This window comes from Fibrobacter sp. (assembly GCA_024398965.1).
Classification (GTDB): Bacteria; Fibrobacterota; Fibrobacteria; order Fibrobacterales; family Fibrobacteraceae; genus Fibrobacter.
This window is the reverse complement of sequence record JAKSIF010000017.1, coordinates 1-55,777: the sequence shown is the minus strand read 5'-3', so window position 1 is coordinate 55,777 and position 55,777 is coordinate 1. Positions and strand designations below refer to the sequence as shown.

General features: G+C 50.2%; 56 protein-coding genes. 32 read left to right on the top strand and 24 right to left on the bottom strand.

The annotated features are described in order from the left end of the window. The first annotated feature begins 340 nt into the window (after nt 1-340). Together MJZ26_08640 and MJZ26_08635 are read left to right on the top strand one after the other, a co-directional pair. Nucleotides 341-1,114, top strand: coding sequence for an SDR family oxidoreductase (locus tag MJZ26_08640; protein MCQ2105844.1), 774 nt, complete (start codon nt 341-343; stop codon nt 1,112-1,114). A gap of 219 nt (nt 1,115-1,333) precedes the next feature. Beyond that, complete coding sequence (locus MJZ26_08635) at nt 1,334-1,969, top strand: flavodoxin family protein (protein ID MCQ2105843.1); 636 nt, start codon at nt 1,334-1,336, stop codon at nt 1,967-1,969. On the opposite strand, the gene MJZ26_08630 is transcribed toward MJZ26_08635, so the two are convergent. Both MJZ26_08630 and MJZ26_08625 read right to left on the bottom strand, forming a co-directional pair. Continuing rightward, on the bottom strand, nt 1,935-2,261 hold the full coding sequence (locus tag MJZ26_08630) for a branched-chain amino acid transporter permease (protein MCQ2105842.1): 327 nt from the start codon (nt 2,259-2,261) through the stop codon (nt 1,935-1,937). The genes MJZ26_08635 and MJZ26_08630 overlap by 35 nt on opposite strands. Continuing rightward, the gene (locus MJZ26_08625) at nt 2,258-3,031 is read right to left on the bottom strand and encodes an AzlC family ABC transporter permease (protein MCQ2105841.1); all 774 of its coding nucleotides are present in this window, start codon (nt 3,029-3,031) and stop codon (nt 2,258-2,260) included. Before MJZ26_08625 ends, MJZ26_08630 begins: the two co-directional genes overlap by 4 nt. A 102-nt stretch (nt 3,032-3,133) precedes the next feature. Here MJZ26_08625 and MJZ26_08620 point away from each other — a divergent pair, with 102 nt between their 5' ends. The 7 genes from MJZ26_08620 to MJZ26_08590 all read left to right on the top strand — a co-directional run bounded on the left by MJZ26_08620 (nt 3,134) and on the right by MJZ26_08590 (nt 13,964). Further along, the gene (locus tag MJZ26_08620) at nt 3,134-3,973 is read left to right on the top strand and encodes a DUF3737 family protein (GenBank protein ID MCQ2105840.1); all 840 of its coding nucleotides are present in this window, start codon (nt 3,134-3,136) and stop codon (nt 3,971-3,973) included. A gap of 12 nt (nt 3,974-3,985) precedes the next feature. Then, on the top strand, nt 3,986-5,146 hold the full coding sequence (locus MJZ26_08615) for a pyridoxal phosphate-dependent aminotransferase (protein MCQ2105839.1): 1,161 nt from the start codon (nt 3,986-3,988) through the stop codon (nt 5,144-5,146). 83 nt (nt 5,147-5,229) lie between these two features. Continuing rightward, complete coding sequence (locus MJZ26_08610; protein MCQ2105838.1) at nt 5,230-6,573, top strand: MATE family efflux transporter; 1,344 nt, start codon at nt 5,230-5,232, stop codon at nt 6,571-6,573. A 39-nt stretch (nt 6,574-6,612) separates the two neighbouring features. Continuing rightward, nucleotides 6,613-8,817 (top strand): YgiQ family radical SAM protein, encoded by a 2,205-nt coding sequence (locus tag MJZ26_08605; GenBank protein MCQ2105837.1) that lies wholly within the window; start codon nt 6,613-6,615, stop codon nt 8,815-8,817. 35 nt (nt 8,818-8,852) lie between these two features. Then, a complete protein-coding gene (locus MJZ26_08600) occupies nt 8,853-9,734 on the top strand; it encodes a TIGR02147 family protein (protein ID MCQ2105836.1) in 882 nt (293 codons plus the stop codon). After that, nucleotides 9,724-11,322 carry a hypothetical protein gene (locus MJZ26_08595; GenBank protein MCQ2105835.1) on the top strand — a complete coding sequence of 533 codons (1,599 nt, stop codon included), beginning with the start codon at nt 9,724-9,726 and terminating at the stop codon, nt 11,320-11,322. Before MJZ26_08600 ends, MJZ26_08595 begins: the two co-directional genes overlap by 11 nt. A gap of 200 nt (nt 11,323-11,522) precedes the next feature. Further along, entirely contained in the window at nt 11,523-13,964 is a 2,442-nt protein-coding gene (locus MJZ26_08590; protein ID MCQ2105834.1) for a DUF4859 domain-containing protein, read from the top strand. 133 nt (nt 13,965-14,097) lie between these two features. On the opposite strand, the gene MJZ26_08585 is transcribed toward MJZ26_08590, so the two are convergent. Both MJZ26_08585 and MJZ26_08580 read right to left on the bottom strand, forming a co-directional pair. Continuing rightward, nucleotides 14,098-14,943, bottom strand: coding sequence for a 50S ribosomal protein L11 methyltransferase (locus MJZ26_08585; protein ID MCQ2105833.1), 846 nt, complete (start codon nt 14,941-14,943; stop codon nt 14,098-14,100). Nucleotides 14,944-15,026: 83 nt separating this feature from the next. Continuing rightward, nucleotides 15,027-17,627, bottom strand: coding sequence for a hypothetical protein (locus MJZ26_08580; GenBank protein MCQ2105832.1), 2,601 nt, complete (start codon nt 17,625-17,627; stop codon nt 15,027-15,029). A gap of 214 nt (nt 17,628-17,841) precedes the next feature. On the opposite strand from MJZ26_08580, the gene MJZ26_08575 reads away from it, so the two are divergent. Both MJZ26_08575 and MJZ26_08570 read left to right on the top strand, forming a co-directional pair. Further along, complete coding sequence (locus MJZ26_08575; protein MCQ2105831.1) at nt 17,842-18,732, top strand: DUF58 domain-containing protein; 891 nt, start codon at nt 17,842-17,844, stop codon at nt 18,730-18,732. Nucleotides 18,733-18,858: 126 nt separating this feature from the next. Beyond that, nucleotides 18,859-19,734, top strand: coding sequence for a PD-(D/E)XK nuclease family transposase (locus MJZ26_08570; GenBank protein ID MCQ2105830.1), 876 nt, complete (start codon nt 18,859-18,861; stop codon nt 19,732-19,734). A 79-nt stretch (nt 19,735-19,813) separates the two neighbouring features. Here the strand turns inward: MJZ26_08570 and MJZ26_08565 are convergent, their stop codons facing one another. Continuing rightward, the gene (locus MJZ26_08565) at nt 19,814-20,236 is read right to left on the bottom strand and encodes a hypothetical protein (protein ID MCQ2105829.1); all 423 of its coding nucleotides are present in this window, start codon (nt 20,234-20,236) and stop codon (nt 19,814-19,816) included. A gap of 77 nt (nt 20,237-20,313) precedes the next feature. Next, the gene (locus tag MJZ26_08560; GenBank protein MCQ2105828.1) at nt 20,314-22,275 is read right to left on the bottom strand and encodes a TetM/TetW/TetO/TetS family tetracycline resistance ribosomal protection protein; all 1,962 of its coding nucleotides are present in this window, start codon (nt 22,273-22,275) and stop codon (nt 20,314-20,316) included. A gap of 64 nt (nt 22,276-22,339) precedes the next feature. Here MJZ26_08560 and MJZ26_08555 point away from each other — a divergent pair, with 64 nt between their 5' ends. Continuing rightward, nucleotides 22,340-24,061, top strand: a complete 1,722-nt coding sequence (locus MJZ26_08555; protein MCQ2105827.1) for a GGDEF domain-containing protein — start codon at nt 22,340-22,342, stop codon at nt 24,059-24,061. 105 nt (nt 24,062-24,166) lie between these two features. Here the strand turns inward: MJZ26_08555 and MJZ26_08550 are convergent, their stop codons facing one another. Both MJZ26_08550 and MJZ26_08545 read right to left on the bottom strand, forming a co-directional pair. Next, on the bottom strand, nt 24,167-24,601 hold the full coding sequence (locus MJZ26_08550) for a hypothetical protein (protein ID MCQ2105826.1): 435 nt from the start codon (nt 24,599-24,601) through the stop codon (nt 24,167-24,169). Continuing rightward, nucleotides 24,594-25,991: a DNA methylase gene (locus MJZ26_08545; protein MCQ2105825.1), complete on the bottom strand. Its 1,398-nt coding sequence runs from the start codon at nt 25,989-25,991 to the stop codon at nt 24,594-24,596. Before MJZ26_08545 ends, MJZ26_08550 begins: the two co-directional genes overlap by 8 nt. A 60-nt stretch (nt 25,992-26,051) precedes the next feature. Between MJZ26_08545 and hisE the strand changes: the two genes are divergently transcribed. The 11 genes from hisE to MJZ26_08490 all read left to right on the top strand — a co-directional run bounded on the left by hisE (nt 26,052) and on the right by MJZ26_08490 (nt 36,777). Continuing rightward, nucleotides 26,052-26,312, top strand: coding sequence for a phosphoribosyl-ATP diphosphatase (hisE, locus tag MJZ26_08540; GenBank protein ID MCQ2105824.1), 261 nt, complete (start codon nt 26,052-26,054; stop codon nt 26,310-26,312). Beyond that, nucleotides 26,309-27,148 carry an ATP phosphoribosyltransferase gene (hisG, locus tag MJZ26_08535; GenBank protein MCQ2105823.1) on the top strand — a complete coding sequence of 280 codons (840 nt, stop codon included), beginning with the start codon at nt 26,309-26,311 and terminating at the stop codon, nt 27,146-27,148. The genes hisE and hisG overlap by 4 nt, the downstream gene beginning before the upstream one ends. 18 nt (nt 27,149-27,166) lie before the next feature. After that, nucleotides 27,167-28,399 carry an EAL domain-containing protein gene (locus MJZ26_08530; protein ID MCQ2105822.1) on the top strand — a complete coding sequence of 411 codons (1,233 nt, stop codon included), beginning with the start codon at nt 27,167-27,169 and terminating at the stop codon, nt 28,397-28,399. Beyond that, the gene (recR, locus tag MJZ26_08525) at nt 28,399-28,995 is read left to right on the top strand and encodes a recombination mediator RecR (GenBank protein ID MCQ2105821.1); all 597 of its coding nucleotides are present in this window, start codon (nt 28,399-28,401) and stop codon (nt 28,993-28,995) included. The genes MJZ26_08530 and recR overlap by 1 nt, the downstream gene beginning before the upstream one ends. After that, nucleotides 28,992-29,690: a ribosome biogenesis GTP-binding protein YihA/YsxC gene (gene yihA / locus MJZ26_08520; GenBank protein ID MCQ2105820.1), complete on the top strand. Its 699-nt coding sequence runs from the start codon at nt 28,992-28,994 to the stop codon at nt 29,688-29,690. The genes recR and yihA overlap by 4 nt, the downstream gene beginning before the upstream one ends. Beyond that, a complete protein-coding gene (locus MJZ26_08515) occupies nt 29,687-30,568 on the top strand; it encodes an ABC transporter permease (protein MCQ2105819.1) in 882 nt (293 codons plus the stop codon). Before yihA ends, MJZ26_08515 begins: the two co-directional genes overlap by 4 nt. A 1-nt stretch (nt 30,569) precedes the next feature. Next, nucleotides 30,570-31,409 (top strand): ATP-binding cassette domain-containing protein, encoded by an 840-nt coding sequence (locus MJZ26_08510; protein ID MCQ2105818.1) that lies wholly within the window; start codon nt 30,570-30,572, stop codon nt 31,407-31,409. Nucleotides 31,410-31,515: 106 nt separating this feature from the next. Further along, nucleotides 31,516-32,517, top strand: coding sequence for a dihydroorotase (gene pyrC / locus MJZ26_08505; protein ID MCQ2105817.1), 1,002 nt, complete (start codon nt 31,516-31,518; stop codon nt 32,515-32,517). Between the two features lie 138 nt (nt 32,518-32,655). Continuing rightward, nucleotides 32,656-33,405 carry a 1-acyl-sn-glycerol-3-phosphate acyltransferase gene (locus tag MJZ26_08500; protein ID MCQ2105816.1) on the top strand — a complete coding sequence of 250 codons (750 nt, stop codon included), beginning with the start codon at nt 32,656-32,658 and terminating at the stop codon, nt 33,403-33,405. A 1-nt stretch (nt 33,406) separates the two neighbouring features. Continuing rightward, nucleotides 33,407-35,845 carry a ribonuclease R gene (locus MJZ26_08495; GenBank protein ID MCQ2105815.1) on the top strand — a complete coding sequence of 813 codons (2,439 nt, stop codon included), beginning with the start codon at nt 33,407-33,409 and terminating at the stop codon, nt 35,843-35,845. Further along, nucleotides 35,845-36,777: a hypothetical protein gene (locus MJZ26_08490; GenBank protein MCQ2105814.1), complete on the top strand. Its 933-nt coding sequence runs from the start codon at nt 35,845-35,847 to the stop codon at nt 36,775-36,777. The genes MJZ26_08495 and MJZ26_08490 overlap by 1 nt, the downstream gene beginning before the upstream one ends. 45 nt (nt 36,778-36,822) lie before the next feature. On the opposite strand, the gene MJZ26_08485 is transcribed toward MJZ26_08490, so the two are convergent. From MJZ26_08485 to MJZ26_08460, 6 genes are all read right to left on the bottom strand, one after another. After that, entirely contained in the window at nt 36,823-37,797 is a 975-nt protein-coding gene (locus tag MJZ26_08485) for a hypothetical protein (protein ID MCQ2105813.1), read from the bottom strand. 122 nt (nt 37,798-37,919) lie between these two features. After that, nucleotides 37,920-39,767 carry a YidC/Oxa1 family insertase periplasmic-domain containing protein gene (locus tag MJZ26_08480; protein MCQ2105812.1) on the bottom strand — a complete coding sequence of 616 codons (1,848 nt, stop codon included), beginning with the start codon at nt 39,765-39,767 and terminating at the stop codon, nt 37,920-37,922. Beyond that, on the bottom strand, nt 39,764-40,012 hold the full coding sequence (gene yidD / locus MJZ26_08475; GenBank protein ID MCQ2105811.1) for a membrane protein insertion efficiency factor YidD: 249 nt from the start codon (nt 40,010-40,012) through the stop codon (nt 39,764-39,766). Before yidD ends, MJZ26_08480 begins: the two co-directional genes overlap by 4 nt. Beyond that, a complete protein-coding gene (locus tag MJZ26_08470; GenBank protein ID MCQ2105810.1) occupies nt 39,999-40,358 on the bottom strand; it encodes a ribonuclease P protein component in 360 nt (119 codons plus the stop codon). The genes yidD and MJZ26_08470 overlap by 14 nt, the downstream gene beginning before the upstream one ends. Before the next feature lie 16 nt (nt 40,359-40,374). Next, on the bottom strand, nt 40,375-40,530 hold the full coding sequence (gene rpmH / locus MJZ26_08465; protein MCQ2105809.1) for a 50S ribosomal protein L34: 156 nt from the start codon (nt 40,528-40,530) through the stop codon (nt 40,375-40,377). A 166-nt stretch (nt 40,531-40,696) separates the two neighbouring features. Beyond that, entirely contained in the window at nt 40,697-41,776 is a 1,080-nt protein-coding gene (locus MJZ26_08460; GenBank protein ID MCQ2105808.1) for a GGDEF domain-containing protein, read from the bottom strand. A 128-nt stretch (nt 41,777-41,904) separates the two neighbouring features. Between MJZ26_08460 and MJZ26_08455 the strand changes: the two genes are divergently transcribed. Genes MJZ26_08455 through MJZ26_08445 form a run of 3 tightly spaced genes read left to right on the top strand, consistent with a single transcriptional unit; the run spans nt 41,905 to nt 43,480 of the window. Then, a complete protein-coding gene (locus tag MJZ26_08455; protein MCQ2105807.1) occupies nt 41,905-42,426 on the top strand; it encodes a DivIVA domain-containing protein in 522 nt (173 codons plus the stop codon). After that, nucleotides 42,426-42,650 (top strand): DUF167 domain-containing protein, encoded by a 225-nt coding sequence (locus MJZ26_08450; GenBank protein ID MCQ2105806.1) that lies wholly within the window; start codon nt 42,426-42,428, stop codon nt 42,648-42,650. The genes MJZ26_08455 and MJZ26_08450 overlap by 1 nt, the downstream gene beginning before the upstream one ends. Nucleotides 42,651-42,667: 17 nt before the next feature. Further along, nucleotides 42,668-43,480 carry a phosphatase PAP2 family protein gene (locus MJZ26_08445; protein ID MCQ2105805.1) on the top strand — a complete coding sequence of 271 codons (813 nt, stop codon included), beginning with the start codon at nt 42,668-42,670 and terminating at the stop codon, nt 43,478-43,480. 23 nt (nt 43,481-43,503) lie between these two features. Here the strand turns inward: MJZ26_08445 and MJZ26_08440 are convergent, their stop codons facing one another. After that, nucleotides 43,504-44,370: a LysR family transcriptional regulator gene (locus MJZ26_08440; protein ID MCQ2105804.1), complete on the bottom strand. Its 867-nt coding sequence runs from the start codon at nt 44,368-44,370 to the stop codon at nt 43,504-43,506. 156 nt (nt 44,371-44,526) lie between these two features. On the opposite strand from MJZ26_08440, the gene MJZ26_08435 reads away from it, so the two are divergent. The 6 genes from MJZ26_08435 to MJZ26_08410 all read left to right on the top strand — a co-directional run bounded on the left by MJZ26_08435 (nt 44,527) and on the right by MJZ26_08410 (nt 48,640). Continuing rightward, nucleotides 44,527-45,096, top strand: coding sequence for a maltose O-acetyltransferase (locus MJZ26_08435; GenBank protein MCQ2105803.1), 570 nt, complete (start codon nt 44,527-44,529; stop codon nt 45,094-45,096). A gap of 20 nt (nt 45,097-45,116) precedes the next feature. Then, nucleotides 45,117-46,280 (top strand): alpha/beta hydrolase, encoded by a 1,164-nt coding sequence (locus MJZ26_08430; protein MCQ2105802.1) that lies wholly within the window; start codon nt 45,117-45,119, stop codon nt 46,278-46,280. 103 nt (nt 46,281-46,383) lie between these two features. After that, nucleotides 46,384-47,331: an aldo/keto reductase gene (locus MJZ26_08425; GenBank protein ID MCQ2105801.1), complete on the top strand. Its 948-nt coding sequence runs from the start codon at nt 46,384-46,386 to the stop codon at nt 47,329-47,331. 46 nt (nt 47,332-47,377) lie between these two features. Next, the gene (locus MJZ26_08420) at nt 47,378-47,998 is read left to right on the top strand and encodes a flavodoxin family protein (protein ID MCQ2105800.1); all 621 of its coding nucleotides are present in this window, start codon (nt 47,378-47,380) and stop codon (nt 47,996-47,998) included. A 125-nt stretch (nt 47,999-48,123) separates the two neighbouring features. Further along, entirely contained in the window at nt 48,124-48,369 is a 246-nt protein-coding gene (locus MJZ26_08415; GenBank protein ID MCQ2105799.1) for a hypothetical protein, read from the top strand. Between the two features lie 13 nt (nt 48,370-48,382). Then, nucleotides 48,383-48,640, top strand: coding sequence for an amidohydrolase family protein (locus tag MJZ26_08410; protein MCQ2105798.1), 258 nt, complete (start codon nt 48,383-48,385; stop codon nt 48,638-48,640). A 72-nt stretch (nt 48,641-48,712) separates the two neighbouring features. Here MJZ26_08410 and MJZ26_08405 read toward each other — a convergent pair whose 3' ends face one another. Genes MJZ26_08405 through MJZ26_08365 form a run of 9 tightly spaced genes read right to left on the bottom strand, consistent with a single transcriptional unit; the run spans nt 48,713 to nt 55,666 of the window. Next, entirely contained in the window at nt 48,713-49,249 is a 537-nt protein-coding gene (locus tag MJZ26_08405; protein MCQ2105797.1) for a flavodoxin family protein, read from the bottom strand. A gap of 30 nt (nt 49,250-49,279) precedes the next feature. Beyond that, on the bottom strand, nt 49,280-49,798 hold the full coding sequence (locus MJZ26_08400; protein ID MCQ2105796.1) for a hypothetical protein: 519 nt from the start codon (nt 49,796-49,798) through the stop codon (nt 49,280-49,282). A 6-nt stretch (nt 49,799-49,804) separates the two neighbouring features. Continuing rightward, complete coding sequence (larC, locus tag MJZ26_08395) at nt 49,805-51,079, bottom strand: nickel pincer cofactor biosynthesis protein LarC (GenBank protein ID MCQ2105795.1); 1,275 nt, start codon at nt 51,077-51,079, stop codon at nt 49,805-49,807. Between the two features lie 2 nt (nt 51,080-51,081). Continuing rightward, complete coding sequence (gene larB / locus MJZ26_08390) at nt 51,082-51,792, bottom strand: nickel pincer cofactor biosynthesis protein LarB (protein ID MCQ2105794.1); 711 nt, start codon at nt 51,790-51,792, stop codon at nt 51,082-51,084. Between the two features lie 11 nt (nt 51,793-51,803). After that, nucleotides 51,804-52,418, bottom strand: coding sequence for a sugar O-acetyltransferase (locus MJZ26_08385; protein MCQ2105793.1), 615 nt, complete (start codon nt 52,416-52,418; stop codon nt 51,804-51,806). A gap of 17 nt (nt 52,419-52,435) precedes the next feature. After that, nucleotides 52,436-53,347 (bottom strand): twin-arginine translocase subunit TatC, encoded by a 912-nt coding sequence (gene tatC, locus MJZ26_08380; protein MCQ2105792.1) that lies wholly within the window; start codon nt 53,345-53,347, stop codon nt 52,436-52,438. 56 nt (nt 53,348-53,403) lie between these two features. Beyond that, nucleotides 53,404-53,613 carry a twin-arginine translocase TatA/TatE family subunit gene (locus MJZ26_08375; GenBank protein MCQ2105791.1) on the bottom strand — a complete coding sequence of 70 codons (210 nt, stop codon included), beginning with the start codon at nt 53,611-53,613 and terminating at the stop codon, nt 53,404-53,406. Between the two features lie 42 nt (nt 53,614-53,655). Then, nucleotides 53,656-54,645, bottom strand: a complete 990-nt coding sequence (locus tag MJZ26_08370) for a DUF362 domain-containing protein (protein MCQ2105790.1) — start codon at nt 54,643-54,645, stop codon at nt 53,656-53,658. 13 nt (nt 54,646-54,658) lie between these two features. Continuing rightward, nucleotides 54,659-55,666, bottom strand: coding sequence for a DUF362 domain-containing protein (locus tag MJZ26_08365; GenBank protein MCQ2105789.1), 1,008 nt, complete (start codon nt 55,664-55,666; stop codon nt 54,659-54,661). Nucleotides 55,667-55,777: the final 111 nt, after the last annotated feature.

The following is a 55,777-nucleotide window of genomic DNA, read 5'->3' as shown; positions in this document are numbered from 1 at the left end:
CGTTTGCAATGCGGGTCATGTAGCGGATAACGGATTCCGTAAAATGGTTAGTGCGATCGCTTAGAGGTTTCATAGCAATGAACAATTAACAATGAATAATGAACGGTGAAAAATTACAAATAATTGCAAAACACTCGCCGGATTCTCAACGTTTCGAATTACGAAATCCTTTTAAACGTCATCTTTTTTTCGATTTTTGCGTTTTTATTTGCATTTTCCCCTAGAACAACAACTTTTTACAATAAATTGCCCCCAAAAAACGTCACTTTGTAGTTTTTTCATCAAATTTGAATGTATTTTATTTCCGCAAAAACAATTAAACTAACACAAGGAATAAAAAATGAAGAATTATTTCGATCTCTCCGGCCAGGTTGCAGTTGTCACTGGTTGCTCCACTGGTCTCGGCGTTCAGATGGCCAAGGCTCTCGCTAATCAGGGCGCAAAGATTGTTGCAATCGCTCGCCGTAAGGAAATGATTGACAAGGTTGCTGCCGACCTCACCGCTGAATTTGGCGTTGAAGCTATCGGCGTTCAGTGCGACATTACCGACACCGCTAAGGTCGAAGCCGCCGTTGACGAAATCCTCGCCAAGTTCGGCCGCATCGACATCCTGATCAACAATGCCGGTACCGGCGCTGTTGCTCCGGCAGAAGACATTACCGACGACCAGCTGAACCACGAAATGAACGTGGACCTGGGCGGTACCTTCAAGATGGCTCGCGCCGTCGCCAAGAAGGCAATGTTGCCTGCAAAGTATGGCCGCATCATCAACATCGCCTCCATGTACGGCCTTGTTGGTAACAAGATCTGCGGTTCCGCTCCGTACCACGCAGCCAAGGGTGCTGTCGTGAACCTGACCCGCGCTCTGGCCGCTGAATGGTCCAGCAAGGGCATCAACGTGAACGCAATCTGCCCGGGTTACTTCTACACCCCGCTCACCAAGGAAACTCTGGATTCCGACTTCTTCCAGGCAAATGCCAAGACTATGATCCCGGCAGAACGCTATGGAAACGAAGGCGAACTGGACTCTGCAGCAATCTTCCTTGCTTCTCCGTCCTCTAGCTACGTTACCGGCATCATGGTTCCGGTTGACGGCGGCTACACCTGCATGTAATAGGTGAGAGTGTAAAGGTTAAAGTAGAAAGGTGTTCGGGACGAGTCCTACAGTCCTTTAAGCTTTATCCTTTAAACTTTAAGCTATTTAAAAAGACGCTCCCAGGAATGGGGGCGTTTTTTCGTTTCACTTATAAACGCATCGGCTCGGTAATACAAAAAAACAAGTGTTTTGTGCATCACACTCGCCTTGGGCTTTTTTTATTATTAGATTATAGGCATGGTGAAATGGATTATTGCGTATTCAAGCGCTACGGGAAACACCCGTAGGCTAGCAGAGGCTGCGGCAAAAAAAATCGGAGCCGACATTATAAACGTACAGGATTTAATTGGAACAGCCAACATTCGCGACAATGACGACGATGAAGTCTCCATCAGCATAGGTCACAACAGTCTTGCCGTTTCCACTGAAGTCCTCGAAAAAAACATTAGCAAAAAACTAGCCCCATACGACGGCGTCATGGTTGGCTACTGGCTCCGCCGCGGAGCTCCCGACAAGAAGGCATCCATTTTACTTTCCAGAATTACCGGAAAGAAGGTCGCTTTGTTCCAGACTCACGGAGCCTACGAAGGTACAGAGCACGCAATAACAGCCTTCGCCAGAGCTGGATCCTTACTGGGAGCGGGCAACAAGATTCTTGGAACCTTCAGCTGCCAGGGGGCTGTAAACCCTATGCTTATCAAGAAGCGACTTGAAGGAAGCGTTCCCGGGCACAGAGGCGAGAATCTTGAGGAATGCAAGAAACGCTGGGCCGATGCAGCAAGCAAGCCGAATGAAAATGACCTGAAGCGAATGGAAGACTTCGCCGCAAGAATGGACGCTATTGCAGAACGCGAATCAAAATCATATATATAGCAGTTCCTACCGCCATGGAAAGGAACAGCTGACGACGCCATAAGTGCATAAGCACCACGGCGGCAATGCCCAAAATTTCAGGAATGCCATGAGAGCCCTCAAGCCATTGCACATCCTTAAGGCAATACACCACAAGCATTCCAAAAACGGAAAGCGGCAAGGCCTTGCCCAGATACTGGATGTATTTTGGCGTAGGCTTTCCTGCAGGGAAAATGAGGAAGGGCAAGGCGCGGGTCATAAATGTAATTACCGCAAGAATTACGATGGTGATAATCTGCTGCTGGGAAGTCATTTGCGGACCTCCTCTAATTTTTCGCCGGCGGGGGCTGCGCGATTTTCCGCAAGTTCCGCGCGATTTTCAGACATAACATAACTCGGTTCCAACGTCTTGCGAAACGCAGTCAGCATCAGGAGAATCCCAATCATGGCAGGAATCACGAAGTACTGGGAGCCCACAACATACAAGCTGACGGCAGTGCAGCCAATTCCAATCCACGCCGGACGCAGTTCCTTTTCCTTCAGGAATTGGTCCATAAAGATGGCGGTAAACATGGCGGTCACCACAAACTCCAAACCGTGAATGTCAAACTTCAGGAGAGAGCCAAATATGTAGCCCATGAAGCCACCGGAAATCCAGTAGAAATAATCCAGAAAACTGACCAGCAGCATTTCTGTTGCCGTAGCTTCACGAGCATTGTAGTTCACCGCAAAAGTTTCATCCGTAAGCCAGAAAATCAGGAAGGGCTTTCGCCAGCCCATACCTTTGTAGCGATCCAGCATGGAGACGCCATAGAATAAGTGACGGGCGCCCACCACGAGGGCCATGCTTGCCGCTGCCAGCGGGTTGAAATTTGCAGCCAACATTCCCAGGCCCAAGAATTCCGCAGAACCGCTAAAGATGAACACAGCCATGCTCAGCGGATACCAATAGCTAAATCCCATGGATTCCGCCAGCACGCCATAAGTAATGCCCAGAAACCAGTATCCCGTAAGTACAGGCAGAGATAGCTTGAAGGCAATCTTCAGTGATTTTTTGAAGGTGGACTGGGAGGCGTTTAACATCGGGCGGGAAATATAGATTTTTTTACAATTGTTAGAGTTGACTCTAATTTTCAAATCGAATCAGCAATTTGCTAAATTTGTATAAAAGCAAAAGGTGTATTTATGGCAGAACTGATCAAGCAGCAATTTTTGACTGGCGAACGCGCCCTTTTCAAGAGCAACAATTTAAGAATCGATGATTCCATCTTTGACGACGGAGAATCTCCTCTCAAGGAATCTAGCAACATTGAATTGCTGGGTAGCATGTTCAAGTGGAAATATCCGCTGTGGTACTGCAAAAACATTTCTGCAAAGAATACCGACTGGTTCGAAATGGCACGTGCAGGCGTCTGGTACACGGACAACATTTCTGTAGAGAGCGCACTGATTCAGGCTCCCAAGAATTTCCGTCGCTGCAATGGTCTTACCCTAAAGAACGTGAACTTCACCAACGCCGCAGAAACCCTCTGGCACTGCAAAAACGTAAAGATGGAAAACGTCAACGCCAAGGGCGATTACTTTGCCATGAACTGCAGCGATATGGAAGTTTCCAACTTCAATCTGGACGAAAACTATTCCTTTGACGGCGCCCGGAACGTTGTGATTCGCAACGCAAAAATGCTTTCCAAGGATTCCTTCTGGAATACCGACAACGTGACTGTTTACGATTCCTTTATTTCCGGCGAATACCTGGGATGGAACGCCAAGAATTTGACACTCATCAACTGCACCATCGAAAGCCTGCAAGGCATGTGCTACATTGAAAATCTTGTGATGAAGAATTGCAAGCTCATCAACACCACCTTGGCATTTGAATACTCTACTGTTGATGCAGAAATCACGAACGTCATTGACAGCGTCAAGAATCCCACCAGCGGCATCATCCGTTCTGCAGGCATCAAGGAACTGATCATGGAAAGCGACAAGGTTGACGTTTCCAAGACCAAGTTCGAGACCATTTAATTCGAGGTTTCCATGAATTTTGACAAAGTGGTAAACCGTCGCGGAACCAATTCCCTCAAGTGGGACGTTCCCGAAAATGAATTGCCCCTGTGGGTCGCCGACATGGATTTCGCCACAGCCCCTGCCGTTGTGGACGCCATCAAGAAGCGCACGGAATGTGCCGCCTTCGGTTACTCCATCATTCCCGAGGAATGGAACCAGGCTTATGTAGGCTGGTGGAAGCGCCGCTACAATTACGAGATGGATCCGGAATCCTTGATTTTCTGCACCGGTGTGGTGCCCGCCATTTCCAGTATCGTACGTAAGGTAACCACCCCTGCAGAAAACGTGGTGATTTTAACACCAGTGTACAACATCTTCTTCAACTCCATCGTGAACAACGGAAGAAATGTTCTGCAGTGCCCACTTAAGAACACCGCGGGAGTTTACAGCATCGACTGGGACGCATTAGAAAAAGCTCTGGCAAATCCGCAGACAAGTCTCTTGATTTTCTGCAACCCTCACAACCCTGTAGGTAAAATCTGGACCGCAGAAGAAATGGCCCGTGTGGGCGAACTTTGCAAGAAGCACAGCGTCACCGTGATTTCCGACGAAATCCATTGCGACCTGACGAAGCCCAACAAGTGCTACATTCCCTTTGCCAGCGTTTCGGACACCTGCCGCGACATTAGCATTGTCTGCATGGCTCCTACAAAGACCTTCAACATTGCGGGTCTCCAGACGGCAGCGGTTTCTGTAGCCAACCCCACGTTGCGTCATAAGGTTTGGCGCGGGCTGAATACCGACGAAGTAGCAGAACCAAACGTATTTGCCATCCAGGCAGCCATTGCCGCCTATAACGAAGGCGAGCCCTGGCTCGACGAACTTTTGCAGTACATTCAGGGCAACAGGGAACTTGTAACAGATTTTATCGCCCGGGAAATTCCGCAGGTAAAGCTCATTGACGCCGAAGCCACCTATTTGCTGTGGCTAGACTGCAAGGACTTCTGCAAACGCCACAGGATGAATTCCGTCCAGTTGCAACAGGACCTTCGGGAAAACGCCCAAGTGTTCCTTTCCGACGGAAGTGTCTACGGCGACGCCGGCGAAGGCTTCATGCGTATGAACATCGCATGCCCCAAGGCCACCCTGCAGGAAGCGTTAAACCGCCTTAAGGCATACTTCGACAAGTAACTGTTGGACAGCCGCCAAAAGCGAAACTTCCCATGGATGGTCTAGAACTCCTACGCGATGGAAAAGCCCTAAGCAGGCGCCAGATGTTGTACCTTATCGTACAACTGAGTCTTCCTGCAATTCTAGCGCAGATTTCCAACATCGTCATGGAATATATTGACGCCTCCATGGTGGGGCACCTGGGTTCCAGCGAAGCGGCTTCCATCGGGCTTGTGGCTTCCAGCACATGGCTTTTGGGTTGTTTGTGCTATGCGGTGAGCCCCGGTTTTACGGTACAGATCGCCCACGCCATCGGTGCCAAGCGAGACGTTCGCGCTCGGAACCTGGTAAAAGTGGGCCTGCTTTTCGGTATATGCTTTAGCGCCCTCCTCATGGGTTTTGGCGTTTTCATGCACGACAAGATTCCCGGATTGTTGGGTGCCGACGCAAGCCTTCACCAAAACGCATCCACCTACTTCTTGATTATTGCCCTTGGCCTTCCCGCCATGCAGCTGAACGGCATGGCCGCAGGCATGCTGCAGTGCAGTGGCAACATGAAACTGCCCAGCGCCCTGCAAGTCCTTTCCTGCTTTTTGGACGTCATCTTAAATTTCTTCCTGATTTTTGGAACCCGTGAAATTACCGTCGCCGGAATCAGTTTCACAATGCCCGGCGCAGGCCTTGGCGTTATGGGAGCCGCCCTCGGTACCGTCATTACAGAATTCTCCATCATGTCGCTGATGCTCTACTTCCTGCTTTTCAGAAGCAAGAACCTGCGATTGCGTGCCAAGGAAAAAATCTGTTTCTCTGCAAAACAGTTGAAGAAGGCATTCCGCATTTCATGGCCCATCGGTTTGGAACATCTGGTCATGTGCAGCGCCTACGTGATGTTCACCGCCATCGTCTCCCCCTTGGGAATGGCAGCCATCGCCGCCAACTCCTTTGCCATCACCATCGAAAGCTTATGCTACATGCCCGGCCACGGAATCAGTCATGCCGCAACCACATTGATTGGCCAAGGTATTGGCGCCAAGCGTTTTGACCTTGCCTATAAAATGGGATTCATGACAACAGGATTGGGCATGGCAGTCATGACCTTGCTTGCGATCCTCATGTTCATTTTTGCTCCGGAACTTATCGGCCTGTTTACACCCGACGAAGAAATCCGTGCCTTCGGAACAGCAATCCTTCGGATTGAAGCCTTTGCGGAACCTTTCTACGCAGCATCCATCGTGGCCAACGGAGTATTCCGCGGCGCAGGCAGTACCTTTGCGCCCAGCATTATGAACCTTGTGAGCATGTGGGTGGTTCGCCTCCCCCTGGCCGCATTCCTCGTTACAAAATACGGACTTCGTGGCGCCTGGATGGCCATGTGCCTTGAGCTCTGCTTCCGCGGTACAATTTATCTGATTCGGCTTGCAAGCAAGAAGTGGATTCCCACGCACTAGCTTTTTTTGCAACGCTCGACTTTTTCTATCTTTCCCCTTATGTACGATCCGCGCTTTTTACCGATTTGCAAAGAAGATCTAGACGAACTTGGCTGGGACTACGTTGACGTAGTGGTAATCAGCGCGGACTGTTATGTGGACCATCCCAGTTTTGGCCATGCCGTGGTGGCTCGACTTTTCGAGCACGAAGGCCTGCGTGTGGCAATCTTGCCGCAGCCCAACTGGCGCGATGACCTACGAGATTTTAAGAAGCTGGGTAAGCCCCGAATGTTCTTTGCCATCAGTAGCGGCATGGACAGCATGGTGAACCACTACACTGCAGCAAAGCGCTTGCGCAGTGACGACGCCTTTACCGCCGGCAACAAGGCCGGATTCCGCCCGGATTACGCCACCTACACTTACGCAAAGATCGTGAAGATGCTTTACCCCGATGTTCCGCTTTTGATTGGCGGCCTGGAAAGCAGCTTACGTCGCGTGACCCATTACGATTACTGGAGCGACCGTCTGAAGCCAAGTATTTTGGCAGATACGGAAGCAGACATTTTGGTGTACGGCATGGGCGAAAAGCCCCTGAAGGAAATTGTACGCCTCTTGAAAAAGGGCGTTCCTTTCAGCAGCCTGAAGAACATTCCCCAAACTGCAGTTCTTGTGGACAAGGACAAGGTTCCCGCTCCCGGCAAGCACAAGGAACTGGGAACCTCCTGGGAAGACCTGCGCCTGCCTAGCCACGAAGAATGTGTGGCCAGCAAAAAGACCCAGATCCAGAGCTACAACAAGGTGGACATCGAATGCAACAAGATGTTCCAGCGCCGCATTCTGCAAGACGTTGGCGACAAGACTGTTGTCATCAATCCGGCCTACCCGCCTATGGAATACGGCGAACTGGACGAAAGCTTTGAATACCCGTACGCACGAGCACCTCACCCGCGATACAAGAAGCGCGGTGACATTCCTGCATTCGAGATGATCAAGTTCAGCATCAATACTCACCGCGGTTGCTTTGGCGGTTGCAGTTTCTGCGCCATCAACGCCCAGCAGGGAAAGTTCATCGCCAGCCGCAGCCGCGAAAGCATTTTGCGTGAGGTGGAAATCGTCACCAACATGGAAGGTTTCGCCGGCACCATTACGGACCTGGGCGGTCCCAGCGCCAACATGTACAAGATGCGTGGCCGCGACCGTTCCCGCTGCGCCAAGTGCGCACGCCCCAGCTGCTGCACCCCCAAGATTTGCGACAACATGGACACCCGCCATGCGGAACTTCTGGATTTGTATCGCGAAGTCCGAAACCACCCGAAGGTCAAGCACCTGTTTATTGGCAGTGGCGTCCGTTACGACTTGATTTTGCAGGAGACCAACGACGCTGCCCTGCAAAAGGACCATGAGGAATACGCCCGCGAGCTTATCGACTATCACGTCAGCGGCCGCCTGAAGGTGGCCCCGGAACACACCGTGGAAGAAGTGCTGAAGCTGATCCGCAAACCCAGCTTTACACTGTTCCACAAGTTCAAGGAATTCTTCGACGAGGAATGCAAGCGCATCGGCAAGAAGCAGCAGATTATCCCCTACTTCATCAGTAGCCACCCGGGATGTACTGAGGCCGACATGGCAGAACTGGCCCTAGAGACCAAGCAGTTGGGTTTCCAGCTGGAACAGGTTCAGGACTTTACGCCCACCCCCATGACCGTCGCCACGGAAATGTTCTACGCCGAAATGAAGCCCGATGGAACTCCGCTGTACGTTGCAAAGACTCCGGAACAGAAGAAGGCACAGAAGCAGTTCTTCTTCTGGTACATTCCCGAGAACCGCCCGCAGATCCGCGCCACCTTGGAACGTTTGAAGTTAGGCAAGATCGGCCGCCTGCTGCTGAGCAGAACCGCCATGGCCGAGGGCAAGAATTTCAGCCCCAGCAAGGAACGTGAGGAAAATCCCGAGTTCCGTGAACGTGATCTTCAAAAGCGTGCAGAACGCAGCGCAATTTCCATAGTACCGCAGAAATCAGGCGAAAAGGGCCGCTGGGAAAATTCCGCCCGCCGCGAACGCCGTCAAGCTGAATTCGGCGACAAGACCTGGACACCGCGCCATGAACAGCGCAACGCCCGCCGTGACGACCAGCGTCAAGAAGGACGCGGAAACAATCGAGGCAACCGTCGTGAAGAAAATAATAAGGAAAAACGCGGAAATTCACAAGGAAAACGTGAATTTTCTCCTGTACAGTTCAGTTCTAAAAGACGTTTTGGACACTAGACTAACCTAGTCCATTTTTGTATCTTTTAATTTGAATGAAATCAGTGCTTGAATATCAAAATTACCGAGCCTTTATACAGGACTATTACGACGAGATGAAATCCCGTCGCCTGTTGTCTTGGCGTATTTTTGCAAAGCAGGCCGGTTTTTCTTCACCCTCCTACCTTAAACTGATTTGCCAAGGCAAGTCTACCCTGAGCGACGACGGCATCGAACAAGTCGCCAAGGCCATGGAGTTGAAAGGGTTCCAACTGGACTACTTTAGAATCCTTGTCAAATTCAACCAAGCAAAAAAAGCCGAGGAACAGCAAGTCTATCTTGCTAAGCTTAATGAATTTTCAAAGACGTACCAGGTCAAGATTCTGGACGACAACATGTTCTCCTATTTCTCATCCTGGCTGAATCCTGTACTCAGAGAATTGGCTCCCAATGTATCCAGCACCAAGCCAAGCGAAATCGCTCGCCGCATGCTGCCCAACACAACCGGAGACGACGTCAAGAGTTCTCTTGCCTTCCTAGTCAAGAATGGGCTTCTTACCGTCAATCCCGATGGTACGTACGCCCAGACAGACCGTTCCATATCCTCTGGAAACAAGACCGTAACCTCGGCAGCACTCCGTTCCCTGCACAAGCAAATTGGAACCCTCGCCCTTGATACACTGGATTCCGTTCCTGTTTCCGAAAGAAACTTTTCCGAAGTTATTTTTGGCGTCACCAAGGAAGGCTATGAAAAAATCATCGCGGAAATTGCTGATTTCAGGCAAAAAATCGTTTCCATCGCTGCACAGAACGAAGGCATGGATAGGGTTTACGCAATGAACTTCCAGCTGTTCCCGCTAACCCATAAGAACACCAGCAAACCGTCCCTAAAAAAGAAACGTTCCTCTGATAAAGAATCCGAGCCCAATGAAAAATAGAGCCCTTGTTTCAGTCGCATTTACTCTCGCCTGCATTTTTTCAGCCTGCTCCAACGGAAAGGATTCTGCAGGAGGAACCACCGAAGGCACCAACGCATTAGCAATTGTAGATAAGGACATCTCTGGCGTCTCCCAGAAGGGTCCGTTCATCAAGGGTTCGCCGGTTACAGTCCTTGAACTTGAAGAAAAGACCCTCAAGCAGACTGGGCGCGCCTTCCGCGGTAAGGTTACAGACAACGGAAACTTTATCGTCAAGGGACTGAATCTGGAATCCAACTACGCCATTCTAGAAGCCAACGGCTACTACTGGAACGAAATCACAGGTGAAAAGTCCAAGGCCCCCATTACCCTGAATGCCATTGCAGACATTTCTGACCGAGACAACGTCAACATCAATCTCCTGACCCAGCTGGAATACGAACGTGTCATTCAGCTTGTAGAAAAAGACTCTCTCTCCGTTAGCGAAGCCAAAAAACAGGCAAAGAAAGAAATCCTCAAGGCCTTATTCTACAGCAACGACAGCCTTGATTTTGAAGACTTGAACATCTTTGAATCCGGTGAAGGCGATGCCCTGCTCTTAGCTGCATCCATCATGATTCTTGCAGGCAATACCGAAGCTGAAATAACAGAGCTTCTCTACGACATTGCCGAAGACATGGAAAATGGCAAGATTGACAACGATTCAACTCAAGTCTCCATTGCAGACCGCGTCGCATTCGACCTCGATGTTGCCAAGATTCGTAAGAATATCCAAAAGTGGGAAATGAGCGATTCAATTCCGGCTTTCGAAAACTTCATTGAAAACTTCTGGGCCAACCAGTACAAGCTGGGCACCTGCGACAAGGATAACGAAGGCAAGATCAAGAAAAACGGAAACAAGCAGAGCCAGTATGTATCCACCAACTTCCTCTGCAAGGATGGTCACTGGAAGGCTATCTACTACAATCCTGATTACAAGTACGACACCATTACCGACAAACGTGACGGCCAGACTTATAGAACCACAAAGATTGGCAACCAGGTCTGGATGGCAGAAAACATGAAGTACAAGCCCAAGGGCGCCAACGAAATTACAGCCTGCTATGACGACAAGGAAGTCAACTGCGACAAGTACGGTTTCCTCTACGATCTTAATGCAGCCCTGGTCTCTTGCCCTGAAGGCTTCCGCATTCCTTCTGAAAGCGATTGGAAGGAATTGGCAGACCTTCTTGGTGGCGACAGCATCGCAGGCCCCAAGCTCCGCGCTATCGGCGGCTGGAATACAACCCAATTCCCAAGCACCTTGAAGGACAAGGACGAATATGGATTCTCGGCCCTGCCTGCAGGCGTCCACTTTTTCGGTGGATTCGGTTCAATCACCTATTTCTGGACCGACCATGTGGTATACAGAGACGGAACTTTGCTCGGAGCCTACAACATTGCCATTAGCGATGGCGACCGTATGGAATTTGGCGGCAACGCACTGACCACAACAAAGATTTCTCTCCGTTGCATCAAGGGCGAAAAGAAAGTGGAAGAGCCTAAGGAAGAACCGCAGAAGGACTCAGAAAAAGCCAAGGCAGATTCCTCTGAAACTTCCGAAAAATAGGCGTTTTAATAAAAAATGATTTTAAGATCCCTGGAAAGTTTCCGGGGACTTTTTTTGTAGGATTTACAGCAAATCCTACCACAGAAAAAATTTTTACACACCCTCAACACGGAAACAGACTTCAGCAAACACAAAAACCTAGGATTTTTCACACTTAAAATTTATTTATAGGGTAGCATAATAATAAGGAGTGTGTTTTTATGCGTAAAGGATGTTTTGGATTGGGATCCGCCATGGTGTTGGCGGTTTCCTTGACTGCCGTAGAATCCTGCCTTGCAGCTTCCGGCGATGCTTACGTTTGGCCTGGTTATCGAACCGACCTGGATTACAACACGAAAACTGTTCTAGGCGGAAAGGATTTGACTCCGCCAACCAAGTTCAACAACAATTGTTCCGGTGTTACCGGTCAAAAAGCCGGCAAATGGTGGGCTTTTTACTGGGGTAAGGATCGCGATTCCCGCATTACAGACGTAACCATCGACAGTATCCTAAAAAAGTATGATACTGACTTTGAATACCTGTACAACACCATGGGTTGGGCTCCCGACGCCCAGGCGCAAAAAGGCCAGTATAGCGCCATATATTACTACGGTTCCGGAACCTGCGCAGGCGGCGCCAAGACGGATACAACCGGAGGCTGGCAGACGTTCGTCGCTGGCTACACTGCAGTGGCGGCTTCCTTCTACCCGCTTTACAGTTTCAATACCAGCTGCCCCTACCGCGATCGCGTTTCCCAGATGGACGCCATGATTCACGAAGGCATCCATTCCATGACCAACGGCTATCCCGGAGCAAAGGAAGCCCACTGGTTCCAGGAAGCAGGCAATACCTGGATTCAGCAGGACATGTTCAGCCATCGTAACGCAATCTACAGCGGCATGGGCTTCCTAAATGCAGCCACCCTTATGGCTCCTTTCATGCCTATTGAATGCTACTCCGGTTGGCTTGTAGATGGCACCTTCGGTGGCCCTGGCGCTCAGGGCGTTACCGGAAAGAACCAGCGTAATCTTTTGGGTGGCGCGCAATACAGCAACATCTTCCCCACCTTCATCGGTACCTGGCTTGGTACCGGTGCAGTCCGCTGGATTTACGGAAACGCCTATGGCAGCACCAAGTACCTGCTGGAAACCTATGGTCTGGACAAGGGCCTTGGTGATGCAGGTGTCCGCCGTCTAATTACAGAATTCCGCGCCAAGTTGGCCATGCTGGATATGAAGGAATGGTCCAACGAAATGAAGAACCTGATCAACAACAACTTCGGTGGAAACGCCTACGAGGAGCAGTACTACTGGGATAACGGCCAGTACCGTAACGGCTGGACCATGACACCCTACCAGACAACTTCTGTAAGTGGCGATTACATCATTCCCGACGAAGCCACTACACCGGGCTGGTCCGGCAGTAACGTGATTCCGCTGAAGGTTCAGAACGGAGCAAAACAGGTCAAGGTTTCATTCTACAATGTGGGAAGCAATTCCAACAACACCAACATGAACTACCTGCTGTGCTACCGCGCCACAGACGGCACACCTGTCTATAGCGAGCCCATTACTGGCGAAGGCTCTGTCACCCTGCGTCTTGACAAGACTCCTTCAAGCACCAGCGGCACTCAGATGGTTTTCGCCGTCATCGTCAATACGGACTATAAGTTCACCGGCAACGAAAACATCCGTACAAAGCACTTCAACTACAAGCTAAAACTTGAGGAAGGCCTAAGCGGTGCCGGCAGCGCAAATACAAGATACCACAACGACTTTGTACTGAAATATGACTGGAACAAACTTCCTGCCAGTTCCAGTTCTTCTACGAGCTCCAGCTCTAGCAGCGTAAAGCCGAATTCTTCCTCCAGCAGCATTACGTCTTCTTCCAGCAGTTCTGTCTCCTCTTCTAGCAATCAGCAGCCGACTTCCAGCAGTTCCATCGACATTGCAAAGGCAACCAAGATTTCTTTGAAAGTGTCCTTGCCCATCGATGACAACTATGCAACCGCCAAGGCAAGCTTCAATGCTGCTGAAGTTGCAAAGACCCTGGGTCTCACAGAAGCAACTCTTGATAAGGCGACTTACTTTGCTGTAGACAAGGGAGCAATCAACACCACTTCTACCGCCAACGCCCCGGGCCACTGGTTCGCAAAGGACGGGTCTGTTACGGAATGGGCAAACGAGAACTCCTACGCCTTCTCCGAACTTGACTTAGGTAACAGCGCAATCAACGTCGGTCACTATCCCAACCGAGCAAACAACGGTGACAAGGTTTCTTTCCAGCAGGGTCTTGCCTACAACGGAAAGGCAGTACTGTTCTCCACTGATGTAAGCTTGACCAATGAAGAGTCTAGTGATGACGCAGGAAGTACCACTTCCCTGATGTACGGCATCAAGGGACTCCCCAAGCATATCGGACTATCCCATAATCACGGCATCCTGACGATCACTTACAAGCTGGAACGCCATGACAACGTCAAGATCAGTCTCTTCAACGGCTATGGAGCATTGCTGGGTCTAAACGTCACTGGTCTCCAAAGTGCAGGCACTCATGCTCTTCAGCTTGACATGAACCGCATGGGGCTGACCGCAGGAACCTACATTGTCAAGGTTTCCACAGGAAGCTACCTGGAAGCAAGAAGCATTACCATCAATCGATAAAGTTCCTCATACCAAACAACAAACACCAAAAAACGGCTCCCCTTGGGGGAACCGTTTTTCTTTTATTCTGTAGACCAGTCCGACACCCCTACGGGGGCGAATATCTAGCCGAAATTATCGACGGCGTTTGCAGCTACGCGTTCTTTGCAAGAACGCTCCACCACTCGCCACTTTCTCTTTCCTTAACTACGGAGAAGCCGGCTTCTTCAAACCACTTGAGGATGTAATCCTTTTCGGTAAGGAGCTGACCAGAAATAATGATTTCGCCACCGGGAGCCAGCAGGTCTTCCATGTCATCGCGCATGGGCCACAGCTCACTGCGAATCATATTACAGAGGATAACGTCGAACTTGGTTCCGTCCTTGAAGGAATCCAGGAAGCCAAGGACGCAATCGCTGGCGTCAAAGCCGTTACGTTCAAAGTTTTCGTTAATGCAGGGAATTGCCTGAGGATCGATTTCTGTACCCACCGCAATCTTTGCTCCGCGACGGCGGGCAAACATAGCCAAGATGCCAGTTCCCGTACCGATATCAAGAACGGACTTGCCGTTAAAATCAATGGATTCCATCAAGTGGGCGCAGCTGCTGGTGGTATCATGCTCACCAGTACCAAAAGCAGTCTTTGCTTCCAGTTCAAGCACTACAGTTTCGGCGTCTTCCGGATTATATTCAACCCAAGGCGGACGCACAACCAGATGGGGGCACACAGACACGGGCTGGGCACGATCACGCCACCACTTGTCCCAATCCTTGGCAGGTTCCTCGGAAACCGTAAAATGATACTGGGGGAATTCCGCAACGATACGGTCGCGTTCTTCCACATCGCCTGTGTAGAAACAGAAGTCCGTACGGCCTTCTTCCTTGGGATCCAATTCCTCAAGGGTGGCAACACCAGCTTCAAAAAGCAGGTAGCTTGCAATTTCAAATTCTTCTTCCGGGCAGTAGCCCTCAGCCTTATACCATGTATCAACTTTCTGCATAGCCAAAATTTAACAAATGACATCGAATTTTCAAACGTAAAAAGCCCGGGCTTACGCTCGGGCTATCATATGAAGGGTTTATTCTAGCGGAAAGTCACCTTGGTTTCGTAATGCCCTCTAGGCAGATTCGCCTTCTTAATGTCAAGACGGTTTACTCCGGCCTTCACATCGCCAGCAAACTTTGCCACCAGGCGACCGCTTGCATTAAACACGGAAACAACTGCGTAACCATCGCGGGAGGCAAATATCGCACCTCGCTCAAAGTCGAAACTTGCAACAGCTGCATGAGTCAGGGGTACTGTAGACCCGTAAGAAATCGCGGTCGGATCCTTTTCTTCCGAATCACACTCGTCTTCCTTGCCTTCTTCACAGGAATCCGTCTGGTCATCCTTTTCCACAACGACTTCGCCTTCCACCTGCTTAACGCCAGCCACGTCAAAACCAATCTGGTCCACATTGGGGCCGCCATCCGCACTCTGGGAAACCAACTTCAGAATATTTCCATTCTTCACAAGGTCTGCCTTCACGGAAACGCTGTCCCAGGTCGTCCAGGCGCCAGTTGCCGGAAAATCAATGATTCCATAGCTGACATCGTTTACGAACAGTTCCATGGGGCGAGCGGACTTGCCTCCATTGGCAAAACGGATTGTCACCAAAGCGCCGGCCTTGCCAGTTTCTGCCATCAGGTTCCAAACGCCGTAGCTATCCATGGTGTTATTGAAGTTGTAGTAGCCTTCGTTACGCCAGCCGGCATTGTTCTCTTCATAGTTACCAATGCCATCATTAGGATAAGCTGCATTGACATCGCTCAACACAGCGGCACCGGCAACAGGTTCCGCATTGAATCTCACATTGATAGACCCATCCACCACGACAGTCTCGCCATCGTCATCGATCGTCTTCACAGAGATCTTCTGCACGCCGGTCTTGGAGGGAGTTCCGCTCAACGTAATGGTCTTTGCAGTCTTATCCACAGTTGCCTTGATGCCATCGGGCAGCTCCGTAGCCTCAGCGCCACCGCAGTTGGCAAACTTCAAGACAATATCCTTAATGGCATCGCCCTTGAAAATCTCCTGATTCAAGGAGCCGCTCTGGGGGAACAGCGACGGGCCCACAACCAGATCACTCTTTTCCACGAGAACTTCCACGCGCCCTGTGTACTGGGTGCCGTCATTACCCTTCACAGTGTACTTGAACGCAGCCAGGCCCGTATAATTTGCGTTAGGAGTAAAACGGACTACATAGCCGTTACCCTGCAGAGCGACAGTTCCGCCATCAACAGCTTCCACGCTATAAGTCGGAGCTACGGCAGCAAACCCGCGAGTAATCGTACGAAGATCGAAATCACCAGAACCGTTCTGGGGAACCTTCGTGTGCATAGCCCCCAGCCAGTTGATGTACTTCTCAATGTAGGCATAGCCGTCTTCACCGATGGTCATGGCGTCATCCTTTCCGGAATTGTAGCCCATGGATTCCTCGAAGAAATCAGGAACACCATCGTTGTCGGAGTCGGCCGGTTTTTCGCCGCCCTTGATAATTCCCCAACCGTTGTCTGCCAAACCTGTTTGAGCCTCTGTGGTATAGAGAGATCCACTGGCATCATGACCACCCACTTTTCCTAAGGTGCTTGCCTGGTACCAAATTAGGGAGTCAATGTCGTCGTAAGGAAGTACACCACTCTGGGAGTTCACATAACGCCAGGCGCTTGCCGCACTCAACATGGGTCCCTTGGAGGTCAATTCATTCCACGGTTCATTGAGCAAAGTTCCCTGGCCATTGTACCAATAGATTTTAGAGGCGCCACCATTCAAAATACCATCGCGATTGGAATCCACCATATTGCCACTGGCATAAATAATCTGGTTCGGATCCATCTGGAACCATTCATTCTTACCTTTGGGGCCGTAGACAAAATAGTTGTTCACAATATCGTGCTTGAACTTGGCACTTGTATGGGTAGTAAATCCTGCCTCGAAATTGTAATGGACATTGTTCACAAAAATATCGTTGATCTTGTCCAGAGGATTTCGATTATGGGTGTTAATGAACGCGTTGTTGTACCAAGCCCAAGTTCCATCGATGGATTCAATGTGAGCGCCAAATTGCTGATAAATGGGATTAGCAATCAGGGAATTCTGCACTGTAATGCCGGTGACTCGATAGTCCGCATTATCGGAGCTGCCACCGAAATTATTCCAGGGAGCAAACTCAATGGAACTATGGTCAACAATAATGTCCTTGGAGTCGTAAAGGTTCAGAGCATCGTCCTTGGTGCTTGCGGTAATACTACCGGGGCGCACACGAATATATCGAATGATGATATTCTTCTGCTTACCCGTAGAAAGTTTTCCTCCACGAAAACCGATGCCTTCACCGGGAGCAGTCTGGCCGGCAATGGTGATATTACTCTTGATGGTAACCGCAGACTTCAAAGTCACATACCCACCCACATCAAACACAACAATTCGATTAGGTGCACTGACTGCGTCTCGGAAAGAACCTTCGCCAGAGTCGTTCAAATTGGTCACATGGTAGACGGTTCCGCCACGACCACCGGTCACATTGGCGCCAAAGCCCAAGGCTTCCGGGAAAGCCAAAGGAGCCGCCACAACCGACCCAGCAAAATTCAACAAGCCAAAGGCACCAACACAAAGGGCCTTGGAAAATCCAAACTTGTATCCCATAACAACTCCATAGAACCGTAACACCAAACCGGTTCATTCTAAATCTATATAATAATTTCCATTTCTCATATAGATGCGTCCCCATTCCCGTAGTCTCTAGACAACAACATCGTACTGTAAATTACGGCGTTTTTACGTAAAAAACAAAGTTTTTCATGAAAACCAGACTTCACTTTCGGAATTTTGTATATTCTTTCGGGAGAAGAGATTAAAAATGCTTGATAAAGAAGTTTTAAAGACCGTCAGCCGCATTGAACTTTCAGTTCGTGGCACGCTGGACACCGTCATGACCGGTGCCTACCACAGCTCCTTCAAGGGCAACGGTATGGAATTCAGCGAAGTCCGCGAATACATGCCCGGCGACGACGTGCGCACCATCGACTGGAACGTTACCGCACGTACAGGCACCCCTTACGTCAAGAAGTTCATCGAAGAACGCGAAATGACCATGCTTTTGATGGTCGACGCGTCCAGCAGTTCCGAATTCGGTAGCGGCACCCAGATGAAGGGCGAAGTCATGGCCACCCTTACCGCACTTCTGGCCTTTGCCGCCATCAAGAACAACGACAAGGTGGGCCTCTTAATTTACACCGATCAGGTGGAACTCTTTATCCCTCCCGAAAAGGGCCGCAAGCATGTACTGCGCCTGATCCGCGAAATTCTTTACTTCAAGCCGCAGCACCACGGCACCAATACACAGGTGGCATTAGAATACGCCGGCAAGATTCTGAACCGCAAGGCTGTTGTCGTTGTAATGAGCGACTTTCTGGATGAAGGTTTCGAGAATGCCTTCAAGGTATTGCGCAAGCGCCACGACGTGTTGGCAGTTTCCGTGGTGGACCCGCGAGAAATGGAACTGCCCCCTGCCGGCCTCGTAGAACTGGAAGACCCCGAAACTGGCGAGACCTTGCTCATCGACACCGGCGACGCAGCCTTCCGTGAAGCATTCGCCCGCGAGGCAAAACGTCAGGGCAAGCAGATCAAGGAACTGTTCCAGCGCATGTCCATCGACTTCGTGCGAATTGAATCCAAGGAAGACTTCAAGGATACCGTGGCCCCGCTCATTGAGCACTTTAGACGCCGCGCCAAAATGGCAAGAATGTAATTTACAATTCTTTTACTTTACGGCCCTTTACAAAATAGGCGGCTTAGCTATATTACATCCCGAGCGTTACGAATCGTCTCCTGAACACTTGAGTTAATCAAGTGTTTTTTTCTTATAGGAGATAATATGCCCTCACAAAAAACAGCAAACACCTTCGCTCACAACGAATCCCCAAAAACTGAAATTGCCTCGCTGTTGGCGGATTGCGCCTTCAAGTATGTATATACCCGCGACAATCCCAAGTCCCGGGAGAACTTGCGGCAGCTAATGTCAACGCTCATTGGCAAGAAGCTGCAAAAGGCGGAGCCTCTTGTTACAGAAACCTTCGCATCCACGCAGCCTAAAACTGAAAAGACCTCACGCTTCGATGTCCGCGTGGTCATGGACGATGGCGACGAGGCCGATGTAGAAGTTCAGCTGTGGACAGAAAAGGACGATTACGCCAAGAGGCTTTCGTATTACGGGGCCAAGCTCTACGCCTCCCAGGCAGCCAAGGGCGCTAAATATAAGGAACTAAATAAATGCTACCAGATCATCATTTCGCAGGATTGCATTTTCCCGAACACATCATGGCTCTTGAATTTGGATATTTCCGCACAGGAAAATCGCATGTTCAAATTCGACACCATGCACTGGTGCATTATCCAGCTGAATTTCCTGAAACAAGCGATTCGCGAAAACGTGGGACGCAACGATGAATACTTGCAAAACCTTCTGGATTTATGTAAGTTTATAGCCAAGCCTACACGGGTTAAACCTTTTGAAAATGTGTACGAGGATCTTATGGCATTCAGCGCAGAGCAAATCGAAGCCTACCGCAAGGAGATGGAAGAACGTCGTAGACTGGACGCAATTTCAACACGCAAGTACACCGAAGAACTGATTGCCGAGCAGGAAAAAGAAATCGCGGAACAGAAGCAAGAGATTGCAGCAATCAAACAAGAAGCCGCAGAAAAGGATCGAATTATAGCGGAACTTAAGGCAAAACTCGCAGCGCAATAACTTCAGTATTTACAAACAAAAGGTCGCTTAACCAAGCGACCTTTTTTCGTAGACGACAATCGCCATTGCAGCGGATCTCTTACATTTCAACGTAGGAGCCAATGGACATGATGTTGAAACTACCGGTGTCCTTATCTTCGCCCTGGATCATAAACTTGACAGAGACCAACTTTTCAGTGGCCGTAGCAACATCAGTGTCGAGACCTGTGATAACTCGGGCTCCTTCGGAACCTACCCAGCGGAACAGGCCGCCTTCAGGAACAACCAAAGCGGATTCTGCTTCCGACGAAGAACTCAATTGTGTTTCCTGCGGCTCGGATTGCGAACTGGACGGTTCATCAACGGAATCACTGGACTCCGGCTCAATCACCGAGGAACTGGAGGATTTGGTTTCGGAATCATTGTTTGCAGAAGTGGAACTTGAGTCGTCACCACAAGCAGCAAGAACCAACATGAGGGATGCGACAGACAATAAAGTTGCAAAACGAGCGTAATGCTTCATGATAACCTCCTTAACACTCACCCGATATAATCTTTTTTTAAAGGCATTTACACAAAAAATCAACGTCGGCAGAAGCTTTAAAGCGTAGCAATTCTATAGCCCAGCAACTTCAGGCTATACAGTGCCGTACCCTTGCTAATGCTACGAACGTTGGTGGCATAGCCAAAGATATTGCGGAGCGGAATGTCCGCCTTCAAGAAATGGGTGCGGCCATCGCCGCCGATTTCCTTTACCTTGCCATCGCGGGACTGGATATCTCCGGTAATGACGCCGGCAAAATTCACCGGACATTCCAGGGAAAGTTCCATAATAGGCTCGTAGGCAGCGATATCTGCAGGCTTGATCAATTTTGTTACCGCATCGGCACAACACTTCTTGATCATGGGAGGCAGGGCACCGTCACTCCAGCTAAAGTCCAAAACTTCGAAACGAACGCCTACCAGAGGGCCCTTGCCAAGCACGCCAATTTCTGCGGTTTCCAGCAGGGCGGAACGGACACCCGCCAAAATTTCACGAGGCGCATTTTCCAAGAAGTCTGCAGACAAACGAATGTCATGATTCACAGGCAATTCTGTCGCATTTTCCACCACATCATTTTCTATGGGACTTGCAGACAGCCTAATGCTAATTTTGTGAGGGCCGATCTGGAAAGTATTTTCTACAGATTCCAGAGAGCGGGTCAAACGTTCCTGCCAGCGGACTTCCGGATCGCCGGCCTGCACTTCACAGCCGAATTCTCTGCGGAGACGAGCCAGCAAAACATCCAGCTGGACTTCACCTACAGTATGCAAATACCAGAAGCCGCCATCGTCATGAACCACACGGAAGCTGGGGTCCATACGGCTCAATGTATTCAAGCTCTTTTCTACATGATGGTAGTCATCGGTGCTAATGCATTCCACGCGGGTCTGCAAAAGCGGCTGATAGCGGTCGCGGATGTTTTGGTCCGCGGCGCCCCCAATAGAACCATCCTGCAAAACAACCTGACCCAGTTCCGTTTCGTAGGGCGCACGCATGGCATAAATATCACCCCCGCGAATTTCATCTACAGGCAAAAGCAGGTTGGCCTTGAGGCGTGAAAATTCAAATCCGGCCGGCCATTCCTTACGTTCCATATCGCAGTGAGCACGGAACAAGGAAATCTCCCCCACGCCCTTGAAATGACGCAAGCGAATCACCTGCCCCAGGTTTCCCTCCGGAAATTTCGGGACTTCCGGCAAGAAGAATGTCAGTGCCGTAAGTAAGCTGCGAACACCAAAGCCCGCCATGGCAGAACCTGCATAACAGAGCGCATAATCGTCACTGGCAGCCAAGCCCTTTAAACCGCGAAGCAAAACCTTGGGCGGCACAGGCTTATTTTCCAAGGCCATTTCAAGAACTTCGTCGTCAAAATTGCTGGCAAATTCGCAGGCTTCCTTGTAGTGTTTTTGGAGAAGTTCTTCGCTAGATTCAAAAGAGGAATCTACAACTTCCTCGCCGTTTTCGTTATGAACTAGCCTGCTCTTGCTCAATACATCCTGTACCGAGCACATCTGCCCATCCTTATATTCCGGGATGGTCATCAACACCGGACGTACACCCAGGATTTCCTCGATATTGATCAAGGTTTCATCCAGGGAATAGTCAGGATTATCCAGCTTGTTCACGAATAAAATCGTGGGAACACCCGCCTCGCGTAACTTCTTAAAAGCAGCAACAGTCTGAGTTTCTACACCGCTGGCAGCACTCACCACAAGAACAGCGCCTTCGACCGCCGTGAGTGCCATATCCACTTCGGCGCCAAAATCTACATGGCCTGGGGTATCAATAAAATTGAACCAGGTGTTCTTCCATTCAAAATGGGCTACGCCACTCTCAATGGTAATGCCACGTTCCTTTTCCTCGGGCATGTAATCCATGGTGGCAAGACCTTCTTCCACCTTGCCCGGGCGGCGCACTTCCCCCGCTGCGAACAGGATTCTTTCAGATAAAGTAGTCTTTCCTGCGTCCACATGGGCTAAAATCGCAATGTTTCGGATGGATTGTGTGTCTTGGGTCATATGGGCCACCTTTTACAGTGCAAATTATAGAAAAACATGCATAAAATCGGTTATATTTTATTCCATGAACACAAGTTCGGATATAACCAAAGCCCTGAGTGTCCTTTCCAAGACCTACTACAAGGTTATAAAGGCAAACCTCACCTCGGATACCTACGAGGTTGTCAAGGTTATGGATTCCGAACGAGCCGAGGAACAGGCTCTTGAAAAAAAGAACCTGTCCTATTGGCTTACGACTTTTGCCGACAAGGGAAATGTCTACGAAGCTGACGTGAATATTTTCCGTTCCAGGCTTTCGTCGGATTCTCTTCGTCGTTACTTCAAGGATAAGGACCGCTTTAGACTTCGCTATAGGCGAAAAACAGACAATGTCTTCCGCTGGGTCTTCATGGAAATCCTGCGCGACGAAAACTTTTCCGAAGACAATCAGAACGTCTGGTTCTTCGTCCAGGACATTCACGATTCCTACATCCACGAAATGGAAGTTCAACGTGAACTGGAACATTTCTGCAAATACGACACTCTGACAGGGCTGAACAATTTCTACTCCTACCAGACCTTGTGCCGCAGCTTTGCATCCGAAGAAGAAAAGAAATCCGTCGCAGTCATTTTTGCCGACCTGAACGGTCTTAAACTGATCAACGACACCCGCGGTCACACCGCTGGCAACGACTTTCTACGTTCTTTCACCCACAAGGTTTCAAGCCATTTCTGCAAGGATGACATCTACCGCATCAGCGGCGACGAATTCCTTATCGTAATGCAGAATATGGACCGCGATACAGCCTTGGCTGCCTACGAAAAATTCAACAATTTCCTGAATTGCGAAGAAGTACCCCAGGCATCTCTCGGCTTTGCATGGCAGCAGGAGCCGTCTCATATCGAAGACGTCACCCGGGATGCAGAAACCCACATGTACGAAAGCAAGGAAGCCTTCTACGAAAAGCATCCTGAGTACAAGCGTGGCATTGCGGAACTGAACTATAAGCGCGAAATCGACGCTATTCTGCAGAACCTGTCCAACACCTACGCCATCATGGCCACTGTAGACCTGATTAAGGACTCCTTCAGGATCCTTAAGAGCATCGCCAAAGAAGGACAGTATCCCATTGCAGACACCTATTCTGAATTGATTCTGGAAATGTTGCCCCTTGTGGACCCCGATTATCACGACCTGGTGTCCACCTTCTTCAGCATCGATCATCTTAAAACCCAGTTCCAGAAGAACCGAACCCTCGTCTGCGAATACAAGAGCATTCGCGGTCACTGGCGCCAAGTGACCTTCCGCATTATCGAAATGCTGGACGGTAATCCCTCCAAGGCTCTGTTCATTATGGAAAACGTGGACCACAGCCGAGCCAACCAGCTTGAAAAGAACAGGGACTTGCTGATTGAACACCAAATCATCGAAGGCCTCAGCATGGGCTACAGCATGATTTGCCAAATAGAACTGTCCACCAGAAAAATTCTTCTTTACAAGAACCTGTCGTTACTCGAAACCATTACCACAGCCGTTAATTCCTTGGAATACGACACGGTTGTCAGATGGTTTGTCAAGAAATACGTCGTTCCCGAAGATAAGGAACGAGTGCTTGCCTTCCTGAACTTCAGTAATGTAAAAGACAAGCTGGAAGAAAAAGATGTTGCAACGGTCCTGTTCCGAACCATTCCTGAATTCCATAACACTAAGACCCCAAGCTACAGCCAGTTCTACTTCTTCAGATTGAAGAGCGACCGAGACAAGATTGTTCTTGCGACGAAGAACGTCACCAATTCCATGGGATAACGATTTTAGGACTGATTCCTAAAAACCTTCTTTAGGGATAATTATAAAAAGTCTTCGACAACGTCTTTTTATAAAAAAATAGTTCAAAAAATTCTTTTGGTTACTTTAAAACTTCAGAGATTTCAGGTTAGCAAGAAAGATTACTTTATCTACAATCTGGATGGTTTGGGCGTTTGCATCGAGCTTTGCAACCATGCCTTCAATTTCCTCGTAGCGGCCAATACCTTCGGCCAACACACGGTCCTGTACAAAATGCGTCACCTTCACTATGGGATGCTCTCCGTGAGACAGGCTTTCCATCAAAATGGCTATGGTTTCGTTCAACTCTATCCTGGAATCTTCCATCAATTCATCTTGACGGACCGTCAGGTTTCTTTCTGCAGTTTCGTCAATGGCATCGCTATGCCCCCGCAAGGCAGCAAAGGGGCTGAAAATCTTTGCGCGATTCTCGATGGACATTCGCGGATGCTTTATCAAAAAATTCCAGTCGTTTCGCGGATAGGGCAAATTGATGATATCATCGTAATTGAAGTTAGGCACGGTGACCTCCAATCTGTCCGTTGCGTTCCACAGTTGTGGCACCATCCTGCAAATCCATGCCCTTGATGATGGCGTTCTTGCCAAAGCGCTTCTTGATTAGGACTTCCGCCTTCAAGCGCTTCTTTTCCCTTTCCTCTTTCTGCACATCGGTAAACAGGTCCGACTGTTCATAGCTCACGTCAAGAACATCATTCGCCACAAGGTTCAGACGTTTTAAGGTCAAGGCGGGGTTTACTACACGGTCGTAAAGTTTCATGACCGCATCGGCAATAACCGTAAGAGAACTGGTGTAGCGGCCAAGACTTGCCGTACCATGAGCCGGCTTTGGAATGGTTCGACCATATACATCTACAACGGTCTCTCCGTGATATATTCCCTTATCCACATTTTCGCGGTCATAGCCCATGTGGAGCGTAAGTCCATTCGTAACCAGGTTCTTGTCGATCAAATCTAGAACCAGCGTGTCAACCATCTCTCGCACCACAATGCGGGCCTTGTCTGCCGTATAGGCACAGCTTAGAACCTGGCCGCCGCCAATGCTGTTGGACTTGGGCTTGTACTTCTTGATTTCCGCAATGGTGCAGGGCTCATAACCCCAGGCATGATCAATGAGAATTTCAGCATTGATGCCAAACATCTTGTAGAGATCGTCGTATCGCTTGATGCTGACACGGGCTAGATCGCCCATGGTGTATATTCCGCGGCCGTCATTCAGGCGGCAGGTTTCCAATCGTTCTGCAATACCGCGGCCAACCTGCCAGAAACTAGTCAAGGGGCGGTGGCTCCACATTTCCCTACGGAAAGCCATTTCATCCAGTTCCGCAATGCGGACGCCGTCTTCATCGGGTTCCACATGTTTTGCCTTGATGTCCATGGCTATCTTGCATAGATAGAGATTGGAACCGATTCCCGCCGTAGCCGTAATCCCGGTGGTGTTGAAGACATCCTGAATCATGGTCTTCGCAAGTTCCCGAGGAGACTTCTTGTACAAAGACAGATACTGCGTCACGTCAATAAAACATTCATCGATGGAATACACATGAATGTCCTCGGAACTGACGTATTTCAGATAAACGTTATAGACTCGGGTAGAGAACTCCACGTATTTTGCCATCTGGGGAGCCGCAATGGTAAACTCCACCGTCTTGCCCGTTTTCGCCTTGATTTCTCGGACCTTCTGGTTTACTTCAAAAAGTCGCGCTCTCCCGGGAATTCCATAGGCCTTCAAGCTCGGGGTAACCGCCAGGCAGATGGTCTTTTCGGTTCTGCTCGCATCGGCAACCACCAAGTTCGTCTTAAGCGGATCAAGCCCCCGCAGCACACATTCCACGGAGGCAAAGAAAGACTTGAGATCTATAGCGATAAAGGTGCGTTTCGACGGACCCGGCATACAGACGCAATATAGATTTTTTATCTTTTCTCCCGTATAAAATTCTAAACGAGGTCAACTATGACGTTTGAAGAAATCTACGCGCTGGTTTGCGAGCGCAAGAGAACCATGCCCGAAGGCAAGAGCACTACCGAACTGTTTAAGAAGGGTGCTCACGGCATCGGCAAGAAGCTGGTGGAAGAAGCCGGCGAAAGCTGGATGGCCGCCCGTTACGAAACTCGCGACGACCAGTGTCTGGAACTTTCCCAGGTGCTCTACTATGTTGCCTGCATGATGGCAGAAAAAGGTCTCACCCTCGAAGAAGTGTACGCTAAACTATGATTAAGGTAGCTCTCCCGAATAAGGGCATGCTCTTTGAACCCACCCAGGAACTTCTGAAGGCCTGCGGTTACAAGGCATCCAAGCCCTACAAGACTTTGACCCAGATCGACACCAAGAATGGTATCGAATTCTTCTTCCTGCGTCCTAGCGACATCCCCATGTACGTGGGTCGCGGCATTATCGACGCAGGCATCACCGGTATCGACTTCAACGCCGAAGCCAAGAGCCCGGCTGTTAAGGTTCTGGACCTGCCCTTTGGCGCTTCCAAGATGTGCGCCGCAGTTCCTAACGAAAGCCCCATCCAGACTCTCGACGAACTGAAGGACTCCACCATCGCCACCTCCTTCCCCAACATTGTGGAAGGTTTCTACAAGAAGCCCATGAACTTTGTGGTTCTGGAAGGCGCTGTGGAAATTTCCGTGAGCCTCGGTGTTGCCGACGCTATCGTCGACGTTGTGGAAACCGGTACTACCCTAAAGCAGGCAGGCCTTCGCATTATCGGCGAACCTCTGTTCCGCTCCAATGCAGCCCTCTACTGCAACCCCCAGAAGACCGACCTTGAAGAAGTGAACACCCTGATCCGCAGAATCCAGGGTAAGCTTGTTGCCCAGTCCTACATGATGATCGAATACGACTGCCCCGCCGACGTGCTGGACAAGGCCGTAGCCCTCACCCCGGGTCTGGACGCTCCCACCGTCGCCAAGCTCCACGGTCGCGACTGGTACTCCGTAAAGGCCATGGTGCCCCAGGAAGATGCCAACGCCATCATGGACAAGCTCTGGGACGCAGGCGCACGCAGCATCCTGCTCTTCGGTATCAAGTCCGCTCGTATCTAATCTCGTACTAACCCTACGATGGAATCATTAGCTTACCTAGCTCGCCAACCCATCCTTGACCGCGATGGGAAGATTTTCGCCTATGAACTGCTGTTCAGGGATTCCCCGACCAGCGATACGGCAATTATTGCCAGCGACGTCCTGGCCACAGCCCAGGTGCTGGAAAACGTACTGAACAACATCGGCATCCAGCGCATTATCGGCGACAACAAGGCATTCGTCAACTGCAGCCGAAACATGCTGCTGGACAACCTGTTCGGTCTCCTTAACCCCAAGTATTTCGTACTCGAGGTTCTTGAAGACGTGGAAGTGGATGATGCCGTCGTCAAGGCTGTACAGCGCTACAAGGCTCTCGGTTTCGAGATCGCCCTGGACGACTTCATCTTCAATGAAGACTTCATCCAGCGCTTCAAGCCCTTGTTCCCCTATGTCAGCTATGTAAAGATGGACGTGGTGGACAACAGCCTGGAGGCCATGACCAAGGCCGCAGGATTCTTCAAGGTTCTCGGTATCAAACTTTTGGCAGAAAAGGTGGAAGACGAGTCTACCTTCAAGCGCTGCCAGGATGCAGGTTACGATTACTTCCAGGGATTCTTCTTTGCAAAACCGGAACTGGTGACAGGCCGTAAGATCGACGCAACCTCCGCCGCCATCCTGCAGCTGATCCTGTTGCTTCACTCCCGCCCCAGCCTCGAGGCTCTGTGCGAAAGTCTAGACAAGAACCCGGACATCGCAACCAACCTGCTTCGTTTCGTCAATTCCAACGCAGAGCGCAAGCATAGCCACATCGAATCTGTCAAGGACGCTATCCTCTGGGTAGGAATGCGCCGCATTCAGGAATGGTTGATGCTCATGCTTTACGCCCGCCCCGAGATGGGCATTACGCCTCAGGATTCTCCCCTGTTCCAGAACGCAAGCCACCGAGCCAAGTTCCTGGAAACACTGGCCCGCGAAATCGATCCGGAAAACGATGACTTCTGCGCCAAGGCCTTCATGGTGGGGCTTCTCAGCCGTATGGACGCCCTGGTGCGCGCCCCGCTGGAAACCATTCTCCCCGACGCTCCCACCGACGACGAAATGCAGGACGCATTGCTTGGCCGTACCGGACGTCTTGGTCAACTGCTCTACCTGGCAGACTCCGTAGAACTTGACGACAGCCAGGCCATACAGTCCATCATCAACGAGCTCGGCATTACCGCAACCCAGCTCAAGTACTGCATAGCAGAATCCTACAACTGGGCCAACGCATAATGAGTATTGAACCGCAAAGCCTGGAAGCATTGATTGGAGAGTTCGCAGGACTCCCGGGAATCGGTCAGAAGACTGCCCGACGTCTTGCCTATCATATCCTTTCCAAGAACAAAGCCGACGTGGAACGCTTTGCGGACAACCTCGTTAACGCCGTCACCAAGGTTCATTGCTGTCCCCAGTGCTACGCCTTCACAGACGAAGACGTTTGCCCCACTTGCAAGGGCCGCGCTGGCGCAAAGTCCATCTGCGTTGTTGAAAAAAGTTCAGACATCATTCCCTTTGAACGTTCCGGAATCTACCGAGGCCTTTACTTTGTTCTAGGCGGTGTCATTTCACCCCTAGATGGAATCGGTCCCGAAAAACTGCACCTGGCACAATTGGTCAACCGCATCAAGGAAGAAGGCATCGAGGAACTGGTCCTCGCCCTCGGTAGCAGTCCCGAAGCAGACAGCACCGCCCTGATGATCGACCGCATGCTGGCAGGAGTCAATGTAAAGCGTACCCGTCTCGCCCGCGGCATCCCCATGGGTAGCGACCTTGAATTCGTCGACGAAGTCACCATGTTACGTGCCTTCGAAGGAAGAGTAAGCCTATGACCCCCGAAGAAAAGAAACCTAAGGCACAGCACCCTATGGCCCCCAAGGGCAAGAAGGCTCGCCCCCCGAAAGTGGAAACCGCCCAGGCCACCGTAGTGGTTGGCGGTTTCAAGATTACTTCCGCCAAGTTCGCCAAGGCTGCAGTCAGCCTCAAGGGCATTCCCGAGGAACGCCTTCCCCAGATTGCCTTCCTTGGACGCTCCAACGTGGGCAAATCTTCCCTGATGAACGCCCTTATGGGCAAGAAAGACCTGGTAAAGGTCAGTTCTACCCCCGGAAAGACCCGCGAAATCAATTTCTTCAAAGTCAATGACCAGTTTTTTCTTGTAGATTTACCAGGTGTAGGCTTCGCAAAGGTCAACAACGCAAAACGAGACCAAATGTCCGAATTTATCCGCGAGTACGTGGAAAAGTGTCAGGACCTGAAGGGTCTCGTCTACCTGGTGGACATTCGTCATGGCGGTCACGATATTGACGTGGAAACCGTCGAAAGCATCCGCGCCACAGGTTGCCCGGTGCTGATCATTGCAAGCAAACGCGACAAAGTCAACCAGTCCGAACTGGCCAAGGGACTTCGCTCGATCAAGGAAAAGTTCGATCTCGATACTAATCCCCATTGTGTCAGCTCCCTCAAGAAATTTGGCCTGGAAGACCTTTGGAACAACATTCTCTTGGCGATACAACTTAAACGATGAGTAACGACGTAGAACAAAACGGACAAAAGCTGACCCCACTTGGAAAGATTTTCCACAAGCTGGGCCTGTTTCTGCTGAGCCGCACAATCGGTCAGCAGTTTGCTCTGTTTTGGAACGCCGTGAAAAGTCTATTCTACAGCAGCAGCCGTAGCTTCAAGACCGACTCCAGGAACATCATCATGCAGACGTTCTTTACTGGTGTCGAAATCTTCCCGGTTTTATTCGTAGTGGCCACCTTGTTCGGCACCGTGGTGATTATTGAAGTGATTTCCATGATGGGCAAAATGGGCTTTGATGACATTGTGGGTAATCTTATCGTAATCGTGATTATCCGCGAACTAGGGCCCATTCTTACAGCGTTCTTGATTGCAGGTCGAAGTGGATCTTCTCTTACAACCTACATCGGCACCATGGTCATCAATTCCGAAGTAGACGCTCTCGCCACCATGGGTGTAGACCCAATCCGTTTCCTCGTGATGCCCGGTCTCTTTGGTGGATGCATAGCCCTATTCTTCATGAACATCGTCTTTAGTACCAGCGCCATCTGTGCCGGATTCCTGGCGACAAAGGGCGTTATTGCCCTTACTGGAAACATCATCAACATTCAGCTGACCTGGTCTTACCTAAGTACCGAGATTCTGAATGCACTGACTCTTTCGGACTTTATCTTTATCATTATCAAGCCCTTGGTCTTTGGTGCCATCATTACAACCAACGCCTGCTACCAAGCTCTTGATATCCAGCGAGATGTTCGCCAGGTTCCCAAGGCAACATCCAAATCTGTCATTAAATCCTTCCTGTATGTTGTGTGCGCCGACGTGGTTTTGTCAATATTCTATTTCGTAGACTACATGAACAATATTTCCACGATTATCTAGTATGCAAGACGAAGCCTTAAGAATGGAAAACATCCACCTGGCCTATAAGGACTTGGCTGGTACAATCTTTTCTAAGCCCCGCTCTTTGGGCTTTTTCAGCAAGAAGGAAGAAGACCCCCAGAAGGAACTCATTATTGGCGCCAACCTGGTGGTCAATCGTGGCGAGACCCTTTGCATTGGTGGCGGTTCCGGCCAGGGCAAGAGCGCCCTTCTCCGAATTATCGCAGGTCTTGTCCGCCCAACTTCCGGCAACATGTACTACTTCGGCGAATACATTTCTCCGGAACGTTTGACTGCATTGGAAGTAGCGAAGCGCCAGGTAGGTCTCGTATTCCAGAACGGAGCCCTCATTTCCAACATGCGTGTGCGCGACAACATTGCGCTACCGCTTCGTTACCACAAGAGGGGATCTCCTGCAGAAATCGAAGAAAAGATCCAGATGGCCATGGACCTGATGCGAGTCCGCGACCATGCGGATTTATTCCCTCACCAGCTGAGTATGGGTATGCAGAAGCGTGTAGCTATCGCCCGTTCCTGGGCCATGGACCCGAAGTTGCTGTTGATGGACGAACCTACCGCCGGTCTGGACAACTACAACCGCCGTAATCTGCTGCCGCTGATTGACAACATGCGAATGCTGTTCAAGACCACGATTGTCATCGTGACCCACGACTTGCTTATGTCCAAGGAACTGGATTGCAATATCTGCTTCCTTCACCGCAAGACATTGACAAAACCCCAAAGTTTTGACTACTGGCTGAATTCCGATACCGAAATTTCCAGGGAACTGTTCCGTGACCTGCGGGCACAGGAATCCCCCATGCAGCATTCCCTCCTGTAGCCCTAATTTCTCATCCTTCATTTTTCATCCTTCATCTTTCATTATTCATTGTTAACTGTTCATTGTTAATTGTTAATTGTTCATTATTCACTCTTCACTAATCACTATGTTCCTTCCTTTACCAGACGATTTTCATGCTCACCTGCGTCAGGGCGAATTGATGCCCGGCTACGTTCGCGACCTTGTTTCCCAATTCGGCCGCGCAATCATTATGCCCAACACCATCCCGGCAATGACCAGTGCCGCGTCCATTGCTCAGTACAAGAAGGAAATCTTGGAAGCCGCAGCGGACATTCGCCCGGACTTTGAGCCCCTCATGACCTTCAAGCTGAATCCCAGCTACACCGAACAGGATCTGAAGGACATGATGGCCGCAGGCGTAGTGGCAGGCAAGTACTACCCTGCAGGCGTCACCACCAATAGCGCCGATGGCATCAGCGATTTTGAAGCGGTATTTCCCGTTGTAGCCATGATGGAAAAGCTTGGCCTCGTGCTCTGCGTCCACGGCGAAGAACCGGGCGAATTCTGCCTAGACCGCGAGCCCGCCTTTATCAAGCGCGTTGAAATTCTTGCAGAAAAGTTCCCCAAGCTGAAGATTGTTTTTGAACATCTTTCCAGCGCCAAGGCCGTGGAAGCGGTCAAGCGTCTGCCCGCAAATGTGGCTGCCACCTTTACGGTTCATCACCTGATGATGACTCTGGACGACGTCATCGGAGACGCCCTCAGGCCGCACCATTTCTGCAAGCCGTTACCGAAGCGGCCTGAAGACCGTGCCGCCATTAGAGAAGCCGCCTTCAGCGGCAACCCGAAGTTCTTCCTCGGCACGGACTCTGCCCCGCACCAGCAGGGTAAAAAGGAATGCCCATGCGGGGCAGCGGGCGTCTACAGCGCTCCGGTGGCCCTTCCTCTCCTAGTCCAGGAATTCGACCGCGCCGGCGCCCTGGACAAGCTTCCCAACTTTATCGCAGGCTTTGGCGCAGACTTCTATGGCATTCCCCGCACCACAAAGCAGATCGAAGTGGTCAAGGAAAGCTGGACCGTTCCCGCAGTCGTCAACGGTGTAGTACCCCTCGCCGCAGGCCAGACTCTAGAATGGCGAATTAAGTAATACTAAAAAAAGTGTACTTTCAATCCCAAGTAGAAAATACTTGGGATTTTTTATTTGTATTTCTTATTTTCGAACTTCTTTTTTATATAGATTATCCTTAAGAGAACAAGGCGCCATGCGCCATAAAACTGGGAAATTATGGCTTTTATCAGAGCAATTCTTTACTACCTCACCATCGCCGTATCGCTGGTGATTATCGGCGTACCCTATATGCTCGTGCGCGGGGGTATTTTTGGCCAATGGGAAAAATGCACCGAACTTTGCATCCTGTTTTTCAGAGTGGTTTTCAAACTGTTCGGAATTAAGCTGGAGATTGTCGGCAAAGAGAACATTCCCACCGAAAGGAATTTCGTAATCGTCTCAAACCACCAGAGCTTTTTGGACATTAACGTCATCTGGCCCTCCATCGCCGTGTGCGCCTTTATTGCCAAGGAAGCGCTTTGGCATATTCCCGTTTTTGGCTGGGTCATAACCCACATCGGTTGCATTCCTGTCCATAAGGACCCACGCAAGAATGCAGACATCGGCAAGAGGGTGGTTGAACGACTTTCCCACAATTATGTCATCAGCGTATTCCCCGAAGGTCATCGCAGCGCAGACGGTCGCCTGCTCAAGTTCCAAAATGGAATATTTCGTATGGCAAAAGAAAATCATTTTCCCCTTTTGCCAATTACATTAGTAGGGACAGGAGAACGCCTTGCCAAGACCAAATGGGCGTTTACTCCAGGCGTAGTCAAGATCGTGGTACACCCCCTGCAGACCCCGGAAAGCTTTGCAGAAAAGACCGCAGCAGATTTACGCGACGAAGTGTTTAATATGATTGAATCCGCACTGCCTTATAAGCAGGCGGAAGCCGCGGCCACGGCCGATGGCACCAAGGAGGCTTAAAATGGCTCAGCAGTTACCTACCGAAGAACAGATTGTAGCAGTTTTACGTGATGAACCCATGGTGGGAAGCCGTCTCCGCGCCTCCCTGGGCCTTCCCAAGAAACAGAAAATGGCTTTTAAGCAGCTCCTGGCCGACATGGTGGAACAGGGCATCTTGAAGCGTACCAACCACAAGGAATACCAGATTGGCGATGGCGAGCCTCTTGAAGAAAAACGCGAAAAGCGCCTAAAGAAAGTCGCTGAGCAAGGTGGTGATGACAACCGCCGCCCCGGTGCCCGTAGCCGCCGCCAGACCGAAGACAAGAGCACCCGCGTACGTCGCGGCGTTCTCCACCAGGTTGGAGAAGAGGACTGGATCGTCACCGAACTGGAAACCGAAAAAGAATTTGAAATGTGCCACCGCCGTCAGGCTCCTGGCAAGGAAGGCGAAGTCATCAGCTTCACCCTGTATCCTCACCCGCGCCTCAAGCACAGCTACCTTGCAAAGGTGGACCACTCCGCTGATCTCATCACCATGACCTGGAAGGAAATCACCCAGAAGTTCATGGAAGAAGCCAACCTTCCCAAGGGCTTCAGCAAGGAAATTCAGGACTACGTCAAGGGCCTCAAGGCACCTACCACCAAGGATTTCAAGGGACGCGTGGATTACCGCAACACGGTGATTCTCTGCATCGACCCGGAAGGCGCCATGGACCATGATGACGCCATTTCCGTGGAAAAGACTGCGACCGGCTACAAGCTGGGCGTGCACATTGCAGACGTAAGCTACTACGTTCCCGAAGGAAGCGCTCTCGACGAAGAAGCATTGGAACGCAGCTACACCCAGTACCTGCCCTGGACCGCCGTGCCCATGATCCCCGACGAACTATCCAGCGATATTTGCTCCTTGCACGAAGACGTGGACCGTTGCGCCCATACCTGCATGATCGAGCTGGACAAGGACGCCAACGTCCTTAGCTGGGATTTCCATCGCAGTATCGTCCGTATTACCCGATCCCTCACTTACCAGCAGGCAAAGGCCCTCTGGGAACAGGGAGACCCGGACCTTGTCGCTCTTGCCGATGTAACCGCCAAGCTTAAGGCCAACCGCACCAAGGATGGCCAGCTGGAATTCAAGTCTACCGAAATGGGATGCCACTTCAACGAAGCTGGCGAACCTACCGATATTTATCCTCGCACCACAGACATCTCCAACTCTTGGGTTGAAGAATGTATGTTGATTGCCAACAACTGCTGCGCCAAGGAACTGAAGAAGCGCGGTCTCCAGGGCATCTACCGTATCCACGAAGCCCCAGATACCAAGGACATCATGGAACTGTACTACATGTACCCCAACCTGTTCCAGGGTTCTCCTGTGATGCTTCGCGAACTGGGCAAGCCCCGCAGTGGCGACACCAACTTGAACCCCACCGCCTTCAAGCTTTACGAACACTTGGTAAAGAAGGCCGGTGATGACGAAACTCTCACAAACCGAATCCTTCGCTCCATGCAGAAGGCCCACTACGACTCCAACAGTTTCGGTCACTTCGCCTTGAACTGGCAGGACTATAGCCACTTCACTTCTCCCATCCGCCGCTACGCGGACCTGTGGTGCCATCGTGAACTGGCTCGCAAGGGCAAGGAAATTTCTGCGGAACGCAAGGAAAGCGTCATCGATGTTTGCGACCTGATTTCCGCCAACGAAATCAAGAACATGAAGGTGGAACGCCAGGCCATCAAGGTCTGCTCCACATGGCTTTTGAAGGACCGCATCGGCGATAACTTCGAGGCAACCGTCAACGGCATCGAGGAATGGGGCATTTACCTCTCCATTAGCGATCCCATTGCAGAAGGCCTGTGCCGCTATCGCGATATCGCAGGAGACGACTTCTACGTATTCAACGCCGACCAGGGCCTTGCCTTCGGTAAGCGCAGTGGACGCACCTTCCGTCGTGGCGACAAGGTCATGGCACAGCTGCTCCGTGTGGACCCGCTCCGCGGCCAGGTGGACTTCTCCATCATCGAGAAGCTTTCTCCCGAGCCTAAGAAGAGCCGCCGTACCCGTCGCGACGTAGACGAAGACGCCCGCAACTTCAATGAACGCATGGACCGTGCGGAAGCCGCAGAAGCCTTGGGTTACGTAAGCCAGCCCGACGACGACCGCGACTTTGACGACGCTCCGGAATTTGTATCCGCAGGCGCCCGCAACCGCAATGGCGGCCGCGGCCGTCAGGGTCGACGCGGTTCCGATGCAGACGCACCCAGTTTTGAACGTACCGGCCGCGACGCTCGAGGCAAAGCCTCTCGTGGCTCCCGCAGTGGACGCGGTTATGGCGATGAAGACTCCCGCGGTTCACGTAGTTCCCGAGGTGGCAAGTCCGGCAAGTCATCCGGCGCCAAGGCCTACGGCGAAAAACTTTCAAGAGGTCGCGGTGGTCGCGGCCGCAGCGGTAGAAGATAATGAGCGCATCGACTAAAGTCATTCTCTACGCCAGTTACCAGACCGGGGACACTCTCCCCGGCTATGTCCAGTTTGCTCTTAAACATCTGGCGGAGACCGACTTTACCGTTATACTGCTGACAAACGAACGTGAACTTTCAGAAGCTACCCACAGTTTCTTGAAAGAGAACAACATCACACTGTATCTCACGGAAAACCGGGGCTTCGATTTCGGCATGTGGCGCAGGTTCCTCAAAGATATCGCCAACGGCCGCGGGAACTTAGTCTCCCTAAGCAACGTTGAGCGTCTTCTGCTGATAAACGATTCCATCGTCTATTTCCAGAATAACTTTGCAGACTTCATCAAGCGTGCCGAAGCCAGCAACGCAGATGCAATATCCCTGACGCAAAACGACGAAGTCCGCCCTCACCTGCAAAGTTTCTTCCTGTATCTAAAGCAGGAAGCCCTGGGCGCCTTCTACACCCACCTGATGGAAACTCCGGAACAAAGCACCTTCTACGACGTAGTGCACCGTCTTGAAATCGGCATGGCCAACATCTTTGACGAAGCGGAAGTCCAAATGGCGGCACTGTTCCAAACCCACGGCCACATCATGTTCGCCTATCCCGAGCTCATTGCACAGGGAGCAGGTTTCATCAAGCGCAAGCTGTTGCAAAAGCGTTTCGACTTCAAGGAAAAAGTCCACTTTATCCGCCGAGGCGCCTACGACGCACTAAACGCCGATTACGTAAAGATGATCGAGGATGCAGGTGTCGCTCCTGACTTCGACATTTCCTGGCTCCCCCAGCCCGTAGACAGTTCGGCAAAACAGGTGGCCGACAAGCTTTGGGAGAAGCCCTTCCAAAAAGTGGGCTGGCCTCTACTTCGCACCGCAATCAAGACCAAGTACAAGATTCTAGGTCGCAAGCTGGAAGGCGAAGAATACAAGTAAAAAAGAACTCCTTCATGGAGTTCTTTTTTTTCAGCTATTTCTTAACTACTTCGTATACGTTGTCGTGATTTTCAAACTGTCAACTTTGCCATACATGTCATAATACTTAAGCCACCATGTAAAGGCAGTATCAACCGGCACAGTACGCGTAGAATACAATGCATAGCCATCTTCCTCCGGCATGGGCATCGGATAAGTTGTGGTGGATGTCCAGCATTTATCAATCTGAAGCATCGAGAAAACAGTTCTTTTGGAACAGGTCTTGAATTCACTAATGGAATCGTGAGGAATACCCTCGTTTTCAAATTTTTGGCAGGACGACTCGTAATAATTTTCTGTCAAGGGAATCGTTATGCGTTCACCCATATACTGATCGGAACTCCAGCAAAATTTTGGAGCCCATTCTCCGGTATGGTCCAATGAGAATCCTTCCGGCAGAGAATCGGCATAAATGGAGTAGCGACTCGTGAAAATTTTTTCAGACACAGCACCGCAGGTACCCTTCACATTTCCAAAGACAGACTGAGCCGCAGCCGAATCAAATTCTGGCATCTTAACATAAGGCACATAAGACGTAAGAGGCTCTTCGCCATAATTTATTTTCAAAGTGTCTAGCACGGTCTGAATATCGCACGGAACTTTCTCTCCTAATCCATTAAAGCATGCTGCCAAAAGTATCGGTTTTGAAGCCCCACCGCACAAACCCGAATACCCGATTTTTTCACAAGTAAACGAATCTCCCACCACCTCGCAAGACATAAACTCAGCATTCTCAGTAACATATTCAAATGAAGAGTCATCAATCTGTTGCTTGAAGCTGACATAGCGAACCGTATCGTACACAACAACACTTGTTTCAACCGAGTCTTCATGAACCACAGACGAATCCTGAATTCCTGAGGGAAATTCATCAACACGTTCATCATCTTCGCGGGGAGCGGAACTTGAGCTATCGCTATCTCCGCAGGCGCTAAAAAATACCAACGCAGCGAAAGCAATGCAATAAGCATTCTTTGTCATATAAGCCTCCTAAACCACTCCCATAAAATACATTTTTTTACTAAAAAAACAATTCTCTCCCCCCATAAAAAAATGCCCGCGCAAATCTGCGCGAGCATTTTCTTTAAGCCGATTCAAACTGTTTACTTGACGATTTCTGCGTCCTGGACCTTCTTGCCCTTTACAGTCTTGGAGTCGTTACCGCCATTCATCTTGCCGCGGATAAGCTTGTACTGGACGATGGACCAGATGTTGGAAACGATCCAGTAGAGCACCAGGCCGGAAGGCATCACGGCACTGAACAGGAACATCATGGCAGGCATCATCCAGGTCATCATCTTGGCCTGGGCGGGATCCATGCCGGCGCCACCACCCATAGTCACCTTGGTCTGGAAGTAGGTGGTAATCACCATGATCCAAGGGAGAACGGCAAGGCCAGCAGGCATGAGGAACGGAATGCTGAATCCGCTGAAAATAACGTCGCTACGGCTCAAGTCGGTAATCCAGAGGAAGGCGGGCATGCCACGAAGTTCCACAGCGCGACCAAGCACGAAGAACAGGCCCATGAACACAGGCATCTGGATAATCATGGGGAGGCAGCCACCAGTGCAGCTGGCCAGCGGGTTCACGCCATTCTTCTGGTAGAGTTCCATAATGGCGGCCTGCTTCTTCTGGGGATCGCTACGGTACTTCACATTGATTTCATCCATCTGGGGCTTGAGCTTGCTCATGGCGCCGGTGGACTTCATCTGCTTTACGGTAAACGGAGTGGTAATGCCACGAACGATGAAGGTCACCAGGATGATAGCCACACCGTAGTTCGGAATAATGCTGTAGAACAGGTTCAGGAGCTTAAGGAGCATCTTGCAGATCCATACGAACCAGACGCTGGAACCGATGAACCACTTGGAACCGGTAACGATGATCTTTTCGTAACCCTTGTCCAGGGATTCAAGGGCATCCCACTGCAGAGGGAGAATCATGAAGTCATATGCCAGGGAATCGCCACGGAACTCGTTCTTCACCACCAGCTTGTAGGTGCCAGGGTTCTTGTCGTCTTCCATATCCTTCACATGCTTCACATCGAAGGAGGCGCCAGTAGGCATATCGTACTGGATGGTCATAGCCACATACTTACGGCGGAGACCGACCCATGCAAGCTTACCGTCGTTGAAGGACTGGGCGTCGGAAATCATTTCGCGTTCAACGCCATCGCCATTGTTATAGACGACTTCGCTGAAGTAATAGGAAGTACCGCCGAAGCTCTTGCCCTGGGGCAGTTCTTCGGTTTCCCTCATGCCGCCGTTCCAGGACAGTTCGTAATCATTCACGCGGAAGCCGACAAACTTGTTCACCTGGCGGACTGCGGGACCATCCTTGGTAAAGCCGTAGGAGCGAATCACCTTGTTTCCGTTGGCATCCTGGAATACAAATTCCACGGAAGCTTCGTTTTCAACAACAATCTTTTCGGGAGCATCGCCGGCATCAAAGAACACAGTGCTAAGGTCGGCAGCGCCGAGCTTCAGGTCCAGGGCACCAAGAGTCGTATCTTGGATAAGCTCAGGGAACTTGCCAGCGGAATCAGGCAGGGCCTTTACTACGACGCTCTGGATCTTTGCGCCCTTGTTGGACAGGGTCACAATGAACTTGTCGGTTTCCACCGTCACGGTGCGAGGCTCAATCACCTTGGCAACTTCCTCGGCCTTGGCGGAATCCGTAGCGGCACTGTCGGCAGCAACCGCGACAGGAGCAGCAGGAGCGGCATCGCCAAGAACCGGAGCAGCCTTCAGTTCGGTATTGCCAGTCACCGGCAAGACAAGACTGCCATTTGTGGTGGCCTGGTCAGCCTGGAGAGCGGCCACGGAATCTGCAGCAGCCTTCTTGGCTTCAGCAGCGGCGCGGGCAGCCTCGTTATTTGCGGAGGAGGTGGCGAACCACCAGATCATAATGACTACGATAAGAATAGAGCCGATAAGGGTGTTCTTGTTCATGTCCTTTCCTTTTTAGGGGGCACAGGATCGTACCCGCCCTTGCAAAATGGATTGCACCTTAAAATTCTAAAAACCGCAAGATAGAAACCTTTGAACACTCCGTGGACACGGATGGCTTCAATTGCATACTGAGAACAGGTTGGCTGGAACCGGCATACGCCATGAAAGAAATAGGGATGGATGACCTGGTACAGCCGGATGGGAGCAATAAGGAGGGCCCTGAAAAAACGGCTAACCTTCTCCACGGGTCCATTCCATCTTCTTGAAGATTTTTTCCGCAGTCTCGCGGAAGCGTTCCGACGTCACCTCGTCGGCCTTGTCGCTAACGACAATCATCGCCCAGACAGGCTTTTTGATATAGGGAACCATCCCGTAGAACAGGGGGCGCAGCAAACGGCGGCAGTGATTGCGGTAAACCGCATTCCCGTTCTTCTTTTTCGCCAAAAAGCAGAAACGACAAAAACCGTCCGGACTGTCAATCCACTTCATCGTGAAGGATGAACCGCGGACAAACTTCCCTTGGACGGCTACTTGCCGGTAAGCAGGCTGGTTAGGCAGCCTATAAGAACGCAAGGAGCGCTGGGTGGCCATTGGCCAACCGCCTCTCTTACTTCTTGTAGATGGTGTCGCTAACGGTCAAGCGCTTGCGGCCCTTGGCACGACGACGGCTCAGAACTGCGCGACCCCAACGGTCTTCCATACGGGTGCGGAAACCATGCTTGTTAGCGCGCTTACGATTATGAGGCTGGAATGTTCTTTTCATTGTAGTAACCTTTATTAAAAGTCAAAAATTTTTCGATTCGCAAAATTAGTAAATATTCATGATAAATCAAGGGGTCGGTTTCGGCTAATCACAACTTTTAGCGCCACCACAAGGTATTCCCCAAGCATTATTTCAACTTATTCACATTCTATCAACAGGTTTAATTTTAGGCCATCCCGCACACCTGGTTCTTGCCCTTGGATTTAGCCTGCTTAACCAGTCCATCCGCCATGGCGAGCGCCTGTCCAACATCCTTCAAGACATGGCTTCCAAGGTTCACGAGGCCTCCGCTCACCGTCACATGGACCTGGGGGTACTTCTCCCAACGCAGCTGGGTAATCCCCTTACGAACACTTTCGGACTTGGCGACAGCATCTACCTCGCTCCCGGCCCTGTATATATAGACAAAGGTCTCTCCACCATAGCGGGCAACGCATCCCTCTGTAGAGGAATCGCAGAATCCCTTCAGCAGTTTAGCCACAGAAGTTACCACCTGGTCTCCGAACATGTGGCCGCAGTAGTCGTTTACGCGCTTAAAGTCGTCGATGTCGAACATCAGCAGGCAAAAGTCATTGCGCCTGTGCCATACCACATTTTCCAGGTAATTCATCAAGTAGCGACGGTTATATATCTCGGTCAGGGGATCCCGCATGGAAAGGTAATCCAGCTTGGCCAGGAGAGCTTCCTTCTTGAATCGTTCCCGACTGTAGGAACCCATGGCAAAGGCTGCCACCAGGAACAGTGTCAGGCTATTCACCACGGTAGACGCCACAAAGTCCAAATAGGAGGAATCCCTATCCAGCGAAACAATTACAAGGGAAGGATCATTCCAAGAAGCCACAAGCACAGACACTTGGATCACTAGGGAGAAAGCAAAGGCTACGCTCTTACCCACCTTGCGGTCAGAGTACGCCAGCAACACCACGGAGGATATAAAGTACAGCGGCATGCCACTGGTAATTCCACCACAGAAAAGAAACAGCAAGGGAAGCAGAAAACAGCTTAGAATGCAGCACATCACCAGATAGCACTGGGAATACAGGGATGTCTTGACAGCAATCAGGCCAACAAGCACGCACACGATGGCGCATCCGATGCTGCAAAGGGAGGCCGCATAGCTCAACCCTTCATAGACAGTAAAGACGGCGGAGGAAATTGTAGCCGCGGAGACCACAACAAGAATTGTCCAAAAAAGCTTTCGTTCCAGGGTGTCCTGACGTTTCCAGAACTTTTTGACAAACTGCATACACACCCTCCTTTGCCTCTAATATAATTTGTTTTTAGCAGGGCATTTTTTCCAAAGTCAAATCAAATACTATATTTTCATCAGTTGGCAGACCAACGAAAAGAGTTTTATTTATCGGCAGGTAAAAAATGGAACTTACACCGCTAGACATTAGAAACCAGACTTTCCACAAGAAGAACTTCGGCGGCATCGACCCCGAAGAAGTCAAGGCTTTCCTGGAAACCGCAGCCAACGCCTTTGAACAGATGTCTAGAGACCGCACCGATCTGACCGAACGCCTGAAGGTCGCCGAAGAACGAGTCAACTATTACCGTCAGATCGAAAAGACCATCCAGGACGCCGTTGTTACCATGCAGCGCACCGTGGACGAAGTCAAGGCCACCGCCGAAAAGGAAGCTGAAATTATCATCGCCGAAGCCAAGGCCCGCGCAGTACGTGAAGTGGAAAGCACCAAGCGCGAAGCAGAGGAACTCCGTGCCGAAATCGAACAGCTGAAGCAGCTGCGCACCAACTACTTCATCCGCTGCCGCGCCCTGATCCGCGGTCAGGAAGACCTGCTGGCAGCCATGGAAAACGACCAGAAGGAACTTGAAGCCCTGAGCCAGCAGCCCAAGCGCCAGGTTCCTCCCATGGGAAACGTTCTGGCCTAATGCGAATCAATATCAAGGTACACGCCCGCAGTAAGCGAGAGTCCGTAACGCCTCAACCCGACGGAAGCTTCAAGGTAGAAGTCAAGGCCCCTCCTGTAGAGGGCGCGGCAAACGAAGCCATCTGTGAACTCCTGGCTGAACACTTCAAGGTTCACAAGCGTGATGTACGGGTTGTCATTGGCAGCACCAACAACAAGAAAGTTGTAGAAATCGACGGAATTTAATCTTCATGAGGAAGATTTTGTTCACAATCCTTTTTGCAGTAAGCTGCCAGGCTTTTGCTGCAGAAAGCGTTGACGAAACAAGACAGCGCATCCCGCTGTTCGCTACCCTCTTCCACGACATCGGCTGGAACACCCTAGGCGTTCTTACCTACGGATACGGCCTTCCCTGGGTTGCAGCAGCCGGCGGCACCTACGGGTTTATAGAAAGCGGAATCGACTGGAAGTGGAACCGTTTCTGTGTCCGACATGAGACCGCGTCAACGATTGCAACACTTCCCGGCGGAATCATCGGATCCTTTGCTCCCTTCGCAGTTCCTCTCGCCATGTACTACGGCAGCGACAATCACGACATTCAATTCGACGGACTTGCCATGGGCCAGGCGGCCCTACTCGGCTGGGGCTACACTTCCGTCATCAAGGCGTTTACCGGACGCATTCCCCCGCACGTTAGGGAAGCCGCGGACGGCGACGAAGATTTCCAGGACGATTACAGTGACGGATTCCGTTTTGGATTCTGGCGTGGTGGAATCTTTAACGGCTGGCCCAGCGGACACACGGCAACAGCCACCGCCATGGCCGTCACCCTGGCAACGCTCCACCCAGACAACAACTACATCCTCGCGGGAGCCATCGGCTATTCTGTCATGGTGGGCGTCAGCATGTCCTTCATGGCCCACTGGGCAAGCGACATCTTTGCAGGAGCCATCACCGGATTTCTTATTGGTCGTACCGTGGGTAACAACTTCAAGAAACTTCGTGACGGAGAATCTCCAGATCACATATCATTCTTTGCTAGCCCCAACGCGGCAGGATTGTTAGTGACGTTCTAGTATTCTTGCAAAACGTGACAAAATTATTCCTTTATAATCTCCAGGAATTTTTCGCAGGCCTTGCTCAAGGCCTGTTTCTTTTTCCAGGCAACGGAAACCTTGATGGGAAAAAACGGCTTGAAGGGAACAAAGCAAAGCTTCGTCCCCCTGGTATTCACAATGCCATCAATGGTCACAATACTCGCCACCTCCGCTTCGGCAAGCTTTGACGCATTGTAAAGCATATCGTTGGTGCCGACAATATTCAGCTTGTCGGCACTGTAACCCAGCCAAGTTGTCAAGGTATTGTTGTTCAACATCTGCCTAGAAATAAACAGCGGAATATGGAGCAAGTCCCTAGGTGTTGCAAATTTCTTTTTTGCAAGGGAATTTCCTTTCCAGGTCATAACCCCCCAAGGCGAAACGATGGGAACAGAAACGCTTTCATATCCAGGGAGAACCGTCAAGTCAACGAACATGCCGAAATCGGCAACGCCCTTATCCAGCTGATAACGGACGGTCTCTTCGTCACCGGTGGTCATGTTAAACTTTACTCGAGGGTACTGCCGATTCATTTTCTTGATGGCGCCCGCAATAAAGGAGACCGCCTCAATTTCGCCACAGACCACATTAATTTCTCCGATGACTTCCTCTTCATCCGCCTTCAGCTCCATCAAGGTTCTATTCGACAAATCCAGAATTTCCTCGGCGCGCTGTCTAAGGAACATCCCTGCCTCCGTAAGAAGAACGTTCTTGGAGCTGCGCACAAAGAGGGACTTCCCTATTTCTTCTTCTAGATCCTTGATCTGCTTTGAAAGAGCCGGCTGGGAAACACACATCAAGTTTGCCGCCGCCGTAAAATTCTGCTCATGGGCAACTGCTAAAAAATATCGTAAATGACGAAGTTCCATATAGAGGCTAGAAACTAGAGTTTAGAAATTAGGGGTTATACGGATTTGTTCTCCATAATATACAAACATAACTTATAGTTATAGTTGACTATAAAAACAAAGTATTGGTTATTTTAGTATTTCGTGTCTAAATTTGGAACGCAAAACAGGTTTAGCATGTCTATAGAAGAATTTCGTGAATACATGGCTTCAGGAAAACCCGTCATCGCAGGGTCCGATGTACACCAGCAAATGCACAGATACTCCCAGGAAGCCCTTCGCATCACAGCGGAAATCAACAGTAGGTATCACGAGCCAGAAGAACTACGCAAGCTTCTTTCGGACCTTTGGGGAATCGCTGTTCCCGAAAGCACAGGAATGTTCCCGCCGTTCAACACCGATTGCGGCAAGAACACCTTTATTGGAGAAAACGTATTTATCAATTCTGGTTGCAAGTTCCAGGATCAGGGCGGCATCCGTATTGGTAACGGAGTACTATTCGGGCACAACGTGACTCTTTGCACAATCAACCACAACCAAGATCCAGAGCATCGCGGCGATATGGTCTTTAAACCGATTCACATCGAGGACAACGTCTGGATTGGTGCTGGAGCCATTATTCTGCCAGGAGTTACAATCGGTTATGGAGCCATTGTGGCAGCCGCCGCCGTAGTAACAAAAAATGTGGAACCCAAAACAGTTGTGGCTGGCGTTCCGGCAAAGAAAATCAAGGACATCAAAGTTTAAACATTAAATAAGAGGACAACATGAACATTACTACAAAAATTGCCGCAGGAATTGGCATCGCCCTGGGCACTGCATTATTCACCGCTTGCTGCGACAAGAACGATGCAAGCCAGGCTTCCGCAAAAACAAACTACTCCGCAAACGAGACCACTATGGCACAGAATGAAAAATTGGAACTGACTCAAGAATGGGACAAGGTTTTCAAAAAGAGTGAAAAGGTGGATCACAAGAAGGTGACCTTCGCCAACAATTTCGGCATCACCTTGGCTGCCGATATGTACATCCCGAAGGATGCAAGCCTTGCTGCAAACGGCAAGTTCCCGGCCATCGCTGTTTCAGGCCCCTTCGGCGCCGTGAAGGAACAGTCCAGTGGTCTTTACGCACAGACCATGGCTGAAAAGGGCTTCTTGTCCATCGCATTTGACCCAAGCTTTACTGGTGAAAGCAGCGGCATGCCCCGCCGTGTAGCTTCTCCGGATATCAACACCGAAGACTTTATGGCTGCTGTAGACTTCCTCGGCGCCCAGGAAAATGTGGATGCTGAACGCATCGGCATTATCGGTATTTGCGGTTGGGGTGGCATCGCCTTGAACGCTGCTGCCGCCGATACACGCATCAAGGCAACTGTGGCAAGCACCATGTATGACATGACCCGCGTGGGTGGCAACGGTTACTTCGATTCTGCTGACAATGAAGAAGCCCGTTACGAAGGCCGCAAGGCTCTCGCAGCCCAGCGCGTAAAGGATCGCGCCGCAGGTTCCTACCTGCGTGCCGGTGGCGTTGTGGACCCGCTTCCGGATGACGCTCCCTATTTTGTGAAGGATTATTTCGCTTACTACAAGACTCCCCGCGGTTACCACAAACGCTCTGGCAATTCCAACGACGGATGGAACGCTACAGGCACCCAGGCTTATGCTAACGCCCGCTTCCTCCGTTACACCAACGAAATTCGTTCCGCTGTTCTCGTAATGCACGGTGACAAGGCTCATTCCTTCTACTTCGGCAAGGATGCTTACAAGTACATGGTTGAAGGCAATCCTGCTGCAGGCATCAAGGCAAATCCAAATCCTTCCAACAAGGAACTTCTGGTGATTCCTGGAGCATCTCATGTGGATCTTTACGACAACATGGAAAAGATTCCCTTTGCAAAACTTGACGAATTCTTCAAGACCAACCTGAAGTAATCGACTTGAACCGTTGCGAAATGCATTTGAAAAGAAGGTGGCTTGCTGCCTTCTTTTTTTATAAAAAATGATTTGACATTGAGTCAACTCTAGGTGTTAAATTATGAATATGAAAAACCTCCTTTCAAGTTTTCTTGTGGCGTCGGCGACGTTTTTGCTGGGTTGCTCCAGCGAAAGTGTTGCAGCAAAAAATGTGGAAAGTGAACCCCAGGTCAGTGGAGGTGAGGCTGTGCCAAGTGCGAATACAATCAAGTTGAATAGCGGCTACTCCATGCCGGTTCTTGGTCTTGGAACCTGGACTATGAGCGATTCTTTTGCATCGGATGCTGTTTATGAAGCAATCAAGATGGGCTATCGCCTTTTTGATACGGCGGAGTATTACGGCAACGAAAAGGGCGTAGGTGAAGGCGTTCGCCGCGCCATCAAGGATGGCCTTGTGAAACGTGAAGATGTTTTCGTGACTACCAAGGTGATGCCAGGCTATTACCGTAATCCGGAAAAGGCTATTGACGAGTCCAATGAAACATTGGGATTGGATTATATTGACTTGATGCTTGTTCATCAATCGGGACCTAATGACGACGGCGTCTACAAGGCTCTAGAAAAAGGCGTTGCTGCGGGGAAGATTCGCTCCATCGGAATTTCCAATTATTATACCGCAGAGGAATTTGAGCGTGTGACCGCAGGTGCAAAAATAAAGCCTGCAGTTGTGCAGAATGAAAATCATCCGCTGTACCAGAATACGGAATTCCAGAAATATGTGGCCAAGTACGGCACTGTTGTGGAATCCTACTATCCACTCGGCGGTCGCGGAAATACCCAGAAAACTCTTGGCAATTCTACGCTGAAAGAAATTGCGAAAGCTCACGGAAAAACAGCAGCTCAGGTGGATTTACGCTGGCATATTCAGGCCGGCTACATCGCCATTCCGGGAATTGATTCGCTCAAATACTTGGAAGAAAATTTCAACATCTTCGACATTGAATTATCTGCCGAAGAAATGAAAAAGATTGGCGGAATGGATACGGGACGCCGTTTTGAAAACTGGTAATTTCACAAAAAATTCTAGAAATTATATTTGCAACAGAGGTAACAAAATGAAAGTTTTATTGATTAACGGAAGCCCCCGCAAGAATGGCAACACTTTTACCGCATTGAACGAAGCTGCAGAACAGCTGAAGAAGAACGGCATCGATAGCGAAATCGTGTGGATCGGCAACAAGGCCGTTCGTGGCTGCATTGCCTGTAACGTTTGCAAGACCAAGGGCAATTGCCGCTGCGCCTTTGACGAAGACATCTGTAACGAAGTCATCGCCAAGATGGAAACCAGCGACGCATTGATTGTTGGTTCTCCGGTTTACTGGGGCCAGCCCAACGGTTCCGTACTTTCCTTGATCCAGCGCATGGCTTACGCTGCCGGCGCATATTTCCAGGGCAAGCCCGCTGCCGCTGTTTGCGTGTGCCGTCGCGGTGGTGCGTCTGCTGCATTCCAAACTTTGCAAATGCCTTTCCAGATGCTGAACATGCCTATCGTTACTTCCCAGTATTGGAACATCGCCTACGGCCGCAATGAAGCGGAATCCGCCCAAGATACAGAAGGCATGCAGACCATGCGTACCTTGGCAAACAACATGGCTTTTATGCTGAAAAAGTTCGCCACCGGCACCGCAGAGGTTGAAGCCAAGGAACCCTGGCAGCCCATGAACTTTGTGCGATAAGATTCAACTTTTCGCAATAGCACATAAATTCAATTTCTAGAAAAGTCGCCCACTGAAAATGTGTGGCGATTTTTTGCGCTCTACCCATTGACTTTGAGCGAACTCTAGGTATTATATTGTGGTTTATGAAAAAGCTTTTACTGAAAATCCTACCAATCTTTGTTCTTGCAAATATGACTTACGCACAGAAACCCATCGATACCCATTCCCACATGATTCCTAAATCCTATCGGGATTATTTGGAAAAACATAATGCCCTTCTTGATGAAGATTTTCCCATTCCTCAGTGGAATCTTGAAAAACATATCAAGTTTATGGATGCCGCCGGCATACAGACTTCCATTTTGACATTGCCTGCGCCCCAGCCCTGATAACGGCGGGTATTTGAAAGGCGTCGACATCGCAAAGAATTTGGAAGCTTTCTACTACGACTTGGCTGGGGCCGCAACTCCAGAAACTATTCGTGAACTTTTGACAATTACCACTCCCGAACATCTGCTTTATGGAACGGATTATCCCTACGTCGCTGAACCTGTTCTGATAAAGAACTTGTCTATTCTAAAGAAAAATCTGCAAGAAATTGTTTCTCAAAATGTAGAACAGGTCCTGTACAAAAATGCACAGAACCTGTTTGAGAAGTAAGTCACAATAGCGTTAAATTGTCTTTATGACTTTCGCAGGGACGCCGCCTACCACCGTGTTGGGGGCGACGTTTTATACCTTGCTTCCCTTCTTGTAGGCTTCGGCGAGAGCGATCTTGTTGCTTGCGGTTTCCTTGGGCTCGAAGGCGCTGGCGAAAACAGTTCCCTTCAGCTTGACGTTGTCGAAACAGGCTATCCAGCCCTTGATTCCGTTTATGGCGTTCTTCGGGGTGGTCTTTTCATTTTCTGCGGCGGTGGCCAGCAGGTAGATTTCGCGGAACTTGTATTCGCTTGCGTAAAGGGAATTGGCACGGTCCAGCATGGTTTTTAGCTGACCGCACATTTCGTAGTAATAGATGGGCGTTGCAAAGGCGATGACTTCTGCGTTCTTCATCTTTTCGGTGATTTCGTTGGCGTCGTCCTTGATGACGCACTTGCCCTTCTTTTGGCAGGCGAGGCAACCGCGACAGAATGCGATATTCTTGCCCTGCAGGGAAATGTATTCCACTTCGTTACCGGCGTCCTTTGCGCCCTTGGCGAACTCTTTTGCAAGAATGTCGGAGTTGCTTCCCTTACGGAGGCTGGAAGAAATAACGAGAACTTTTTTCATTTGCGTGTCTCCATGAAAATGCTGCGTGAATTAAAAACTTTGGATTGTGATTTTTTTGGCGCCAGCTTTTAGGGAGTCCTTTAAACTGTCTGGATTTTCAAAAGTTCCGATGTCGCTGTAACTGTAGCCTGGATTGCTGAAGGTCTCGTAGAAAAAGACGAGGCAGTCGGAACCATAAACCTTGATGTCGCCTTTCTTGATTGTGTCGGGGGCGTAGCCTGTGGTCTTGAAACCGGAATCTAGGTAGACGTAATATTCGTTGCCGTGAAGTTCTGTCATGGAAACGGTCAGGGGAAGACGTTCGGCAAATGCCTTGGCAGTGGCGTTGTCTGCCAGAGTTGCTGTGAATTCTTGAGAGCCGATGGTGATCTTGATTTTGTTCATTTCAATTTTTGCCGATGAGGAACTGCTAATTTGGACGGATTGTTCGCTTGATGAACTATTTTCAACAGCGATTGAGTTCTGTTCCGCACTTGAACCAGAATCTGCGCAAGCGCATAGAGGCCACATCACAAATGCGGCATAAAGCAAACCAAATAGATGTTTCATACTTCCTTAACGAGCTTTTGATCTTGCGGCGTCAAAAATTTCACGGAAGGAGACTCCCGCCTTTTCAGCAACTTCCTTGACGCTTTCAAACTCAGGTTTAAACTTCACGATATCGCCAAGTTCGCATTTCTTGACAGTTACCACTCCAAAGGGCGTTTCAACATCCAGGAAACTGCGGCTCATGCAGTTGCGAACTACGGGAATTCTACGAAGTCCGATGGTTGTTGTATTCTTGAAAATAGCGGTTTCAACCTGCCCCATTTTTTCGCCATCTACAATGGCGCGAAGCAAAATACCGGGGCGATTCTTTTTCATGTAGCACGGGATAAAATGAACGTCGCGGGCGCCAGTTTCCATGATCTTATCCATGGCAAGGCCAAGTTCCTCGGGGCTTGCGTCATCGATGCTGCATTCCAGAATGGTGACGTTCAAGTCGTTTGGGGAATTGCCCGTGGAACTAACATCTTCAATAATCTGGGCGCGAAGGAAATTGGCGCGGCCAAAGTCGCGTTTGCCAAGACCAATGCCAGACTTTAAAATTTTGTAGTTGGCCGGAAGTTTTTCGCAGGTGCGGAGAGCGGCAACGACGCCAATACCCGTAGGAGTCACCATTTCGCCCTTGGTTTCGGTAATGTGAAGTGCAATGCCTGCAGCTTCTGCAATGCTTGCCACTGCGGGAACAGGAATCGGAAGCATACCGTGCTGGGTTTGTACAAAACCCGTACCTTCATTAAGGCCAGTCACCACAACTTGAGAAACACCTTGAGTTTCCTGCAAGTCATCTACCAAGATGGCCACCGCCATAATATCTACGATGGAGTCGATGGCGCCCACTTCATGAAAGTGAACATCCTCTACAGCGACGCCGTGGGCCTTTGCTTCTGCTTCGGCGATAATCAGAAAAATTTTCTTGGCAATGGCGAGTGCATTCTGGGAAAGAGTTCCATGACCTGCTACATGGTCCAGGATGTCGTAACATTCCTTTAGATGACGATGCTCGTGAGAGTGGTGATGCTCGTGGTGGTGTTCTACGTAACCTTCTTCGTGAGCATGCACGTGGTCTGCGCTTTCTTCGCCATGATGGGTATGCACATGGACATCAAAAGTTGCTCCAGCGATACTGTAGGAATTTCCACGACCGAAGTGGCAATGCATTCCATCCAGGTGCATGCTGTTGATGGCAGCCTCCAGCTTTTCACGGGATGCGCCCAAATCCAGCAAGGCGGCAACAGTCATGTCGCCACTGATTCCACAAGATCCGTCCAGATAAAGATATTTCATAATTACTTAATCCTCAGCATACGGCAAGCGCTTACGGCAGCGCCAAAACCGTTGTCGATGTTCACCACGGTAACGCCCTCGGCGCAGGTATTCAGCATTGTTAGAAGTGGTGCGACACCTTGAAACGAGGCGCCGTAGCCAACGGATGTCGGCACTGCAATCACGGGTGCTTTTACGAGCCCAGCAATGACACCAGCCAGCGCCCCTTCCATACCAGCCACAGCGATAACCACATCCGCCTTGCGAATTTCATCAATTTTGGAAAGCAAACGATGGAGGCCGGCAATGCCAACATCATAATGTCGCGAAACCTTGGCTCCAAAAAATTCAGCGGTCATGGCAGCTTCTTCAGCGATGGGCAAATCAGCGGTTCCTGCACAGCAGACCGCGACTGTTCCGCGCAGTTTTGCTGATTTCTTTGAAGCGTTGGAATGATCGCCCTTGACCGCTTTTATGGAGATGATTTTTGCAGTTTCGTTATAGCAAGCTTGGGGCATTTTCGCTCTTACAAACTCGTACTGTTCGGCGCTACACTTGGTTCCGAGAACGGAACATCCATTCTCCTTGAAGGTCTGGAGAATTTTCAGAAGCTGTTCCTTTGTTTTTCCGGAGCAGTAGATTGCCTCGGCTGTACCAGTACGTTTTTCACGGCTGATATCCAGCTTGGCAAAGCCAATGTCTTCATAACGTTCATTTGCAAGAGAGTTCTTCATAGTCAAATTCTTCAAAATAATTCCGGATGATTTTCCAGGCGATCCTCTTCCGTAATTTCGCGAATCACCTTGCAGGGAACACCTGCTGCCAATACATTTTCAGGAATATCCCTGGTTACGACACTTCCTGCACCTATCACGGAGCCCGCTCCAATAGTAACGCCACCACATATGGTAACGTTTCCCGCAATCCAGCAATTATCCTTAATGATGATCGGTTTTGCGTACTCGCGATCCGTGTTAACGCCATCTTCCCTGCGATAAGGATTTCGATCCTGATATCTTAAAGGATGTATAGGTGTCAACAGAGATACATTAGGACCAAAGAAAACATTTTCACCAATAGTTACAGGGCAACAATCAAGACATGTAAAATTGAAATTGGCATAGGAATTCTTGCCTATAAAGGTATTACATCCATAGTCAAACTGAATGGGCCCTTGCAGATATACGTTTTCTCCCCTATGAGGCAAAAGTTCATCAAGAATGTTCTGGCGAGAGGAATCCGTTTCAAGCAGCTGATTATATTTCAGGCATAATCCATGAGCCTTCGACCTTAGCTTTGCCAAGGTTTCATCCGCGGGATCATAAATTTTCCCTGCCAACATTTTTTCCAGCTCAGTCATAATCCTTTAAGCCATCATTAATTAGGTTTCCACTTGTCTGCATTCCGCTCTGTTCCAACTTGATACGGAGAAGAAGCCTTTGTAAAGTCCACATCATCCTGGGAATCTTGATTTGCAGATTTCTGCGTCGCGGAATCTTGGGTGCTGCGCGATTCCTGAGTTTTCGGTTCCACCCTGTTCGGAGCATTTTCTTCGTTGTATTCCTTGAACTGTTCGCCTTTATACTTTCGTGCGGCAAACAGGCCGGCTTCGAAAAGCAAGTAAGTGGGAGCGCCCAGAATCAGCTGGCTAATAATATCCGGAGGAGTCAGCAATGCGGCCAACACAAGAATGCCCACCACCACATAAGGGCGGGCGTGACAGACGGTTTCGTAATAAACAACGCCGGAACGAATCAAGGCGTAAGTCACCAGCGGGAACTGGAACATGCATCCAAAGGCGAGAGACAGCCACAGCGCCAGGGTAACGATATTTTCTACACCGAAAATCGGCTGCAGGTTCGCACTTTCAAAACTCATACCGAAGCGCACCACCAGCGGAAAGCAAATTCCCAGGCAGAACACCACGCCCGAAACAAAAAGCCCGCTGGTCATCCACACGATAGAACGAACAAACTTCCGTTCGTTTTCGTAAAGGCCCGGCAGCACGAACTTCCACAAGTTCCAGGCAATGTACGGAGAACAGATGACGCAATCCATAAGTGCCGCGATTTTTAGTTGCAGCAGGAACACTTCCATTGGGGAAAAGTAATGGAGGGTGGCACCACTCTGGGCCACAAGTTCTGCGCTGAACCAGTCAAGAACATAGGACGACAACAAAAACATCGGGATAATCCCGATGCCTAGCGCCACAAAACAGTGAATCAGCGCCGTACGCAAGGCCTCCAAATGAGAGACCAACGTCTGTTCCTGAGAATCTTTACTGATCATCCGAAGCTAGATCCTCGCTTTCGCGAGGATGACTTGGCCGCACCAAAGTCGTCCTTTTAGCCCTGTTCCTTCTTGGCTTCTGCTTCGCCGACCTTTTCAACGGTCTTTTGCAAATCTTCAGCTTCTTCCTTCAGGGCGTCCTTTGCCTTCTTGTATTCGTGCTGGGCACGGCCAAGAGAGCGGGCCAGTTCAGGAATGCGCTTGCCACCGAACAGCAGCAAAACCACAACAACAATCAGGATGATTTCTGGAATTCCAAGAGACATGGGAACCTCGACGCTTTATAAAAATTTCCGTTCAATGGAAAGTTACAAAACTTCCACCAGCTTGTACTTGCGGGAACCCATCTTATGGTGTTCCATGGCATCAAGCTGATGCAGACCTTCGCGGGACTCAATTCGTTCCTTCAGGTCCTTCAGTTCCTTAGGCGGAAGCTTGTACACCATGTCGATACTGGCCTGGTCCACAGCCAGAATGTCGGTAGACGCAAGGATACCGATGTCACGGCAGGTGGGTTCCGCGGCACTGGTACCAGCGCAGTCGCAGTCCACGGACATACGGCGCAGCACATTGATAAAGCACATCTTGCCCTTGAAATGATCGCAGGTGGCCTTGGCGGAGTCGCCCATCAGTTCCATGAACTTGGCACCCATAATCCAATCGGCAGAGGCATTCACGTCGGAAGTATTCATGTGGACTTCACGCTTGCCTATCTGACCGCCGGCACAGCCGATGGCAATGTTCTTCATGGAGCCGCCGAAGCCGCCCATGGCATGACCCTTGAAGTGGGTGAACACCACCATGGAATCGTAGTTCAGCATGTGCTTGCCTACATGCAATTCCTTGAGCCAGTAACCGTCCTTCACTGGAATGGGAGTTTCGCCGTCTTCGTCCATAATGTCCACCACGGTGAACTTGGTAAAGCCATTGACTTCGAGAGCCTTGCGGTGGTCTGCAGTAGTATAACGTCCGCCCTGGTAAAGAGTGTTGGTTTCTACGATAGTGCTGTTAGGAATGGCCTTCTGCAAGGCTTCATCCCATTCGCGGGGAATAATGTTAGGGCCGTTAGGTTCGCCGGTATGGAGCTTGATGGCCACCTTGCCAGAGATGTTCTGCTTCACCTTTTCGTAAAGTTTCAGAACGCCAGCGGCACTGAGATCCTTAGTAAAATAGACGGTAGACACCTTGTCCTCCTTGGAGTTTTTTGCAGGAGCAGCGTTAGCGGCGTTTGCTGCACTTGCAAGACCAGCCACAGCAACGGCACCCGCAGAAACCTTAAGAAAATCACGACGATCCATAACGGCCTTTTTATTAAAGTTCAATGATACGATACTTGCGGTTGCCCATCTTCAGAGCTTCCATGGCAGGGAGCTGATGCAAGCCTTCGCGAGTTTCGATACGTTCCTTGATATCCTTCAGTTCGCCAATGGGCAGCTTGTAAACCATGTCTACGCTGGCCTGGTCCACAGCGAGAATATCGGTGGAAGCAAGGATACCGATGTCACGGCAGGTGGGTTCGGCAGCGCCAACGCCAGCACAGTCGCAGTCCACGGACATACGGCGCAGTACATTGATAAAGCACATCTTGCCCTTGAAATGATTGACAGTCGCCTTGCCGGATTCAGCCATGGCTTCCATGAAGCGCTTGCCGCTATTGCTCCACTTGGGGTAAAGTTCCGGCTTTGCGTTGTAATCCGGATCTTCCATCTTTTCGTGGATCATCTTCTTGCCCACATTGGCGTCGGCACAGCCGATGGCGATGTTCTTGAGGGAACCGCCGAAACCGCCCATGGTATGGCCCTTGAAGTGGGTCAGCACCACCATGGAATCGTAATTCACGATGTGGCCGCCCATGCTCATTTCCTTAAAGTGCTTGCCGCCAGGAACAGGGAGCATCACAGTGCCTTCTTCGTCCATGATATCTACAGGGCAGAAAGTCCAGCCGTTTACCTTCAAAGTCTCGCGATGCTTTTCGGTGGTGTCGCGGTCGCTGGGATGGTAGTAAGTGTTGGTTTCCACGATATTGGAATTGGGAATCAGGGCCTGCACAGCCTTCACCCATTCGCGGGGCAAAATGTTGGGGCCGTTCTTTTCGCCGGTGTGAACCTTGATGGCCACCTTGCCGGAAATATTCTGGTTCACCTTGTTGTACAACTTGATGAGGCCTTCGGCAGAAAGATCCTTGGTGAAATAGACGTTGGAAACATCCTTGCCGGCTTCCTTCACTTCCTGGTTCTTGGGCTTACCAAAAACGGGAGTAGCCATGGCGCTGATCAATGCGGCAGAGCCTACAGTCTTTATAAAATCACGACGATCCATTTATGCCACCTTATGGAAACGACCCTTGGGGTCTTTAATGAGGAGCATGGCAAGCCAAATCACCAGGCCAAATGCCACGGCAGAGAATCCCAGGAAGGCGTCATTCAGCAT

Bases quoted from the DNA above. Each gene is read 5' to 3' on its own strand.
- MJZ26_08425 (MCQ2105801.1), top strand. From the start codon at position 46,384: ATGAATATGAAAAACCTCCTTTCAAGTTTTCTTGTGGCGTCGGCGACG.
- MJZ26_08515 (MCQ2105819.1), top strand. From the start codon at position 29,687: ATGAGTAACGACGTAGAACAAAACGGACAAAAGCTGACCCCACTTGGA.
- MJZ26_08415 (MCQ2105799.1), top strand. From the start codon at position 48,124: ATGAAAAAGCTTTTACTGAAAATCCTACCAATCTTTGTTCTTGCAAAT.
- yihA (MCQ2105820.1), top strand. From the start codon at position 28,992: ATGACCCCCGAAGAAAAGAAACCTAAGGCACAGCACCCTATGGCCCCC.
- MJZ26_08435 (MCQ2105803.1), top strand. From the start codon at position 44,527: ATGTCTATAGAAGAATTTCGTGAATACATGGCTTCAGGAAAACCCGTC.
- MJZ26_08585 (MCQ2105833.1), bottom strand. From the start codon at position 14,943: ATGCAGAAAGTTGATACATGGTATAAGGCTGAGGGCTACTGCCCGGAA.
- MJZ26_08575 (MCQ2105831.1), top strand. From the start codon at position 17,842: ATGCTTGATAAAGAAGTTTTAAAGACCGTCAGCCGCATTGAACTTTCA.
- MJZ26_08565 (MCQ2105829.1), bottom strand. From the start codon at position 20,236: ATGAAGCATTACGCTCGTTTTGCAACTTTATTGTCTGTCGCATCCCTC.
- MJZ26_08455 (MCQ2105807.1), top strand. From the start codon at position 41,905: ATGGAACTTACACCGCTAGACATTAGAAACCAGACTTTCCACAAGAAG.
- MJZ26_08495 (MCQ2105815.1), top strand. From the start codon at position 33,407: ATGGCTCAGCAGTTACCTACCGAAGAACAGATTGTAGCAGTTTTACGT.
- MJZ26_08460 (MCQ2105808.1), bottom strand. From the start codon at position 41,776: ATGCAGTTTGTCAAAAAGTTCTGGAAACGTCAGGACACCCTGGAACGA.
- MJZ26_08560 (MCQ2105828.1), bottom strand. From the start codon at position 22,275: ATGACCCAAGACACACAATCCATCCGAAACATTGCGATTTTAGCCCAT.
- MJZ26_08610 (MCQ2105838.1), top strand. From the start codon at position 5,230: ATGTTGTACCTTATCGTACAACTGAGTCTTCCTGCAATTCTAGCGCAG.
- MJZ26_08630 (MCQ2105842.1), bottom strand. From the start codon at position 2,261: ATGACTTCCCAGCAGCAGATTATCACCATCGTAATTCTTGCGGTAATT.
- MJZ26_08635 (MCQ2105843.1), top strand. From the start codon at position 1,334: ATGGTGAAATGGATTATTGCGTATTCAAGCGCTACGGGAAACACCCGT.
- MJZ26_08640 (MCQ2105844.1), top strand. From the start codon at position 341: ATGAAGAATTATTTCGATCTCTCCGGCCAGGTTGCAGTTGTCACTGGT.
- MJZ26_08510 (MCQ2105818.1), top strand. From the start codon at position 30,570: ATGCAAGACGAAGCCTTAAGAATGGAAAACATCCACCTGGCCTATAAG.
- MJZ26_08480 (MCQ2105812.1), bottom strand. From the start codon at position 39,767: ATGAACAAGAACACCCTTATCGGCTCTATTCTTATCGTAGTCATTATG.
- MJZ26_08470 (MCQ2105810.1), bottom strand. From the start codon at position 40,358: ATGGCCACCCAGCGCTCCTTGCGTTCTTATAGGCTGCCTAACCAGCCT.
- pyrC (MCQ2105817.1), top strand. From the start codon at position 31,516: ATGTTCCTTCCTTTACCAGACGATTTTCATGCTCACCTGCGTCAGGGC.
- MJZ26_08595 (MCQ2105835.1), top strand. From the start codon at position 9,724: ATGAAAAATAGAGCCCTTGTTTCAGTCGCATTTACTCTCGCCTGCATT.
- larB (MCQ2105794.1), bottom strand. From the start codon at position 51,792: ATGAAGAACTCTCTTGCAAATGAACGTTATGAAGACATTGGCTTTGCC.
- MJZ26_08615 (MCQ2105839.1), top strand. From the start codon at position 3,986: ATGAATTTTGACAAAGTGGTAAACCGTCGCGGAACCAATTCCCTCAAG.
- MJZ26_08400 (MCQ2105796.1), bottom strand. From the start codon at position 49,798: ATGAAACATCTATTTGGTTTGCTTTATGCCGCATTTGTGATGTGGCCT.
- rpmH (MCQ2105809.1), bottom strand. From the start codon at position 40,530: ATGAAAAGAACATTCCAGCCTCATAATCGTAAGCGCGCTAACAAGCAT.
- MJZ26_08605 (MCQ2105837.1), top strand. From the start codon at position 6,613: ATGTACGATCCGCGCTTTTTACCGATTTGCAAAGAAGATCTAGACGAA.
- MJZ26_08570 (MCQ2105830.1), top strand. From the start codon at position 18,859: ATGCCCTCACAAAAAACAGCAAACACCTTCGCTCACAACGAATCCCCA.
- MJZ26_08625 (MCQ2105841.1), bottom strand. From the start codon at position 3,031: ATGTTAAACGCCTCCCAGTCCACCTTCAAAAAATCACTGAAGATTGCC.
- MJZ26_08405 (MCQ2105797.1), bottom strand. From the start codon at position 49,249: ATGAAAAAAGTTCTCGTTATTTCTTCCAGCCTCCGTAAGGGAAGCAAC.
- MJZ26_08450 (MCQ2105806.1), top strand. From the start codon at position 42,426: ATGCGAATCAATATCAAGGTACACGCCCGCAGTAAGCGAGAGTCCGTA.
- MJZ26_08600 (MCQ2105836.1), top strand. From the start codon at position 8,853: ATGAAATCAGTGCTTGAATATCAAAATTACCGAGCCTTTATACAGGAC.
- hisG (MCQ2105823.1), top strand. From the start codon at position 26,309: ATGATTAAGGTAGCTCTCCCGAATAAGGGCATGCTCTTTGAACCCACC.
- tatC (MCQ2105792.1), bottom strand. From the start codon at position 53,347: ATGATCAGTAAAGATTCTCAGGAACAGACGTTGGTCTCTCATTTGGAG.
- MJZ26_08490 (MCQ2105814.1), top strand. From the start codon at position 35,845: ATGAGCGCATCGACTAAAGTCATTCTCTACGCCAGTTACCAGACCGGG.
- MJZ26_08375 (MCQ2105791.1), bottom strand. From the start codon at position 53,613: ATGTCTCTTGGAATTCCAGAAATCATCCTGATTGTTGTTGTGGTTTTG.
- MJZ26_08590 (MCQ2105834.1), top strand. From the start codon at position 11,523: ATGCGTAAAGGATGTTTTGGATTGGGATCCGCCATGGTGTTGGCGGTT.
- MJZ26_08500 (MCQ2105816.1), top strand. From the start codon at position 32,656: ATGGCTTTTATCAGAGCAATTCTTTACTACCTCACCATCGCCGTATCG.
- MJZ26_08365 (MCQ2105789.1), bottom strand. From the start codon at position 55,666: ATGGATCGTCGTGATTTTATAAAGACTGTAGGCTCTGCCGCATTGATC.
- MJZ26_08620 (MCQ2105840.1), top strand. From the start codon at position 3,134: ATGGCAGAACTGATCAAGCAGCAATTTTTGACTGGCGAACGCGCCCTT.
- MJZ26_08545 (MCQ2105825.1), bottom strand. From the start codon at position 25,991: ATGCCGGGTCCGTCGAAACGCACCTTTATCGCTATAGATCTCAAGTCT.
- MJZ26_08530 (MCQ2105822.1), top strand. From the start codon at position 27,167: ATGGAATCATTAGCTTACCTAGCTCGCCAACCCATCCTTGACCGCGAT.
- MJZ26_08385 (MCQ2105793.1), bottom strand. From the start codon at position 52,418: ATGACTGAGCTGGAAAAAATGTTGGCAGGGAAAATTTATGATCCCGCG.
- MJZ26_08440 (MCQ2105804.1), bottom strand. From the start codon at position 44,370: ATGGAACTTCGTCATTTACGATATTTTTTAGCAGTTGCCCATGAGCAG.
- hisE (MCQ2105824.1), top strand. From the start codon at position 26,052: ATGACGTTTGAAGAAATCTACGCGCTGGTTTGCGAGCGCAAGAGAACC.
- recR (MCQ2105821.1), top strand. From the start codon at position 28,399: ATGAGTATTGAACCGCAAAGCCTGGAAGCATTGATTGGAGAGTTCGCA.
- MJZ26_08370 (MCQ2105790.1), bottom strand. From the start codon at position 54,645: ATGGATCGTCGTGATTTTCTTAAGGTTTCTGCGGGTGCCGTTGCTGTG.
- larC (MCQ2105795.1), bottom strand. From the start codon at position 51,079: ATGAAATATCTTTATCTGGACGGATCTTGTGGAATCAGTGGCGACATG.
- MJZ26_08485 (MCQ2105813.1), bottom strand. From the start codon at position 37,797: ATGACAAAGAATGCTTATTGCATTGCTTTCGCTGCGTTGGTATTTTTT.
- MJZ26_08420 (MCQ2105800.1), top strand. From the start codon at position 47,378: ATGAAAGTTTTATTGATTAACGGAAGCCCCCGCAAGAATGGCAACACT.
- MJZ26_08430 (MCQ2105802.1), top strand. From the start codon at position 45,117: ATGAACATTACTACAAAAATTGCCGCAGGAATTGGCATCGCCCTGGGC.
- MJZ26_08555 (MCQ2105827.1), top strand. From the start codon at position 22,340: ATGAACACAAGTTCGGATATAACCAAAGCCCTGAGTGTCCTTTCCAAG.
- MJZ26_08580 (MCQ2105832.1), bottom strand. From the start codon at position 17,627: ATGGGATACAAGTTTGGATTTTCCAAGGCCCTTTGTGTTGGTGCCTTT.